Below are 56367 nucleotides of genomic sequence, written 5' to 3' on the forward strand. Positions count from 1 at the left end.
GCCTGCGCCCTACCAGATTCCGCACGACGGCCCGACCGGATGGTTCATCGAATCCCACGGTGGCCACCCCTGGCGTCCGGCGCACCTGCATCTGATGGTCAAGGCGCCCGGCCGACTGCCGATCACCACGCAGCTGTACTTCCGCGGCGGGGACTGGGTCGAGACGGATGTCGCGACCGCGGTCAAGCCGGACCTCGTGCTGGATCCGGTGCGGGGTGTGGACGGAGTGGGCAGGGTGGCCTACGACTTCGCGCTCGATCCCGCCCAGTAGTCGTCTGCTTGCGTCGAATCCGTTCTGTGAAGGTGAGTTTCCCGATGTTCGACCCCGATCTCGCGATCGTCTCGATCGAGACGACGATCCTCGACGTGCCGCTGGTTCGTCCACACCGATTCGCCACGACGACGAGCGAGGTGCAGCCGATCCTGCTCGTCGCGATAACCACGGCGGGCGGCGTCACCGGATACGGCGAGGGCGTCGTCCCGGGGGGACCGTGGTGGGGCGGTGAATCCGTCGAGACGATGAAGGCGCTCATCGATCTGCACATCGCGCCCACCCTGATCGGGCGGGGGGTGAACGAGATCGCCGGCATCATGGTCGATCTCGAACGGATCGTCGCGAACGCGCGGTTCGCGAAGGCTGCCGTCGATGTGGCGCTGCACGACGCCTACGCCCGGTGCCTGGGCGTCGGGGTGCACACGCTGCTCGGCGGCGCATTCCGGACCGGTGTCGACGTCCGGTGGGCGCTCGGCGCGGCACCGTCCGCGGAGATCCTGGACGAGGTCGCCGAGAAGATCGAGTCGCGCTCGAACTTCGCCTTCAAGCTCAAGATGGGTGCGCTCGACCCGGCGGTGGACACGGCCCGCGTGGTGCGTGTCGCGCAGGCGCTGGAGGGTCGCGCGGGGGTCAGCATCGACGTCAACGCCCGCTGGGACCGCCTGACCGCACTGCGGTGGGTGCCTGAATTGGTCGACGGCGGAGTGGAACTCGTCGAACAACCGACGCCGGGTGAGCAGCGAGAGGTGCTCGCCGAGATCTCCCGGCGGGTATCCGCGCCCGTCATGGCGGACGAGTCGGCGCACACGCCGTACGACGTGCTCGAGCTCGCGAAGCTCGGCGCAGCCGACGTGATCGCGGTCAAGACGACCAAGTGCGGCGGTCTGCAACGCAGCAAGCAGGTGGTCGCGGTGGCGAAGGCGGCCGGGCTGCGCTGCCACGGGGCCACGTCCATCGAGGGCCCGATCGGCACCGCGGCGTCCATCCACTTCGCGTGTGCCGAGCCCGGGATCGACTACGGCACGGAGCTGTTCGGTCCACAGCTGTTCGCGGTGGAGTTGCTGCAGACGCCGCTCGACTACTCGGAGGGACAGGTGCACCTGCCGGCCGGTCCGGGTCTGGGCGTGGAACTGGACATGGACGTGGTCAAACACCTCGCACGCGACTGAATCCGATACCGATACAGGAGTATCCGCACCATGGCACTCTTCCATGTCCGAATGGACGTCGACATCCCCCGTGACCTCGATCCCGCGGTCCGCGAGGAGACGATCGTCCGGGAGAAGGCGTATTCCCAGGAACTGCAGCGGTCGGGCAAGTGGGCGCACATCTGGCGAATCGTCGGGCAGTACAGCAACATCAGCATCTTCGACGTCGAATCCGCCGACGAACTTCACGAGATCCTGTGGAACCTGCCGCTGTTCCCGTACATGGCCATCGAGGTCATGCCGCTCACGAAGCACGGCAGCGCGATCGGCTAGGTCGAGCGGAGCCAGACGTCCCCGGCACCCGGGGTGACGGCGTCGACCAGCGCCCACGCCTCGTCGGCGGGGATGTCGTGCACGACGTACCTGCCCGTGCCGGCGGGGGTCGCCGCGATCACCGTGGCGACGCCGGCGCGGCGCTGGAAGAACGTCTGCCGCACCGTCCAGCCGATGATGCCCGCGGCCTCGAGGCTGTCGCGTCGGCGGTCGAGCGAACCGCTGCGGGTGATCAACCAGCCCGGCAGGACCGCGTGTCCGAGCCCGCGATACCGGTCCCACGCCAGTCCCGCACCGGCGAGCGCGAGCACCACGACGGCCGCCCACACGGGCGACGGCACGTGTCGGCCGGCGAGGGCGAAGCCGGCGGCGATCGTCGCGGCCAGCGCCGCGGGCGAGAGCGCCCGTGTGTACCGGCGGCGGCGGGCGGCCGATCCGTGCATTACGAGTGGGACGTCGCCCTGCCGGTCGTCGCCGAGGACGGTCGCCATCACCCGGGTCGCCTCGGCGCGCGGGCTCTGCGGCAGCAGCAGCGACGACTCGCGGTGCTCGGCGCTGACCCCGGTCATGATCGCGGCGAGCGCGGCACCGCCCGCCAGCCGCAGCAGCAGCGGTTCCTTCAGTGTCGTGCCGCGCAGCCGGGCGCGGTCCAACGTCGTCTGCCGGGTCCGCAGCAGGCCGTGGCTCACGTGCATGGTCCGGCCGTTGTCGGTGACCGTCATGCGCCCGTAGACGACGAGGTACCGCACGCACGCGAGGGCGCTCGCGACCACGAACAGGACGATCAACGCGAACAGGCCGAGCAGCGCCAAGGCGAGTGTGCCGGCGCGTTCGGCGGAATCGAATCCGTTCGCGAGCGTGGGCGAGTGCGCGATCCGGTCGGCCAGGCCGTACTGGAAGAGCACGCCGACGAACGCGCCGATCGCGATCAGACCGGTGACGGAGAACGGCGCGTAGCGCACCCACGATGGGGACCAGTGCCCGATCTCGTGGGTGGGCGGGGGCGCGGGTGCGGGTGCCGTGTCCGCGGCCGCGGCGGGGCGTTCGTGCCCGGCGAGCAGCGCGGCGCGCATGTCCGGCACGAGCGACGCGTCGAGCGCGTTGAGTTCGAACTGGTCCTCGTGGCGCGCATGCTGCCGACCGGTGCCGATCCGCAGCACGGCCAGTCCGAGCAGGCGGTGCAGGACGCGGGCCTCCACGTCGACGGACCGGATGCGGCTGCGCGGGACCGAGAGCACCTTCTTCTGGAACACCCCGCGCCGCAGTTGCACGTGCACCGGTCCGATCCGGTAGGTCGTGGTGAACCAGCGCAGCACGCCGTATGCGACGAGCACGGCGACCGCGATCAGTCCCCAGTAGTGGTTGCCGCTGTTGCTGCCGACGATCCACGACACCGCGATCACCGGCAGCAGCTTGAGGACCTCGTTGACGGGATGCACGAGCAGCATGCGCTTGTCGAGCCGAAGCCACGGCTGCTCCTCCTCGGCCGCGAGGGCCTCGGACCCGGTTTCTTCGACGGGGACGCTCACGTGGCGTCCCCGGCGTTGCGGGCGGCGATCTCGGTGAGGTGCTCGACCGTGCGGTCGGCGACGTCCAGGTCGAGCGCGGCGATCTTCACGGCACCGGCCGACGACGCCGTCGTGACGGTGACGGTCGCCAGGCCGAACAGGCGGTCGAGGGGTCCGCGCTCGGTGTCGACGGTCTGGATCCGGGTGATCGGGGCGATGCGACGCTCCTGGTTGAACCAACCGGTGCGCGTGTAGACCGCGTCGTCGCTGATCTCCCAGCGGTGCACCCGGTACCGCCACCGCGGCACGACGAGGATGTCGGCGAGCGCGACGATCAGAGTCACCACGAAGACCGTCAGATGCGGCCACGTGTCCCACTGCCCGGCCACGACGGCCCATACGATCTGTGCGACGAAGATCGGCAGCCAGATCAGGGCGGACGCGGTGGCCCACAACGCGGGAGCCTTGGTGCTCGGTCGCCACTGCGGGTCGGCCATCGTCACCGTCCGCGCGGCACGGGTGGGGTCGGGGGGAAGGCTCACGATCTCATCCTGCCCGAGTCGGCGTCGCGCGTCCTAAGGTGGAGGTTGCCGCACGGGGGCCGTGCGTGTCCGTCGAGACGGGAGGTGGTCGTGATGGTTTCACCCGAGGCCGAGAACACCGAGGAAGAAGCGGTGTCCGTCGAGTCTGCGGACGTCTCCGAAGCTGACCTCGTCGAGCAGTTGACACCGGCCGAGGCGGACGACGACCGCGACGAGTCGACGCCCCCACCGACCCCGCTCGAGGTCAACCCGGCGGACGCCGCGGAGCAGCGTCGCAGTGTGCCGGTCGACGAGGACTATCCCCACGGATAGCCGGAGCGTGTGAGACCCGCGGTGGCAGGGGCACCGGTCGGTGGCGCATGATCGTCGGGTGAGTCACTCGAGCGATGACACCGATCGGTCCACGATCCTGCCGATCCCGGCTGTTCCGGGACGTTCCGGGAACATCGAACCGCCGTCCGCGAGTGCGATGCGGCGCGTCCTGAGGCGGGCGCGGGACGGCGCAACGCTCAACGTCGACGAGGCCACCACGCTGCTGCACGCGCGCGGCGCCGACCTCGAGGATCTGTGTGCGTCCGCGGCGAAGGTGCGCGACGCGGGACTGGTCGCGGCCGGCCGGCCGAAGACGGTGTCGTACTCGCGCAAGGTGTTCATCCCGCTCACCCGGTTGTGCCGCGACAAGTGCCACTACTGCACGTTCGTGACGGTGCCGGGCAAGCTCCGGGCCGAGGGCCACGGGATGTACCTCGAGCCGGACGAGGTGCTCGAGATCGCGCGGCAGGGCGCCGAAATGGGTTGCAAGGAAGCCCTGTTCACGCTCGGCGACCGCCCTGAGGATCGGTGGCCCGAGGCCAAGCAGTGGCTCGACGAGCGCGGCTACGACTCGACTCTGGACTACGTGCGGGCGATGGCGATCCGCGTCCTCGAGGAGACCGGCCTGCTGCCGCACCTGAATCCCGGCGTCATGAGCTGGGAGGAGATCTCGCGCCTCAAGCCCGTCGCGCCGTCGATGGGGATGATGCTCGAGACAACCTCGACGCGACTGTTCACCGACAAGGGGGAGTGCCACTACGGCAGCCCCGACAAGGACCCCGAGGTGCGGCTGCGGACGCTGACCGACGCGGGCCGACTGTCGGTGCCCTTCACGACGGGCATCCTGGTGGGCATCGGGGAGACGCTCGCCGAGCGCGCCGACTCCATCTTCGCAATCCGCAAGGTGCACAAGGCGTTCGGGCATGTGCAGGAAGTGATCGTGCAGAACTTCCTGGCCAAGCCCGACACCGCGATGCGGGATGCGCCCGACGCGAACCTCGAGGAGTTCCTCGCGACCATCGCCGTCGCCCGACTGCTGTTGGGGCCGGGCATGCGGATCCAGTCGCCGCCCAATCTGGTCTCGCAGGCCGAGTGCCTCGCGCTGATCGGTGCCGGCGTCGACGACTGGGGCGGCGTCTCGCCGCTCACCCCCGACCACGTGAACCCGGAGCGACCGTGGCCCAACCTGGACACGCTCGCCGAGATCACCGCGGAGGCCGGCTACACGCTCGTCGAGCGGACGGCCGCGCAGCCGCAGTACGTGCTGGCCGGACACCCGTGGATCGACCCGCGGATCGGCGCGCACGTGCGGGCGCTCGCGGACCCGACGACCGGTCTGGCGCGCGACGGCGTGAAGCCGGAGGGGCTGCCGTGGCAGGAACCGGACGAGGAGTGGGTGTCGTCGGGCCGGGTGGACCTGAACACCGAGATCGACACCGACGGCCGCAACACCGACACCCGATCCGACCTGGGCAGCGCGTTCGGTGACTGGGAGACGGTGCGCGAGCAGGTCCTCGAACTCGGCCGTGCCGCCCCGACACGGGTCGACACCGACGTGGTGGCCGCGCTGCGCAGCGCCGAGCGGGACCCGGCCGGGCTGTCGGACGACGAGTACCTCGCGCTCGCGACCGCGGACGGTGCCGGACTCGAGGCGGTCGTCGCGCTCGCCGACGCGCTGCGCAAGGAGGCCGTCGGCGACGACGTCACGTACGTCGTGAACCGGAACATCAACTTCACCAACATCTGCTACACCGGCTGCCGGTTCTGCGCGTTCGCGCAGCGCAAGGGTGACGCGGACGCCTTCACACTGTCGGCCGAGGAGGTGGCCGACCGCGCATGGGAAGCGCACGTCGCCGGCGCGACCGAGGTGTGCATGCAGGGCGGGATCGACCCCGAACTGCCCGTCACCGGCTACGCCGACCTGATCCGCGCGGTCAAGCGTCGGGTGCCGTCGATGCACGTGCACGCGTTCAGCCCGATGGAGATCGTCAACGGCGCGTCCCGCAGCGGCCAGAGCGTGCGCGACTGGCTCACCGAGCTGCGCGAGGCGGGCCTGGATACGATCCCGGGCACCGCGGCCGAGATCCTCGACGACGAGGTGCGCTGGGTGCTGACGAAGGGCAAGCTGCCGACGTCCGCGTGGGTCGACGTCATCACCACGGCCCACGAGGTGGGCCTGCGGTCGAGCTCGACGATGATGTACGGCCACGTCGACAGCCCCAAGCACTGGGTCGGTCACCTGCGGGTGATCCGCGGCATCCAGGACCGGACCGGCGGCTTCACCGAGTTCGTGCTGCTGCCGTTCGTGCACCAGAGCGCGCCGCTGTACCTGGCCGGCGCGTCGCGCCCGGGGCCGACGCAGCGCGACAACCGGGCGGCGCACGCGCTGGCGCGGATCATGCTGCACGGGCGCATCGCCAACATCCAGACCAGCTGGGTCAAGCTCGGCATCGCCGGCACGCAGGCGATGCTGCAGGGCGGCGCGAACGACCTGGGTGGCACGCTGATGGAGGAGACCATCTCGCGGATGGCGGGCTCGCAGCACGGATCGGAGAAGACCGTCGAGGAGTTGCGGGCGATCGCGGAGGGAATCGGTCGCCCGGCGCGGGAACGGACGACGGGCTATGCCCTCCGGGAACCGACGACCGCCCTGCCGGTGGTCTGACGACGTCGCGAGCCGCAATATGAGGTCACCCTTACCGAACTGTCGCGGCCGCAAAGCTTCATACTGGACACTCCGGATGTTCGTCGGGCGTGAGCCCGCGGCCGGCTCGCCGAGGCGCCCCGGCGCCCGTGTCAGAAAGGCAGGGAGAGCAGCAGTGACCTACACGATTGCCGAACCGTGCGTCGATGTGATGGACAAGGCCTGTATCGAGGAGTGTCCGGTCGACTGCATCTACGAGGGCGGTCGCATGCTCTACATCCATCCGGACGAGTGCGTGGACTGTGGTGCGTGTGAGCCTGTCTGCCCCGTCGAGGCCATCTTCTACGAGGACGATGTGCCGGACCAGTGGACCGGTTACGTGAGCGCGAACGTCGATTTCTTCGACGATCTCGGCTCGCCCGGTGGTGCCGCGAAACTCGGCAAGGTCGACTACGACCCGCCGATGATCAAGGCGCTCCCGCCCATGAACGAGGACTAGTCGCGTACTAGTCGAAGAACGCGTTTCGAGGAAGATCAGTTGCCGCGCATCTCTGTAGCCAAGACCCTGCCCGACTTCCCGTGGGATTCTCTCGCGTCCGCGAAGGAGAAGGCGACGTCGCATCCCGACGGCATCGTCAACCTGTCCGTCGGGACCCCCGTCGATCCCGTCGCCCCGGTCATCCGGGAGGCGTTGTCGTCGGTCGCGGCGGAGCCCGGCTATCCGACGACGCACGGCACCGACGCGCTGCGTGAGGCGACGGCGGCGTCGCTGGCGCGGCGCTACGGCATGACCGGTGTCGATCCCGCGGCGATCCTGCCCGTGATCGGCACCAAGGAGGCCATTGCGTGGCTGCCGAGCCTGCTGGGCCTCGGCGCGGACGACCTGGTGGTCATCCCGGAGGTTGCGTACCCGACGTACGAGGTGGGCGCGCTGCTGGCCGGCGCCCGGGTGCTGCGCGCCGACGGGACCGCCCAGTTGGGTCCGGAGAAGCCGGCGCTGATCTTCGTCAACTCGCCGTCCAACCCCACCGGCAAGGTGCTCGGCGTCGAGCACCTGCGCAAGGTGGTCGAGTTCGCGCGTGAGCGCGGCGCGATCGTCGCGTCCGACGAGTGCTACCTGGGGTTGACCTGGGAGGCCGACGCGGTGTCGATCCTCGATCCGCGTGTGTGCGGCGGCGACCACACCGGGCTGCTGGCGATCCACTCGCTGTCGAAGACGTCGAATCTGGCCAGCTACCGGGCCGGGTTCCTCGCGGGCGACCCCGCGCTCATCGCCGAACTGCTCGAGGTTCGCAAGCACGCGGGCATGATGATGCCGACGCCGATCCAGGCCGCCATGGCGGCCGCGTTGAGCGACGACGGCCAGGAGAAGGAGCAGCGCGAGCGGTACCGCGAGCGCCGCGAGATCCTGCTGGCCGCCGTCCGTGGCGCCGGCTTCACGGTCGACGACTCGGAGGCCGGTCTGTACCTGTGGGCCACCCGCGGCGAGGACTGCCGGGCCACCGTCGACTGGTTCGCCGAGCGCGGCATCCTGGTCGCGCCGGGCGACTTCTACGGCCCGCGCGGGCGGAAGCACGTGCGGATCGCGCTCACCGCGTCGGACGAGCGCATCGCGGCGGCGGCAGCCCGACTCGCCTGACCTTCTCGCATTTCGCGCACTTGTTGCGGGTTCGGGGCGCGGCTTCTCGCGCTTTGCACACTTGTTGCGGGGCGCACGGGGTGGTGTCGGGCGTAGCCTGAGCTTGATTGCAGTCTCTCTGGCTCTGGCTGAGGAGGGCAGCATGGATGCCGTCACGCAGGTACCGGCGCCGCGCAACGAGCCGGTTCACTCCTACGCGCCGGGAAGTCCCGAGCGAGCGCGTCTGAGGGAAGCTCTCGCGGAGCATTCGGCCGGGGTCGTCGAGATCCCGCACGTAATTGGCGGCCGGGATCGAACCGGAACCGGCGAATTGTCGGAAGTGCTTGAGCCGCACCGGCATTCCTCGATCCTCGCGACATTCGCGAATGCGACGTACGACGACGCGAGCGCCGCGATCGACGCCGCGACGGCGGCGGCACCGGGGTGGCGGGAGTTGCCGTTCGACGAGCGGGCCGCGGTCCTGCTCCGCGCCGCCGATCTGCTGTCGGGACCGTGGCGCGAGAAGGTGGCCGCCGCGACCATGCTGGGCCAGTCCAAGTCGGTGCAGCAGGCCGAGATCGACGCGCCGTGCGAACTGGTGGACTTCTGGCGGTTCAACGTGCACTTCGCCCGGCAGATCCTCGCCGACCAGCCGACGTCGTCGCCGGGGGTGTGGAACCGCCTCGAGTACCGGCCACTCGAGGGTTTCGTGTACGCGATCACGCCGTTCAACTTCACCGCGATCGCCGGGAACCTGCCTACCGCGCCGGCGCTGATGGGGAACACGGTGATCTGGAAGCCGTCGCCGACGCAGACGCTCGCCGCGTACTGGACCGTACGACTGCTCGAAGCGGCGGGGCTGCCGCCCGGGGTGATCAACCTCCTCACCGGCGACGGCCTCGCCGTTTCCGATGTGGCGCTGCATGATCCGCGGTTGGCCGGGATCCACTTCACCGGGTCGACGGCGACGTTCCAGCATCTCTGGCGTGAGGTGGGTGCGAACATCGCGAACTACCGCAGCTACCCGCGGCTGGTGGGGGAGACCGGGGGCAAGGACTTCGTGGTCGCGCACGCGTCGGCCGATCCGGCGGTGTTGTCGACAGCCCTGATCCGCGGGGCGTTCGAGTACCAGGGGCAGAAGTGCTCGGCAGCGTCGCGGGCGTACGTTCCACGGTCGGTGTGGGAGGGGATGAAGGAGCAGTTCCTCGCCGAGGTCGACGCCCTCACCTACGGCGACGTCAACGATCTCGAGAACTTCGGCGGCGCGCTCATCGACCGTCGTGCGTACGACAAGAGCGTCGCCGCGATCGAGCGGGCCCGCGGCGCCGCCGGCGTCCGGATTGCGGTGGGAGGCAAGTACGACGACAGCGTCGGCTACTTCGTCCGGCCGACCGTGCTGCTCGTCGACGACCCCGGTGACGAGGCGCTGGCGAAGGAGTACTTCGGTCCGATCCTGTCGGTGCACGTGTACGACGACTCCGCGCCGGGAGCGTTCGCGGACGTGCTCCGCGCGGTGGACACCGCGGCGCCGTACGCGTTGACCGGTGCGGTCGTCGCCGACGATCGGAGTGCCATCGAACAGGCTACGGCCGCACTGCGTTTCACCGCCGGCAATTTCTACGTCAACGACAAGCCGACAGGTGCCGTGGTGGGCCAGCAGCCCTTCGGGGGCAGTCGGGCGTCGGGCACCAACGACAAGGCGGGCTCGCCGCTGAACCTGCTGCGCTGGGTGTCGGCACGCACGATCAAGGAGACCTTCGTCCCGCCGACCGACCCTCGCTACCCACACATGGGACCGGAGCGAGGTCGATGACGCCCGGCGTCCTGGCGAATCCGCTACGGCCCGCAATCCTCGCGGCCGCCCGGTCGGCCCGGGTCAAGAGCGCGGTGACGCGGGCGCCGGTCACCAAGTCGATCGTGCGGCGCTTCGTCGCGGGGGAGACGCTCGCCGACGCGATGGCGGCGGCGTCCGCGCTGCTCGTCGCAGGTCGGTCGGTGAGCATGGACTACCTCGGCGAGGACACTCTCGACGCCGGGCAGGCCCGGGACACCGTCGTCGCGTACCTGGAGTTGCTGGCCGAGTTGGGGCGGTTGCCGCACGCCGATGCCGACGGGGTGCGCCCGCTCGAGGTGTCGGTGAAGCTGTCGGCGGTGGGGCAGGGACTGCCCGTGGACGGGGACAAGATCGCCCTCGACCACGCCCGCACGATCTGCGCGGCCGCGCGCGAGCACGGGATGTGGGTGACCGTCGACGCCGAGGACCACACCCGCACCGACTCGACGCTGTCGATCGTGCGCGAGCTGCGTGCGGACTTCCCGTGGCTCGGCACGGTGCTGCAGGCATACCTGCGTCGGACCGAGGACGACTGCTGCGACCTCGCGGGCGCGGGGTCGCGGATCCGACTGTGCAAGGGCGCGTACCGCGAACCCGAGTCGGTGGCCTTCCAGTCCCGTGCCGACGTCGACGCGTCGTACGCGCGCTGCCTGGCGATCCTCATGCGCGGCGGCGGCTACCCGATGGTCGCGACGCACGACCCGGCGCTCATCGACTCGGTGGACCGTCTGCTCGCGGAAACCGGCAGGGGAGCGAGCGATTTCGAACACCAGATGCTGTTCGGCATCCGGGATCTCGAGCAGGGACGGCTGGTCGACGCCGGTCGCCGGGTGCGGGTGTACGTGCCGTACGGCGTGCAGTGGTACGGGTACTTCATGCGTCGTCTCGCGGAGCGGCCGTCGAACCTGCGGTTCTTCCTGCGCTCGATGCTCACCCGGAGCTGAACGGTTGGTGTGAGACAGTGGGCGTCGTGCTGCTCAGTTCGCTGAACCCTCTCGCCGTCGCGCGCGGCGACGACATGCCCGACGCCGTCCGGATCGGCGACACCTCGCTCTCCCGCACCGATATCGTCGGCGCCGCCGGGGCGCTCGCCAAGCGCATCGCCGGCGCCCGCCGCGTCGCGATCCTCGCCGAGCCGACACCGGCGACGATCGTCGCGATCGTCGGCTGTCTGCTCGCCGGTGTCACCGTGGTGCCGGTGCCGCCGGATTCGGGTCCGGCCGAGCGCGAGCACATCCTCCGCGATTCCGGGGCCCAGGCCTGGCTCGGTCCGGCCCCCGACGACACCACCCTGCCGGTCGTGCCGGTGCGGCTGCACGCGCGGGACTGGCACACGCATCCCGAACCGGACCCGTCGTCGATCGCGTTCGTGCTCTACACCTCCGGCACGACGGGGGCGCCCAAGGGTGTGCTGCTGAGCCGCCGAGCGCTCGCGGCGGGCATCGACGCCATGGCCGAGGCCTGGGACTGGACGTCGAAGGACGTTCTGGTGCACGGTCTGCCCCTGTTCCACGTGCACGGCCTGATCCTCGGGCTGCTGGGAGCCCTCCGGGTGGGCAGCCGCCTGGTTCACACCGTCAAACCGACGCCGCAGGCCTACGCGCAGGCCGCCCGTGACGGCGGCACACTGTTCTTCGGCGTGCCCACCGTGTGGTCGCGGATCGCCGAGGACGAGGAGTCGGCCCGGGCGCTCGGTACCGCCCGGCTGCTGGTGTCGGGCAGCGCCGCGCTCCCGGTCCCGGTGTTCGAGCGACTGCGCGACCTGACGGGCCTCACCCCGATCGAGCGGTACGGCATGAGCGAGACGATGCTGACGATCAGCACCCGCGTCGACGGCGAGCGCCGGCCCGGCTGGGTGGGCCTGCCGGTGCGTGGCGTCGAGACGCGGCTGCGCGACGAGCGCGGCGGAGACGTCCCGCACGACGGCGAGAGCATCGGTGGTCTGCAGGTCCGCGGTCCGATGCTGTTCGACGGCTACCTGAACCGCCCGGACGCGACCGCCGAGTCGTGGACCGACGACGGCTGGTTCCAGACCGGTGACGTCGCCGTGATCGACGAGGGCGGCTTCCACCGCATCGTCGGACGCGAATCCACCGACCTCATCAAGTCCGGGGGTTTCCGCATCGGCGCCGGCGAGATCGAGACGGTGCTGCTCGGCTATCCCGGCGTGAAGGAGGCCGCGGTCGTCGGGCTGCCCGACGCCGACTTGGGCCAGCGCATCGTGGCGTTCGTCGTCGGCGACGGCCTCGACGAGGCGACGCTGATCGAGCACGTCGCGTCGCAGCTGTCGGTGCACAAGCGGCCGCGGGAGGTGCGGATCGTCGAGTCGCTGCCGCGTAACGCGATGGGCAAGGTACAGAAGAAGCTGCTGGCCTGACGGGTCCACCGGCGTACGGTCGGGACATGAGCGCAGTCACGAGCACCCGCATCGTCCTCGCCTCACGACCGCACGGGGAACCGTCCGAAGACAACTTCCGCACGGAGACGGTCGAACTGCCCGACCTCGCCGACGGTCAGGTGCTGCTGCGGACGGTGTACCTGTCGCTGGACCCGTACATGCGCAATCGGATGAATGCCGGGGAGTCGTACGCCGATCCGGTCGAGGTGGGCGACGTCATGGTCGGCGGCACCGTCTCCCAGGTCGTGGATTCCCGAGCACCCGGCCTTCCCGCCGGCACGTACGTGCTCGGATACACCGGCTGGCAGTCGCACGCGGTGGCCGACGGCACCGCGGTGCGCGTTCTCGATCCCGACCGGGCCCCGCTGGCCACCGCGCTCGGCGTGCTCGGTATGCCCGGCTTCACGGCCTACGCGGGGCTGCTGAAGATCGGTCAGCCGAAGGCAGGGGAGACCGTCGTCGTGGCCGCGGCGTCCGGCCCGGTGGGTTCGGCCGTCGGGCAGATCGCGAAGATCCACGGCGCGCGGGCAGTCGGAATTGCGGGTGGACCGGACAAGTGCGCATACGTGCGAGACCAACTCGGTTTCGACGCCGCGATCGACCATCGTGCACCCGATTTCGCCGATCGACTGAAAGCGGCCGTGCCGGACGGGATCGACGTCTACTTCGAGAATGTCGGCGGTCCGGTCACCGCCGCAGTGCTGCCGCTGCTCAATCTCCACGCGCGGATTCCGGTGTGCGGGATGGTGTCCCAGTACAACGTCGCATCGGATCCCGAGGGGCCGGACCGGCTTCCCGGGTTCATGAGCCTGGTGCTCGTCAAGAGCCTGACCGTCCGTGGTTTCATCCAGTCCGAGTTCGTCCGGGAGGTCTACGGCGACTTCGAGCGCGACGCCTCCCAGTGGCTCGCCGAGGGGCGGCTGAAGCACCGGGAGGACGTCGTGGACGGGCTGGAGAATGCGCCGTCCGCATTCTTCGGAATGTTGCACGGCAAGAACTTCGGAAAACTGGTCGTCAGGGTCGGGTCGGAGCAGGACTGACGGGTTCGACGACGACCGGAATCCTCGGGAATCAGGCGGAGATGCCGACGGGGGTGTCGCCGACGATCGAAATGCGGTCCATGACGCGGCGCGCCGGGTAGTAGTCGCTGGATGCGTAGTGCTGGCACGTGCGGTTGTCCCAGAACGCGATGGTGTTCGGTTGCCACCGCAGGCGCACCTGGAACTCCGGACGCTGGACGTGGCGGTACAGCATGCGGAGCAGCTCGTTCGACTCGTCCTCCGAGACGCCGAGGATGCGCTGGGTGAAGACGGCGTTGACGAACAGCACCCGTCGTCCGGTCTCGGGGATCACCCGCACCACGGGGTGCACGACCGGAGCGAAGAGCGGTCGGAGCATCTCGACGGACTCCGCGGGCATGCCGCGACCGAAGCTGTTGATCCAATCGTGCTCGGCCGGCAGGTGGTCGATGCGTGCCCGGACGTCCTCCGGAAGGAGGTCGTAGGCCGCACCGGTGTCGGTCCACAGCGTGTCACCGCCGACCGACGGAACCTCGACGGCGCGCAGAACCGCTGCGAACGAGGGGAATTCGTGCCAGGTCACGTCGTTGTGCCACATGTTCTCGACACCCGCGGCCATGCCGTCCTTCGCGAGGGTCGCGACGTCCGCGTCGCTCTGACCGGGCTGCGTGTACTTGAAGAACGGGTGCTGTTCCAGTTTGCCCCAGCGCGAGGCGAATTCACGATGCTCGGCGCGGTCGATGTCCTGGTCGCGGAAGAACAGCACCTTCCACTCGAGTAGTGCGCGCCGGAGTTCGGCGAGCACATCGTCGGACAGGTCGCCGCTCAGCCGGATTCCCGAGACCTCGGCACCGATGGTGGGGGTCTGCGGGGTGAGCGAGAACAGTTCGTAGGGGCGAGCTTCCGCGCCCTCGGTGGTGCGTCGCGCCATGAGCGGGCCGACGGCGTAGAGCGGGTCCGTGGGGCGGGGCTCGATGAACGTTCGGAAGATGTCGGGAGTAGCGGAGGACGTCATTGCGAAACTCCTTGGGGCTCGGTGTGGTCCGTCGGTCCGACGGCGCTGCTGGTGTGCGCGGACGTGCCGGCTTCGAGCACGGCCGCGCAGGTGTCGACGAGATCCGCGACGATCGCCGCGGTCTCTGCTGGGGTGCGATCCGTTCCCTCCCGTGCGGCGAGGGCAGTCATGCTGAGCATGGTGATGTTGTCGGCACGCCAGGCGGCGATCTCTCCGGGTGCCGGACAGAGGTCGATCAGCATTCGATGCACGTGCCGGTAGCTCTCCGCTCTCAGGTGCCTCTGGATGAGGTCTGCGAGGGCGGGGTCGAACATGGCCTGGACGAGGAAGCGGGCGTACCGGCTGCCGGGTCGGCCCAGTGTCTCGGCGGCCAGGGGCCGGACGAGTGCCCCCACCGCCTGTCGAACGGTCGGGGGAGCGCCCAGCCGCTCCATTTCGTCGAGCAGTTCCTGTCGGCGGGCATCGACGGGGGACATGCGGACCTCGACGAGCGCCTCGAGGAGGCCCTCGCGGGAACCGAAGTGGTACTTCGCTGCCGACTTGTTGGACTGCTTGGCCGCGATCTGGACGTCCTTGAGCGTCAGCGTGGGCATTCCCCGTTCGGCAATGATCTGCTCGGCCGCCTCGATCATCGCCTGCCGGGACGTGGTCTGGGTCACAGCCGCAAGATTAAGGCTGAAGCCTTAGTGTGTCAACGATTATCTGGAATTCATTCTTGTTCGGACGGCCGCCGTGGCTGGATCTCCGCTTGTGCGCCGCGGTCTGCGAGCATGATCGAATGGAACACGGGTCGGCCGAGCAAGCGTTCACCTCCGTCCTGGAGGCAAGTGTCATTCCGCTCTTGAAGGAGCGGCGATTTCGCAAGCGGAAGCTCACGTTCACGCGGGACCGCGACGGCGTGGTCGACGTGATCAACCTGCAGCGCTCGGCAGGGAACAGCCGCGAGTCCATCAGGTTCTACGTCAATTGCGGCGTGTACTCGGCGGAGTTCGATCGCGTCATCGGACGCGAACCGCAGCAGCGGCCCGCCGAGGTCGACTGCCAGTACCGGTGCCGGATCGAGACGATCGCCTCCGGGATCGGACCGCATGTGACCGTGCACGCCGACATCAGCGTCCCCGAGGTCGCCGACCAGCTGCGCGCAGCACTGATCGACGCGTTGGCCGTGATGGGTGAACTCTGCGGACCCGACGACGTGGCGCGGGCCGTGGGGTCGGACATCGACTTCGACGTCTTCCGCTACCGTCTGGCCACGGGTGACGAGTCCGGTGCCCGCGACCAGTACGCGCGTGCGCTCGCCGGCTTCGGCGCAGAGCCGCGCTGGCTGCGCCTCGTCGAGCAGTTCCGAAGGGCGGCAGACTCCTACGCCGTCTCCTTCGTCGACGTGTCGGGCTGACCCGCGGCCTCTAGCGGGTGTCCCGGAAGACCGGGTCCCGCTTCTCGCGGCGGGCGGTGGTCGCTTCTTCGAAGTTGTCGGTCATCAGCCGAATCATCAGCTGGCCGAGGCCTTCCTGGTTCATGTGCTGCGCCATCGACGACGCGTCGAGGCTCGACCACAGCGTGCGCTTGGTGAGCTCGACGCCCGGTCGTGAGAAGTTCGCGATCCGCTCCGCCATGTCGAACGCGTCCTCGAGCAGGTCCTCGCCGGCGACGATGCGGGACACGAGGCCGATCCGCGCGGCCTCGTCGGCGTCGACGTCGCGGCCGGTGAGCATGATCTCGAACGCCCTCGACGACCCGATCGCCCGCGGCAGCAGGTAGCTCAGGCCCAGTTCGCTCGCGGTCAGACCGTTGTTGATGCCGGCCGCGCGAAAGTACGCCTCGGGCGCGGCGAGCCGGATGTCCGCGGCCAACGACAGGCACAACCCGCCGCCGATCGCCGCGCCGTTCACCGCCGCGATCACCGGCTGGTGCATGCGGCGCAGCGTGAGGATCACGTCGTCGAGCAGTTCCATCGACCGCAGCGCGATCGACGGTCGGGTCAGTCCCTCGATGTGCGGGATCGGGCCAGCCGATCGCTGGTCGGCGCCCGAGCAGAAGCCCCGGCCGGCGCCGGTGATCACGACGGCCCGCACCGAGGTGTCGTTGCTGATGGCCTCGAGCGCTTCCCGGAACGGGATCATGACGTCGAACGCCATCGCGTTCATGCGTTCCGGGCGATTGAGGGTCACCAGTGCCACGTTCTCGCGCGGCCGTTCGACGACGATGAAGCTCAACGGATCTCCTATGGGCGTGGGTCGCTGTGACCCTACGCCGCGGGAGCGCCCGATGTGCCCGTTATTCCGTTAAACCCCTGCTCGTCGGCGTCACCGGCGAGACCTCCGCGCGCCGGCGTGCCTCACGACCCGAAGCTGCCGGACGACCCGGAGCTGCCGAGGCTGCCCTGGTGATCGCCGGGCGGCGGCGCGGTCCACCCGATCGGCACGTGGCCGAGGCGCACCCGCTGCGGGTGGTCGCCCACCGGGATCGTCGCGACCTTCTGCCCGGTTGCAAAGTCGATTGCGCTCACCGTGTCGTTCGCGCTCTCGGAGATCACGCACTGGGTGCCGTCTCCGTTCACGGTGGCCCAGTACGGCTTTCCGGCCGGCACCGGCGTCGTCTCCTGCAGCGTCGCGGTGTCGACGGTGGTCACGTAGTCGTCCATCGTCCCGGCGATGCACAGCCGGGTGCCGTCGGGGTTGATCGACATGCCGTGGTGGCGGGAGTCGTTGACCCACGTGGTGCGGTCCGGGTTGGTGGCCGGGTTCTTCGGCAGTTCCTTGATCCGGGTGATCCGGTCGGCCGCAACGTCGTACTCGACGAAGCCGTTGAAGAACGAGACCTGGAAGTACAGCGTCCGTTCGTCGGGGCTGAAGGACACCGGACGCACCGAGTTGGACAGGTCCTTGCGCCCGAACGCGTCGAGCCGATCACGCATGTCGATCACCTTCACGGTCTGGAAGGTCTGCGCGTCGACGATGGTGATCCGGCGGTCGCCCTTGGTGAAGTCCAGCTCCGGCGCGTCCAGCGGGGTGTTCACCTCGCCGATCGACATGTTCCACAGGTACCGGCCGCCGTCCGTGAAGACGTTCTCGTGCGGCTTGTCACCCGTCGTGAACGACCCGACCTGCGTGCCCGTGGCGATGTCGAGGACGTGCACGGTGTTGCTGGTGGACGCGGAGACCGCGACACGGGTGCCGTCCGGAGAGACGGCCATGTGGTCGGCGCGGAAACCGGAGACCGGGAACCGCCAGTTGATCTTGCCGGTGGTCAGGTCGATCGAGACGACGTCGGCGAAGCTGGGCCGGGACGCGACCACCGCGGATCCGTCGGGTGTCGTGTACATGTCGTCGACGAACTGGTCGTGTCCTTCGCCCGCGGTCGCCCGGATACCGAGGTAGAAGGCGAGCTTGATCGGGTTGAGGTAGATCTCGCGCAGGCGCTCGTCCTTGTCGGGGATCATGTCGATCCGGCCGAGCTTGTCGTAGGTGCCCGTCGATTTGATGACGTCGGCGGTGCCTTCCCAGTTGTTGCCGACGAACAGCACCTCGTCGAGGCCCGCGGGCGCGGCGGTTGCGGCCGGCGCGCCGACGGCCAGTGCCGAGATCGCCGCGGCGACCGTCATGGTGACGGCGCACCCTCGTCCGAATCCTGTCCTGCGTGGCGTCATTCGCGTTCCCTCGTCGACTCGATTTGCTGGCGGCAGGCTAGCAAGCGACTTCGCGTCGCATAGGGGAATCACGAACACCGTTGCGCGGCAGGACTCGTCGCGCCGGGTGCCGTCGGCAGCGCAGAGAGCGCTGCCGACGGTCAGATCGCGGGCTCGACCGCGGCTGCGGCTGCGGCTGCGGCGGCCGCCTCGGCCTCGGCGGCGGCCTTCTTCGCTCGCCGCCGTGAATTGACGAGTGCGAGCGCGAGAATCAGGAGGAACAGCACCAGGGTCGAGATCAACTGCTCACGCGCGTCGGCGTCGAACGCCATCAGCACCACGAACCCGGCGAGCAGTGCCAGCGTGAGGTAGCTGAGGTACGGGAACAGCCACATCCGCACCGTCAGCTTGCCCTCGCGCTCGAGTTTCGGACGCAACCGCAGATGGGTGACCACGATGAACACCCAGATCACCAGCAGCGCCGCGCCGACAGCGTTGAGCAGGATGCCGAGCAGCGAATCGGGCAGCAGCCAGTTCAGCAGCACGCTGACGAAACCGAAGAACACCGAGAGCAGCACGGCGTTGGTCGGGACGCCGGACTTGGACAGCTTCGCGAGCGCCGCCGGTCCGTCGCCCCGGCGCGCGAGCGAGAAGGCCATCCGCGACGTGCCGTAGACGTTCGCGTTGAACGCCGACAGCAGGGCGATCACCACGACGAGTTCCATGAGGCCGGACACGTACGGAAGGTTCGCCTTGTCGAGAACCGCGACGAAAGGTCCGTCCTGCAGGTCCGGGTCGTTCCACGGCAGCAGGAAAACCATGATCGCGATCGCGCCGATGTAGAAGACGCTGATTCGCCACACGACGCTGCGCACCGCCGTCGCGATCGCCCGTTCGGGGTCCTCCGACTCGGCGGCCGCGATCGTGACGATCTCGATGCCGCCGAACGCGAACGCCACGACGAGCAGACCCGCGGCGATGCCGGCGAACCCGTTGGGCATGAAGCCGCCGTCGCCGAGGAAGTGGGTGAACCCGACGGGCTCGGTCCCGGGCAGGAGTCCGAAGACGAGCAGGACGCCGACGACGAGGAAGCCGATGATCGCGGTGACCTTGAGCGCGGCGAACCAGAACTCGAACTCGCCGAAGTTGCTCACCTTCGCGAGATTGACCACAGCGAAGAAGGTCACGAACACCAGCGCGATCAACCACTGCGGGACGCCGGGTATCCAGTCGTTCACGATCGCGGACGCGCCGGTGATCTCGGCGCCCAGGACCATGATGAGCATGAACCAGTACAGCCAGCCCATCACGAAGCCGGCCCACTCGCCGATGCCGATCCGCGCGTAGTGCGAGAAGGATCCGCTCGCAGGCAGAGCGGCGCCCATCTCGCCGAGCATGCGCATCACGCACACCACGACGAAACCGGCGATGAGATAGGAGACGAGGACCGCGGGGCCTGCCTTCGCGATCCCGACGCCGGTCCCCAGGAAGAGACCGGCGCCGATGGCCGACCCGAGGCCCATCATCGTCAGATGACGGACCTTCAGGCCATGCCCTAATCGGACTGGGGTACCGCTACTGCTCACTAGTCGTTCGCGTGAAGAGCTGCGTTCAGTTCCACACCGGTGCCCTTCCACGGCACCACCTCGACGGCGCCGGAGACCGAGTTCCGGCGGAACAGGATGTTCGACTGGCCGCTGATGTCGGCGGCCTTGACGACCGTGCCGTCCGGGCCGGTGACCTTGGTGCCGGCGGTGATGTAGAGGCCCGCCTCGACGACGCAGTCGTCGCCGAGCGAGATGCCCAGGCCCGCGTTGGCGCCCAGCAGGCAGCGCTCGCCGACCGAGATGACCTGCTTGCCGCCACCCGAGAGGGTGCCCATGATCGACGCGCCGCCACCGACGTCGGAGCCGTCACCGACGACGACGCCCGCCGAGATGCGGCCCTCGACCATCGAGTTGCCGAGCGTGCCGGCGTTGAAGTTCACGAAGCCCTCGTGCATGACGGTGGTGCCGCTGGCCAGGTGGGCGCCCAGGCGGACGCGGTCGGCGTCGGCGATGCGCACACCGGCCGGGACGACGTAGTCGACCATCCGCGGGAACTTGTCGACACCGAACACGGTCACCGGGCCGCGGATCCGCAGACGCGAGCGGACCAGTTCGAAGCCGTCCACCGCACACGGGCCGAAGTTGGTCCACACGACGTTCGCGAGCAGACCGAACTGCCCGTCGAGGTTGACGCCGTGCGGCTGCACCAGGCGGTGCGACAGCAGGTGCAGACGCAGGTAGACGTCGTGCGCGTCGACCGGCGGCGCGGACAGATCGGTGATCGTGGTGCGCACCACGACCTGCTGGACCTCACGGGCCTCGTCGTGACCGGCGAGTAGCGCGAGGTCCGACGGAATGTCGGTTCCCTCGAGCGCGACGGTTCCGTTCTCCTGGTACTCGCCCAGTTCGGGGGCGGGGTACCAGGTGTCGAGAACCGTGCCGGACTCGGTCACGTTGGCGACGCCTACTGCAGATGCTCCCTGTGCACTCACGAATGCACAGATTACGCGAGCGGCAAGATCCGTTCAGGGGCGGTGAGCCGTTTGCGGCCGAGGTCGCGCGTTCCGACCGGTCGGGTAGCGCGGCGGCGATGCCCCTAGTCTGGAACGGTGAGCCTTCTCGATCTGCACGCCGACCCCATCGATCTCACCGCCGCCCTGGTGGACATTCCGAGTGTGTCGCAGGACGAGGGCGTCATCGCCGACGCCGTCGAGGCCGCGCTCCGGGACCAGACCTCGGGGTTCGAGGTGATCCGCAGCGGCAACGCGGTGCTCGCCCGGACGAACCGCGGGCTGCCGAGTCGCGTCATGCTGGCCGGTCACCTCGACACCGTGCCGATCGCCGACAACGTGCCCAGCCGCCGCACGACCGACGAGCGCGGCGACCTGCTGCACGGCTGCGGCACCGTCGACATGAAGTCGGGCGACGCGGTGTTCCTGCACCTGGCCGCGACCGTCTCCGATCTCGCCCACGACCTGACGCTGGTGTTCTACGACTGCGAGGAGATCGCCGCGCAGTACAACGGCCTGGGCCGGATCGAGCGCGACCTCCCCGAGTGGCTGAAGGCCGACGTCGCGATCCTCGGCGAGCCGACGGGCGGCTTCATCGAGGCCGGCTGCCAGGGCACGCTCCGTGTGCGGCTGACGACGTCGGGCGTGCGGGCCCACTCGGCCCGCTCGTGGCTCGGCGACAACGCGATTCACAAGTTCGCCCCGGTTCTCGAGCGGCTGTCGTCGTACGAGGCCCGGTCGGTGGACATCGACGGCTGCGTCTACCGGGAGGGACTGTCGGCGGTGCGGATCTCCGGCGGGGTCGCGGGCAACGTCGTGCCGGACGCCGCGGAGATGGACGTCAACTTCCGGTTCGCGCCCGACCGCAGCGTCGAGCAGGCGATCGCCCACGTCCGGGAGGTCTTCGATCCGTCGGCCCTGGGCGGCCTCGAGCTGGGGTTCGAGGTCACCGACAGCTCCGCGGGCGCGCTGCCGGGCCTGTCCCATCCCGCGGCGGCGGCGCTGATCGAGGCGGCCGGTGGGCAGTACCGCGCCAAGTACGGATGGACCGACGTCTCGCGCTTCTCGGCGCTGGGGATCCCCGCGGTCAACTACGGTCCGGGTGATCCGAATCTGGCCCACAAGCGTGACGAACACGTCCCGGTCCACCAGATCACCGACGTGACGCGCGTGCTGCGTGGGTACCTGAGCGCGTGAACGCCTAGCCTTGGCCGCATGGCACCTGAGAGGAAGACCGGAGCGGCCCGGCGAAGCACCGCCTCGGTGAAGCATCGCGGCCCGGTCATGCTGCGCCGCGACCGCAAGGCCGAGGTCACGACGGCCGACCGGCGGCTGCTCGACCAGCGCGGGCCCACCGACTGGGTACACACCGACCCGTGGCGGGTCCTGCGCATCCAGAGCGAGTTCATCGAGGGGTTCGGTGCGCTCGCGGAGGTGCCGCGCGCGGTCACGGTGTTCGGCTCCGCCCGCACGGACGAGGACGCGGCCGAGTACCGAACGGCCCGTGAACTCGGCACCGCGCTCGTGCAGGCCGGGTTCGCGGTCATCACCGGTGGCGGCCCGGGCGTCATGGAGGGCGCGAACCGCGGTGCCAGCGAGAGCGGGGGCTACTCGATCGGGCTCGGCATCGAGCTCCCGTTCGAGCAGCGGCTCAACGACTGGGTCGATCTGGGCATCAACTTCCGCTATTTCTTCGCGCGCAAGACGATGTTCGTGAAGTACTCGCAGGCGTTCATCTGCCTGCCGGGTGGGTTCGGCACGCTCGACGAGCTGTTCGAGGCACTCACCCTGGTCCAGACCCGCAAGATCACCCGGTTCCCGATCATCCTGGTCGGCACCGAATTCTGGTCCGGGCTGGTGGACTGGCTGCACAGCGTCCTCGAACGTTCCGGCAAGATCTCGCCCGGTGACATCGATCTGATCCACGTCACCGACGACATCGACGAGGTGGTGCGCATCGTCGTCGAGTCGCAGCAGGGCGTGGACGAGGCGGCACTCCTGGGGGACGAGGACGAGTGGTGAGCGGCGACAAGCCCGACGACAAGTTCGCGGTCTGCGTGTACTGCGCGTCGGGACCGGTGGACGCGAAGTTCCTGGAGCTGGCCGCGGAGGTGGGCGCCGCCATCGGTCGGCGCGGCTGGCAACTCGTGTCCGGTGGCGGCAACGTCTCGATGATGGGCGCTGTCGCGGAGGCGGCCCGCGCGTCGGGCGCGTGGACCATCGGGGTCATTCCGAAAGCGCTGGTGCACAGGGAGGTTGCCGACGTCGACGCGGACGAGCTGATCGTCACCGACACGATGCGCGAGCGGAAGCGGATCATGGAGGACCGCGCGGACGCGTTCATCACCCTTCCGGGTGGCATCGGCACGCTCGAGGAACTGTTCGAGACGTGGACGGCGGGTTACCTCGGGATGCACGAGAAGCCGGTGGTGATGCTCGATCCGGTCGAGCACTTCCGGGGTCTGCTGGATTGGCTCGAGGGCGCGAAGTCTCAGGGCTTCGTGGCGCAGCGCGCGCTCGACGGTCTGATCGTGACGAGTGACATCGAGGCCGCGCTCGACGCCTGCCTGGGATGAAAGTCGTTCCTGTCGAGGGGTTCCGGGGACGGGGTGCAAAGGTTACTGTGAAGTAAGAACTGCCCCCTCCCGTGAAGGATGCCGATGAGTTCCGACGCCACTGCCTCGACTATCGGTCTCGCGCAGTTGGCGCTCAAACTCCCACAGATGGCGATCGAGCTTCCCAGCCTGGCGCGTGGAGCGCTGGGACTGACCCGCAAGCCCGACGCCCGCGACTCCATCGGCCGGGTGTTCCAGGAGCTGGCCCGCCGGCAGCCGCATCACCCGTTCATCCGCTTCGAGGGTGCGACCATCACCTACGGCCAGGCGAACGAGCGTGTGAACCGCTACGCCGATGTCCTGGCGCGAAACGGTGTTCGGCACGGCGACGTCGTCGGCATCCTCGTGAAGAACCGGCCCGAGACGCTGCTGCTGACATTGGCGGCGGTCAAGCTCGGGGCGGTCGCGGGGATGCTCAACCACAACCAGCGGGGAGACGTACTGGCGCACAGCCTGTCGCTGCTGGACAGCCGCGTCCTCGTCGTGGGGGAGGAGTGCGACGAGGCGATCACCTCACTCGACGATGATCCGCACGCGAAGGCCGTGCTGTCGACCGCCGAGCTCGATACCTCGGCCGAGACTGCGGATGCATCGAATCCCGCTGTGTGCGAGCGTATCCAGGGCAAGGATCGCGCCTTCTACATCTTCACCTCGGGGACGACGGGGCTGCCCAAAGCGAGCCTGATGAGCCACTTCCGTTGGCTCAAGAGCATGTCGGGGCTGGGGGCGATGGGAGTTCGCCTGCGCCGCAGCGACACCCTCTACTGCGCGCTGCCGCTCTATCACAACAACGCGCTCACGGTGTCGCTGTCGTCGGTGCTGTCGTCCGGCGCGACGTTCGCCATCGGGCGCAGCTTCTCCGCCTCCCGGTTCTGGGACGACGCGAAGGTCAACGGCGCCACCGCGTTCGTCTACATCGGCGAGGTGTGCCGATACCTGCTCAACCAGCCGGCCAAGCCCACCGACCGCGACAACGACATCCGGCTCGTCGTCGGAAACGGCCTGCGCCCCGAGATCTGGACCGAGTTCACCGAGCGATTCGGCATCGAGCGCGTCGCCGAGTTCTACGGTGCGAGCGAATGCAACATCGCCTTCGTCAACGCGCTCGGCGTCGAGCGCACCGCCGGCATCTGCCCGCTGCCGTACGCGGTGGTCGAGTTCGATCCCGAGACCGGCCGGGCCCGACGGGACGAGGCCGGCCGCCTGCGCCGGGTCGGCACCGGAAAGGTGGGACTGCTGCTGTCGAAAGTCACCGACCGGGCACCGTTCGACGGGTACACCGATCCCGATGCCAGCGAAAAGAAGCTCGTCCGAGACGGTTTCAAGGACGGTGACTGCTGGTTCGACACCGGGGATCTGGTGCGGAGCCAGGGGTTCATGCACGTGGCCTTCGTGGACCGGTTGGGCGACACGTTCCGGTGGAAGGGCGAGAACGTCGCCACCACCGAGGTCGAGGGTGCCCTGTCGGCCCACCCCTCGATCGACGAGGCCGTCGTGTACGGCGTCGCGGTGCCCGGCACCGACGGCAAGGCGGGCATGGCTGCGGTGACCCTCCACGCCGGGCACGAGTTCGACGGCGCACAGTTGGCGCAGGCGCTGTTCGGCCGGCTGCCGGTCTATGCGATTCCGCTGTTCGTACGGGTGGTCGACTCACTCGAGACGACGTCGACGTTCAAGAGCCGCAAGGTGGAACTGCGCGACGAGGGATACACGGCGGGCGTCGACCGTCTGTACGTGTTGGCCGGTCGCGCCGACGGCTACGTGACCGCCTACGACGACTACGTCCGTGACGTCGCCGAGGGGAATGCGCCCGGGGCGTAGTGCGATCCCGGTCATGCGACTATGGGGGCATGGCACCCCGCCCTGTCGCTGACGACACCTCGGCCCCCGGCCACGTCCTGCCCACGCTCTGCGGCAGGCCGGTCGCGACCGATCGTGCCCTCGTGATGGCGATCGTCAACCGCACCCCGGACTCGTTCTACGACCGCGGTGCCACCTTCACCGACGAGGCAGCCATGGCGGCGGTCGATCGCGCCGTCGCGGAGGGCGCCGACCTGATCGACATCGGCGGGGTCAAGGCCGGCCCGGGCGCGGTCGTCGACAGCGACGAGGAGATCCGCCGCGTCGTGCCTTTCGTGGAGGCGATCAGAGCGCGGTACCCGGACGTGATCATCAGCGTCGACACGTGGCGCAGCGAAGTGGCGCGACTCGCGTGCGGTGAGGGTGCAGACCTGATCAACGACACCTGGGCGGGCGCCGATCCGCGGCTCGTCGAGGTCGCCGCCGAACAGGGCGCGGGCATCGTCTGCTCACATACCGGGGGCGCCGTGCCGCGCACCCGCCCGCATCGGGTCCGGTACGTCGACGTGGTCGCCGACGTCGTCGACGAGGTGGTCCGCGCCGCCGAACACGCGGCCCGACTGGGCGTGAAGCAGGACGCGATCCTCATCGATCCGACCCACGATTTCGGGAAGAACACCTTTCACGGGCTCGAATTGTTGCGCCGCGTGGAAGTTCTCGTTAAGACCGGATGGCCCGTGCTGATGGCGCTGAGCAACAAGGACTTCGTCGGGGAGACTTTGGGTGTGGAACTGGCCGAGAGGTTGGAGGGCACCCTCGCGGCGACCGCTCTGGCGGCCGCCGGTGGAGCCCGTGTGTTCCGCGTCCACGAGGTTGCCTCGACCCGGCGGGTGGTCGACATGGTCGCAGCGATCATGGGTACGCGGCAGCCTGTCCGCACCGTACGGGGGTTGGCATGAGCATCACCGAAGCGTCGCGTACCTGGACGGACGCCAACAGCTGGGACCACCCGTGCTGGAGCATCGCCGAACTCGAGCAGGCCAAGGCGGGGCGGACCGTGTCGGTCGTGCTGCCGGCGCTCAACGAGGAGAAGACGGTCGCCGGAGTCGTCGACACCATCCATCCGTTGCTCGGCGGGCTGGTCGACGAACTGATCGTGCTGGACTCGGGATCCTGCGACGCGACGGCCGAGCGGGCGGCCGCGGCCGGTGCGACGGTCATCAGCCGTGAGGAGGCGGTGCCGGGCCTGCCGCCGGTGCCGGGCAAGGGCGAGGTGCTGTGGCGGTCCGTCGCGGCGACCACCGGGGACCTGATCGCGTTCGTCGACTCCGACCTGGTCGACCCGGATCCGGCGTTCGTCCCGAAACTGCTGGGACCGCTGCTCACGGTCGACGGGATACACCTCGTCAAGGGCTACTACCGCCGTCCGCTGCGGGTCAGCGGCACCGAGGACGCCAACGGCGGCGGTCGGGTCACCGAACTGGTGGCCCGGCCCATGCTCGCGGCCCTGCGTCCCGAGCTGACGTGCGTGCTCCAACCGCTGGGTGGCGAGTACGCCGGTTCCAGGGAACTGCTGTCGTCGGTGCCGTTCGCGCCCGGCTACGGCGTCGAGATCGGCCTGCTCCTCGACACCTACGACCGCCTCGGGCTCGCTGCGATCGGTCAGGTCAATCTGGGGGTGCGCAAGCACCGCAACCGGCCGCTGTCCGATCTGGGCGTGATGAGCCGGCAGATCATCGGCACGATGCTGCGCCGGTGCGGCGTCGAGGACAGTGGCGGCGGACTGACGCAGTTCGTCGCGGACGGCGACTCGTTCGTTCCGGCGCGCACCGATGTCTCGCTCGCGGATCGCCCGCCCATGAACACCATCCGTTCCTGACCCGCCCACGGCGTGCTTGTCGGCGGTTCGTGACAGTATCGGGGCATGCTGACGGTCCTGCTGTACCTGGTGATCATGGCGCTGGTCGGTGGTCTGCTCTACCTCGCCGCGAGCATGGTGTTCGGCCGCTCCGAGGAACTGCCGCCGCTGCCCGCCGGCACCACCGCCACGGTGCTGCCCGCCGAGGGCGTCACCGGAGCCGACGTGCGCGGGCTGCGATTCCAGCAGACGCTGCGCGGCTACAAGGCCAGCGAGGTGGACTGGGCACTGGACCGTCTGGGTCGGGAGATCGACTCCCTGCGAGCGCAATTGGCCACCCGGACCGAGGACGAGACGTCGGGCGGCGCCGACGCGTCGGCCGGGGCTGACGATGCGGGAGCAGAACGGTGAGCGTGGTTGTGGGGGAGCGGGATTCGGAGCAGGGCGAGCGGGTCCGGTGTCCGTGGGCCGTCGACAGCGGCGCCTCCCGGATCTACAGCGACTACCACGACTTCGAGTGGGGCCAGCCGCTGCACGGCCGCGACGCGTTGTTCGAGCGACTCTCCCTCGAGGCGTTCCAGTCCGGGCTGTCGTGGATCACCATCCTGCGCAAGCGAGAAGCATTCCGGGAGGTGTTCGCCGACTTCGACACCGAGGTCGTGGCGGCCTTCACCGAGGACGACGTCGCGCGGCTACTGGGCGACGCACGGATCGTCCGCAACCGCGCGAAGATCCAGGCCGTCATCGCGAACGCGCGGGCCGTCCTCGACCTCGCCGACACCGACCTGGACACGCTGCTGTGGTCGTTCGCGCCGCCGCGGCGCGCGCGGCGGTACGAGCGAGTCGAAGAAGTGCCCGCCGTCACTCCCGAGTCCAAGGCGATGGCCGCCGAGTTGAAGCGCCGAGGGTTCCGTTTCGTGGGTCCTACCACGGCATATGCGTTGATGCAGGCCACCGGCATGGTCGACGATCACATCGCGTCGTGCTGGGTCGAACTGCAGGTGTAGCGGTGTCGGATTCGAGCGGTTTTTTCGCCTCAGCTACCCGGCAACCCACTCGATAGGGAAGAATGGAGTCCAGAGCCTCGCTAATTGCTGGCGGGGCGCCCACGGTAATCCGAGGCGCTAGCGAAATCCGGCGCAGATGTGGAGGGAGCAGAGGATGGCGGCCATGAAGCCCCGGACCGGGGACGGTCCCCTCGAGGCAACCAAAGAGGGACGAGGAATCGTCATGAGGGTTCCGCTCGAGGGCGGCGGACGTCTGGTCGTCGAACTCACCCCGGAGGAGGCTGCGGCTCTGGGGGACGAGCTCAAGGGTGTCACCAGCTAAGAGGACCTACCCTCTGCGGCAGTACCGGCCGGGTCGATCCGTCGACCCGGCCGGCGCTTGCGGGTAGCCGAACGATCTTCCGGAAAGGGCACGGCGGTACCAGTGCTGGCGGATGTGTGCGCTCTTCTCGCGTGCCCGCAATGCGGCAACGAGCTCGACCTCGAAGAAGACGCGGGTCGCGCCCTGGTGTGTCCGCGCGGACACAGCTTCGACGTCGCCCGCCAGGGCTACGTGACGCTCCTGACGGGCGCCGCGACCAAGTTCACCGGCGACAGCCCCGAGATGATCGCGGCGCGCGACGAATTCCTCGACTCGGGTCACTTCGCCCCGCTCATGGACGCCGTCGCCGACGCCGTCGCGCAGACGGTCGACGGCGACACGGAACCGCGGATCCTCGAGATCGGTGCCGGTACCGGGCACTACCTTGCCCGCGTGCTCGACGCGATCCCGGCGGCGCAGGGCATCGGCCTCGACGTCTCCAAGCCCGCGGCACGGCGCCTGGCGCGTTCGCATCCACGGGCCGCGGCGGTCGTCGCCGACGTCTGGCGGCAACTGCCCGTCCGCGACGGGGTCCTCACGCACGTCCTGTCGGTCTTCGCGCCGCGGAACGCCGCGGAGATCGACCGGGTGCTCACCGAGAGCGGCACCCTGGTGGTCCTCACCCCGACGGACCGGCATCTCACCGAGCTCGTCGACCTGCTCGGCATGGTCCGGGTGGACGACCGCAAGGTCGAACGACTCGGCGAGACCGTCGCGGGACGATTCGACCGCGTCCACCGCACGCCGGTCGAGACCCGGATGATGTTGTCGCGCCACGACGTCGAGAACCTCGTGGGCATGGGGCCGTCGGCCCGCCACCTCACCGCCGAGCGGCGGGCGGAGGCGATAGCCGCGCTCCCGGAACCGTTCTCCGTGACGGCCTCCGTCGTGGTCTCGACCTACCGCCGGGCGGCTACCGCCGGCTGAGTACGTCGGTGTACACCGCGAGGGTCTGCTGCGCGATGCGGGACCACGAGAACTCTGCCGTCGCGCGTGCCCGGCCCGCCCGGCCCATCGCCGCCGCCCGGCCGGGGTCGGTCGCGATCTCGTTGACCGCCGACGCGAGCGCGTGCTCGAACGCCTCGGGCTCGTACGAGTTGTAGTGCACCAGCCGGCCGGTGACCCCGTCCTCGACCACCTCGGGAATCCCGCCGACGTCGGACGCGACGACGGCCGTCTCGCATGCCATCGCCTCCAGGTTCACGATGCCCAACGGCTCGTACACCGACGGGCACACGAACACGGTTGCCGCGGAGAGTATTTCGCGCACCTGTTCGGTGGGCAGCATGTCCCGGATCCAGACGACCCCCGCGCGGTGCGCCGCGAGCCGGGTCACGGCCGCCTCGGTCTCGGCCGCGAGTTCCGGCGTGTCCGGGGCGCCCGCGCACAGGACGAGTTGGATCGAGGGATCGAACGCGTGTGCCGCTGCGACCAGGTGACCGAGTCCCTTCTGTCGCGTGATCCGTCCGACGAACACGACGATCGGGCGGTCCCGATCGATGCCGTGTGCCGTCAGGACCGAGGTGGCTCCGGGCGCCGCCGGGCCGGGATGCCACACCTGCGAGTCGATCCCGTTGTGCACCACGTGGACCCGCGCAGGGTCGATCGCCGGGTAGGTGTCGAGGACGTCGGCACGCATGCCGGCACTCACCGCGATGACGGCGTCGGCGTGCTCCATCGCGTTGCGCTCGGACCACGACGAGACGCGGTAGCCGCCGCCGAGTTGCTCCGCCTTCCACGGCCGCCGCGGTTCGAGCGAGTGCGCGGTCACGATGTGCGGGACGTCGTGCAGGGCGCCGGCCAGATGCCCGGCCAGACCCGTGTACCACGTGTGCGAGTGCGCGACGTCCGCACCGTCCACGGCGTGCGCCATCCGCAGTTCGGCCGACAGTGTGCTGAGGGCGGGATTGGCGCCCACGAGATCGGGGTCGGGACGGTGCACGAACGCGCCGTCACGGGGCGCGCCCATGCAATGCACGTCGACGTCGCACAGGCGGCGCAGGTGCGCGACGAGTTCCATGACGTGGACCCCCGCGCCTCCATAGATCTCCGGGGGATACTCCTTCGTCAACATCGCGACCCGCACCGGGTAAACGTAACCGCCGGAACCCGTTACGGCCAACGGCCCCGCGCGTGTTCCGGGCAACGGTGGCGGCGGTCGGGGGCCGCCCGATAGGTTGACTGGTGTGAGGAGTCAGCCCCATGTGCTCGGGATCGTGCTCGCCGGCGGCGAGGGCAAGCGCCTGTACCCGCTCACCGCTGATCGGGCCAAGCCGGCCGTGCCGTTCGGCGGCGCCTACCGGCTCATCGACTTCGTGCTCAGCAACCTGGTGAACGCCGGCTACCTGCGCATCTGCGTGCTCACCCAGTACAAGTCGCACTCGCTCGACCGGCACATCTCGCAGACCTGGCGGCTGTCGGGGTTCGCGGGCGAGTACATCACCCCGGTGCCGGCGCAGCAGCGTCTCGGCCCGCGCTGGTACACCGGCAGCGCGGACGCGATCTTCCAGTCGCTCAACCTGGTCTACGACGAGGACCCCGAGTACATCGTCGTCTTCGGTGCCGACCACGTGTACCGCATGGATCCCGAGCAGATGGTGCAGCACCACATCGACTCCGGGGCCGGGGTGACGGTCGCCGGGATCCGGGTCCCGCGCAGCGAGGCGTTCGCATTCGGTTGCATCGACAGCGACGAATCCGGCCGGATCACCCAGTTCCTGGAGAAACCCGCCCACCCGCCGGGCACCCCGGACGACCCCAACGTGACGTTCGCGTCGATGGGCAACTACGTGTTCACGACGAAGGTGCTCGTCGACGCGATCCGCGCCGACTCCGAGAACTCCGACTCCGACCACGACATGGGCGGCGACATCATCCCGGCGCTCGTCGACGCGGGACTCGCATCGGTCTACGACTTCAAGAACAACGTGGTGCCCGGGGCGACGGACCGCGACCGCGGGTACTGGCGCGATGTCGGCACGATCGACGCGTTCTACGACGCGCACATGGACCTGGTGTCCGTGCACCCCGTCTTCAACCTCTACAACCGGCGCTGGCCCATCCGGGGCGGCGGTGAGAACCTCGCCCCCGCCAAGTTCGTCAAGGGTGGGCTCGCGCAGGAGTCCGTCGTCGGCGCGGGCTCGATCCTCTCCGCCGCGACGGTCCGGAACTCGGTGCTCAGTTCCAACGTCATGGTCGAGGACGGCGCGACCGTCGAGGGCAGCGTCCTGATGCCCGGCGTCCGGGTCGGCAAGGGCGCGGTGGTGCGCCGCGCGATCCTCGACAAGAACGTCGTCGTGGGGGAGGGCGAGATCATCGGAGTCGACCTCGAACGCGACCGGCAGCGATTCGCCGTCAGCAACGGCGGCGTCGTGACGATCGGGAAGGGCGTCTGGATCTAGCCGTCAGTTCCGTGCCGCGCACAACAGGCCGTCGCCCACGGGGAACAGCACGCGGGTGAGCCGATCGTCCTCGGCGATCAACCGTGCAGCCTCCCGAACGGCGACCGTCGCCGCGTCACGATGACCCGGGTCGGTGACCCGTCCGCCGAGGAGCGCGTTGTGAAGCACGATCACGCCACCCGGCCGCAGCAGGCGCACGCCCTCACGCACGAAGTGCGGGTGGTCGGCGGGAGCGTTGTCGATGAACACCAGGTCGTAGGCCGAATCGGCGAGCCGTGGCAGCACCTCGAGGGCCCGGCCGTTGATCAGCCGCGTTCGGGACGGGGTGATCCCCGCGAACCGGAACGCCTGCTTTGCCGCACGCTGATGCTCGGGTTCGCTGTCGATCGTGGTCAGGATGCCGTCCTCGCGCATGCCGCGCAGCAGCCACAGGCCGCTCACACCCGCACCCGCACCGACCTCGACGACCGTCTTCGCGTCGAGCATCCGGGTGAACAGTGCCAGCGCGGCACCCACCGTCGGCGGCACCGGGGTAGCGCCGAGTTCCGTCGCCCGGTCGCGCGCGGCGGTGAGCATCTCGTCCTCGAGGACCGCGTCCTCGGTATGGGTGAGAATTCGTTCGGCGTTCGTGTGCACGCAATAGAGGCTAGCCTTGCCGCGCGGCCACGTCGTCAAGGCTCGCTCGCCGCGGTGACATCGCGCGGCTCGCCGCGGTGACATCGCGCGGCTCGCCGCGGTGACATCGCGCGGCCCGGCCTCGGTCATATTCTCAGGTCCCGCTCAGGTTGCTCATAGTGCCCACATATCGCGGCACGACAGGGTGAGTGCAACGTCGGACGACTAGACCGCACGGCGTGAAGATCACACGGACCGATCCGTTCGGACGGTGGCGGGAACAATTCCGGGCTCTCGGGAGTTGAACCACCACAATCCGGTGTCCCGTGATCCGCGGTCCTGAGTAGGAGGATCCACTCATCCACATGACCAATGCCGAATGCACCATCCACGACACCACCGACCGATTCGTCGTGGCGGGCACTGAATCAGGTGTGTCCGCACCCGGCGTTGACGATGTGACATCAGAACCGACCGGTACCGCTGTGTTCGACGCCACAGGCGACAAGGCTGCGATGCCGTCGTGGGACGAACTCGTCCGCGAGCACGGCGACCGCGTCTACCGACTGGCCTACCGGCTGTCGGGTAACGCCCAGGACGCCGAGGACCTCACCCAGGACACCTTCATCCGGGTGTTCCGGTCGCTCCAGAACTACCAGCCCGGCACGTTCGAGGGCTGGCTGCACCGCATCACCACGAACTTGTTCCTCGACATGGTGCGCCGCCGCAACCGCATCCGCATGGAGGCGCTGCCCGAGGACTACGACCGCGTCCCCTCCGACTCGCCGAACCCCGAGCAGATCTACCACGACGCACGACTGGCCCCCGACCTGCAGTCCGCGCTCGACTCGCTGGCACCGGAGTTCCGTGCGGCCGTCGTCCTGTGTGACATCGAAGGACTGTCGTACGAGGAGATCGGTGCCACACTGGGGGTCAAGCTGGGTACTGTGCGCAGCAGGATCCACCGTGGACGGCAGGCGCTGCGGGAGCATCTCGCGGCGAGTGGCAAGGTGGACTCCGATCGGATCGGGTGTTGATGCAGGAGGGTTTGATGACGCAGGCGCGCGGACCTCGTCAGTTCGGCTCCACCGAACACCTGGCGAGTGAGGCGATCGCCGCGTACGTCGACGGCGAGCTGCGCATGAACGCGTACCTCCGTGCCTCCCAGCACCTCTCTCTGTGCCCCGAGTGCGCGGCCGAGGTCGACGCGCAGCAACAGGCGCGGATCGCGCTGCGCCGCGCCGCCTCGGACGTGTCGATACCGAGTTCGCTCCTCGGGCTGCTCAGTCAGATTCCCCGATGCCAGCACCCCGAACCGGAGCAGCAGCCCGGTCGTGCGTCCGCTGCGGGGATCATCTCGTTCGATCGTGACGACATCAGCCGGCGCTGGCCGTTCCGTCGTCGCCGCTGAGGAAGCGGAACGCACCTGCACCGACTGCATCGATGCCACCGCGCGGGACGAATCGGTGATACTGGCAGGCGTGACTGACGCACACGAGGGGGACATGCGCGCGTGACGGCTGATTCGAGGACGCCGGGAGCGGCGCAGGACGACACCCCGGCGCAGGGCGGATCGCCCGAACGTTCCGATGGTCCGCGCATGGCCCCGCGCCCGATCTACCGCCCGCACGTCGACCCAGGCGCGCAGCAGGCGTTCGGACGCCCCGCGGACGTGGCCGGCTCGTTCGGCTCGCGGTCGGCGCCGCCGGTCGGTCCGCCAATCGCCGTCGGCCGCCCCGACGAGGCCCTCGCCGAGGCGTTCGGGCGTCCCGAGGGCGAGACCGACTCCCTCCAGCGTGGCCCCGAGGGCGCGCCCGCCCCGGCCGAGCAGCAGTCGGCCAGAGATCCGTGGCGTGACCCGGACGCCCCGGCCCGACTCGGCGCCCCCGCACAGGCCCCCGCCACCCCGCCGCAGCAACCGGACGCCCCGAAACTGACGGTGCGTGACGTGCTGTTCGGTGAGCGCGTCGAGCGCAAGGCGGTGGCGATCCTGGCCGCGATCGCGCTCGCCATCGGGGTCGTCGGTGGGCTCGTCGCCGCCGCCGCGACGTCCGACCGCGGCTCCCTCACCAGTGCTCGGGTCACGCTCTCCCAGAGCGGTGGCGACGACGACGCCCCGGTGGGCCGGATCGCCGAGGTCGCGGACGCGGTGCTCCCGTCGGTGGTGTCGATCCAGGTGGCGCACGGCGACCAGTCCGGGACCGGTTCCGGTGTCGTCGTCGACGGCGCCGGCTACATCGTCACCAACAACCACGTCATCTCGATGGCGGCGACCGATCCCGGGTCGTCCACGATCCGGGTCACGTTCTCCGACGGCACCAAGGTGCCGGCGCAGATCGTCGGCCGCGACACCAAGACCGACCTCGCGGTCCTCAAGACCGACGTGCAGAACCTGACGGTCGCCGACCTCGGCAGGTCCGGCGATGTGCGGGTGGGGCAGGACGTCGTGGCCGTCGGCTCGCCCCTCGGGCTGAGCAAGACCGTTACCCGCGGCATCGTCAGTGCCCTCAACCGGCCGGTGCGACTGTCGGGCGAGGGTACCGACACCGACGCGGTCATCGACGCCGTCCAGACCGATGCCGCGATCAACCCCGGCAACTCCGGTGGTCCGCTGATCGACATGGAGGGCCGCGTCATCGGCATCAACTCGGCCATCCGCTCGGAGAGCGGCGGCTCGGTGGGCCTCGGCTTCGCGATCCCCATCGACGACGTCACCGCGGTGGCGCAGGAACTGATCCGGGGCGGCGTCATGCACCACCCGGAGATCGGGGTCAACGCTCGCACCGTCATCAACGACGCCACCAGCGGGGCCGAGGTCGCGAACGTGCAGGCCGGCAGTCCTGCGGAGAAGGCGGGCATCGCGGAAGGCGATGTGATCGTGAAGGTCGGCGACCGGACCGTGGCCAGCGCCGACGAGCTGGTCGTGGCCGTCCACGACCAGACGGTCGGCCGGTCGGTGCCCGTCCAGCTGATCCGTTCGGGCCGCACCGTGGACCTCGAGGTCACCCCGACATCGGACTGATCGCACCCCGACGGCGGGAATTCATGTGATATTTCCTGATCGTGCGAGCGGTTTCGGCCGCGAACACGTACCCTGAACCCGTGTTTGGCAACATCGGCTGGGGCGAGTTCATGGTGCTCCTGGTGGCAGCGCTCGTGATCCTCGGACCCGAGCGGCTTCCGGGTGCCGTCACCTGGGTGACCAAGACGATGCGCCAGGTCCGCGATTACGCGAGTGGTGCCAGCCAGCAACTCAAGGACGAGCTGGGTCCGGAGTTCGACGACCTGCGCAAGCCGCTGTCCGAACTCAACGAGCTGCGGGGGATGTCGCCGCGTGCGGTCATCACCAAGCACCTCCTCGACGGGGACGACTCGATCCTGACCGGCAACTTCGACAGCAAGCCGGCCACCAATGGATCGACGCCTCCCGTGCCGCCGGCCGCCAAGCCGCTCGAGGCCGGGGAACGACCCCCCGTCGATCCCGACGCCACCTGAGTCGTCGTTCGCCAACGGCGTCACCGACACGACGAAGGGCCGGATCCGCAGCGCGGATCCGGCCCTTCGTCTGTGCGACTAGAGGTGTCGGACGGTGTCGATGCCCAGCGACATCCCGGCCAGGCCGCGCGCCCGCACCGACAGCTTGTCCGCGATCTCGCGCAGGGCGGTGCCGGCGGGGGAGTCGGGGGCACCGAGCACGATCGGCAGGCCCGCGTCGCCGCCCTCGCGGACGGCCTGCTCGAGTGGAATCTGTCCGAGCAGGGGAACGTTCGCGCCCACCGCGCGGGTCAGCCGGTCCGCGACCGCCTGGCCGCCGCCCGAGCCGAAGACCTCCATGCGGGTGCCGTCGGGAAGCTCCATCCACGACATGTTCTCGACGACGCCGGCGATGCGCTGACGGGTCTGCAGCGCGATCGCACCGGCCCGCTCGGCGACCTCGGCCGCCGCCTGCTGCGGGGTGGTCACCACGAGGATCTCGGCGCCCGGGATGAGCTGGGCCACCGAGATCGCGACGTCACCGGTGCCGGGCGGCAGGTCCAGCAGCAGCACGTCCAGATCGCCCCAGAAGACGTCGGCGAGGAACTGCTGCAGCGCGCGGTGCAGCATCGGGCCGCGCCACACGACCGGGGTGTTGCCCTGCGTGAACTGGGCGATCGAGATCAGCTTCACGTCGTGGGACTGCGGCGGCATGATCATCCGCTCGACCTGGGTGGGCTTGGCGTCGGTGCCGAGCATGCGCGGCACCGAGTGGCCGTAGATGTCGGCGTCGAGCACGCCCACCGACAGACCCTTCGCGGCCATCGCGGCCGCAAGGTTGACCGTGACACTGGACTTTCCGACGCCGCCCTTGCCGGACGCCACCGCGTACACGCGGGTGAGCGACCCGGGCTGGGCGAACGGGATCACGGGCTCGGTGGAGTCGCCGCGGAGCGAGCGGCGCAGCTCGGTGCGCTGCTCGTCGCTCATGACGTCGAGTTCGACGCTGACGGTGCCGGCGCCCTCCACGTCGGCGACGGCCTTGGTCACCCGTTGGGTGATCTCGGTGCGCAGCGGACAGCCCGCCGTGGTCAGGTAGATGCCGATGTCGACACTGCCGTCGTCACCGATCGCGATGCTCTTGACCATGCCCAGTTCCGTGATGGGTTTACGGATCTCGGGGTCCTGCACCTTGGACAGTGCGGTGCGGACGGCGGTCTCTGTCAGGGCTGCCATGCCCCCATGGTATGCGGCGCGGTGAACGCCGCGATCAGGGCATCGGGGTGGCGACCGGCGCCGGGGTCGGCGGAGGGCAGAAGACGAGACACGGCAGTGGAGGCAGGCCCGGAATGGTGGGCAGCAGCATGGGCGCCGGCACCGGCGCCGGTGCGAGATCCGGGGCGGGCGCGGCAGGGGGTGCCGCCGTCGGCGTCGGGGTGGCGGGGGTGGTGGCCGAGGGCCCCGCGGCCGCCGCGACGGCCGACTCCGAGTCGGCGGAGCGCTCCGGCGGGGCCGGGGCGACCGGCACCGCGGGCGCGGCGGTTCCGCCGGTGCGGTAGGCCGCCGACCAGGACAGCACGTTCGCCATGTACGTGGTCGAGTTGTTGTAGCGGAGCACGGCGCGCGCCTCCTGCGAGGGGTCGCGCAGGTCGAGCCCACCCGAGCACAGGTATCGCGCAGCCGCGAGGGACGCGTCGAACACGTTGTTGGGGTCGGCGACGCCGTCGCCGTTCCCGTCCGACGCGTACCGCGCCCACGTGCTCGGGATGAACTGCATCGGCCCGACGGCGCGGTCGTGGACCGGATCGCCGTCGAGCACGCCGTGATCGGTGTCGGTGATGACCTCGTTGCCGGCCAGGTGGCCGTTGAGCGTCGGGCCGAGGATCGGTGTCAACGTGGTGCCCGCCGCGTTTGTCTGTCCGCCGCCGGCGTGATTCGACTCGATCTTCCCGATTCCGGCGAGCAGGTTCCATTGGAGGCCACAGCCGGGCTGCTCGCTGGCCATCGTCAGTTCGGCCGCGCGATAGGCGTTGAGCACGATCTCGGGAATCCCGAGCGGGCCTACGACCACGGGAACCGGTACCGAGCGCGGGGCGCTACCGGGCACCAGCCCGGCCGGGTCGGGCAGCGTCGGCGCCGCCGCGGGCCTGGCCGTACGGAGTTGACGTTCGGGCCGCGGCGCCGCGGGCACGAGCCCGACCGTGGGGATGAGGGCGGCCTGCGCCGCAGGCGGTGCGGTGGTGGCCTCGGTGCCGGTGTCCAGCGCGCGCACCGCGGCGGTCGACTCGGGTTCCGGATCCGGGGTCTCGAATACGCCACCCGTGAATGACGCTGCTGTCACGAATCCGGCAAGAACGAGGGCGGACACACCGACAGTTACACGGGCACGCACTCTTCAATCCCCTCCTTGCAGGAATCCTGCATCCGCGCTCACGGATTCGTCCCGAGCGTTCCGACAGCTACATCTCGGTCGATGTGACACACGTTACATATCAGTGACCGGTTGTGGGGTGCGAACAGCGGCAGGAGAGGCGAAGTTCCGAAGCATCCGGTTACTTGCGGCCGCCACGCGGCCGGGTGGCGGGGCCCGGCTCCTCGCGCTCGTCGGCGCGGGCGTCCCGCTCGACGAGCATCTGGCGGATGTCGTCGAGCTCGCGACGCAGGTAGTCGCGGGTGGCGACCTCGCCGACCGCGAGCCGCAGGGCGGCGAGTTCGCGCGCGAGGAACTCGGTGTCGGCCTTGGTCTGCTCGGCCCGGGCGCGGTCCTCCTCGAGCGCGACTCGGTCGCGGTTCTCCTGCCGGTTCTGCGCCAGGAGGATCAGCGGTGCGGCGTACGCCGCCTGCGTCGAGAACGCGAGATTCAGCAGGATGAACGGGTAGGGATCCCACTGCAGCCGCACCGCGGAGATGTTGAGGATGACCCACACCACGACGATCACGGTCTGAATCACCAGGTATCGGCCGGTGCCGAGGAATCGGGCGATGCTCTCGCTCACCCGGCCGACGGCTTCGACGTCGATGCGCAGCCGCAGTCCGCGCGTGCCCCGTGGGGTCTCCAGTCGCTGCCGACCGCTGGGCTCACTCATCGTCGTCCTCCTCGCGCCAGTCGGTGGGCAGGAGGTGATCGAGCACGTCGTCGACCGTAACCGCGCCGAGCAGATGGCGCTCGTCGTCGACGACGGGTGCGCAGACCAGGTTGTACGTCGCGAAGTACCGGGTGACGCTCGTGAGCGAGTCCTCGGGATCCAGGCGCGGCAGGGCGTCGTCCAAGACCCCGCCGACGAGGCTCGCGGGCGGCTCCCGCAGCAACCGTTGCAGGTGCACACACCCGAGGTATCGCCCGGTGGGCGTCGCGGTGGGCGGCCGGACCACGAACACCATGCTCGCGAGAGCGGGCGTCAGGTCGGCGTTGCGGGCGCGCGCCAAGGCCTCGGCGACCGTCGTCGACGGCGTCAGGACGACAGGCTCCGGCGTCATCAGGCCACCGGCGGTGTCGGGGGAGTGCTCGAGCAGCCGCCGGACCGGTTCGGAGTCCTCCGGGTCCATCAGCTGCAGCAGGGACTCCGCGTCCGTCTCGGGCAGGCCGCCGAGGACGTCCGCGGCGTCGTCGGGGTCCATCGCCTCGAGGACGTCCGCGGCGCGCTCGACCTCGAGGTGCAGCAGCAGATCGGTCTGATCGTCGGCGGGCAACTCCTGCACGACGTCGGCGAGCCGCTCGTCGTCCAGCGCGAGCGCCACCTCGTGGCGCCGTTTCTCCGGCAGCTCCCGCATCGCGTGCGCGACGTCGGCGGCCCGCATCCCGTCGAACTGCATCAGCAGCTGGGAGACGCCCTGTCCGGGCATCGCGAGCGCGGTCGGGGTCAGGCCGTGCACGTGCTGCCAGTCGACGACGTGGATCGCCGAACGTCGGCCGAGCCGGCCGCGGTGGGCGCGCACCGCGACGCGCGAGACCACCCAGTCCCGGGTGCGGGTCGACTCGATGCCGAGGTCGACGATCACGACGTCCGTTCCGATGGTGTCGGTGACCTCCGGGTCGTCGATGCGGACGGGGGAGTCGAGGACCTGGGCGAGCGCGAGCACCTCGGTGGGGCGCTGGACGAACCGGCGCAGACTGACGTTGCCGGTCTTGAGTGTGACCGACCCCGGCTGGATCGCGGTGACCCGCAGCATAGGTACGAAAATCCTTTTGCGCGTGAACATCTCGATGACGAGCCCGAGGATTCGGGGTGGTTGGCGGCCCACACGGATCGTGAGAACCACGTCCCGCACACGCCCGATCGATTCGCCGTCGGGTCCGAGGACCACCAGGCCGGCGAGCCTGGCTGCGAATACCTTGTTCACGGCTGCCATGATGAAAAGGCTAGATCCTCGCTTCCTGATCCACTGAATTCGGAGGGCCTGTCGGTCATGACTTCCCGCTTCCGGCCACGTCGTTCGGTTCTGGCCGTTCCCGGTTCGAGCCGCAAGATGATCGACAAGGCGAAGGGCTTGCCCGCCGACGAGATCTTCCTCGACCTCGAGGACGCGGTGGCGCCGATCGCGAAGGCGGAGGCGCGGGAGCGGATCGTCGAGGCGCTCAACGAGGACGGCTGGGGCGACCAGATCAAGGTGGTGCGGGTCAACGACTGGAGCACCGAGTGGACCCACGCCGACGTCGCGACCGTCGTGGGCGGCGCGGGCGCGAACCTCGACGCGATCCTGCTGCCGAAGGTCCCGGACGCCAGCCATGTTCAGGCCCTCGACCTCCTGCTGACGCAGATCGAGAAGGCAAACGGCCTCGAGGTGGGGCGGATCGGTATCGAGCCGCAGATCGAGAACGCGATCGGCCTGACGAACATCAACGCGATCGCGACCGCGAGTCCGCGGGTGCAGACGCTGGTGTTCGGTCCGGCGGACTTCATGGCCAGCATCAACATGCGCACGCTGGTCGTCGGTGAGCAGCCCGAGGGCTACGACCGGGGCGACGCCTACCACCACATCCTGATGACGATCCTCATGGCCGCGCGGGCGCACGATCTGCAGGCGATCGACGGCCCCTACCTGCAGATCCGCGACGTCGAGGCGTTCCGGCGCTCGGCCCAGCGCACCGCCGCGCTCGGGTTCGACGGCAAGTGGGTGCTGCATCCCACACAGATCGACGCGGCCAACGAGGTGTTCAGCCCCCGCCAGGAGGACTTCGACCAGGCCGAGATGATCCTCGACGCGTACGAGTTCCACACCTCCGCGGCCGGCGGCGCCCGCGGTGCGGTGATGCTCGGTGACGAGATGATCGACGAGGCGAGTCGCAAGATGGCACTCGTGATCTCCGCGAAGGGGCGGGCGGCCGGGATGACCCGCACGACGTCGTTCACCCCGCCGTCCGACTGACCGGCGCACGCAGGTCGGGGCGGGCACAATTGATATGAGGACCGGAGATCGGTAGAACCGGACATATCGCACGCTCCGAGCAAAGAGAGACAAAGACGATGACGAATCCACTCTCACAGCCGAACCGCGCCGGGCGGGGGCTCCCGACGCCGCCCACCGGCTGGCCCATCGGTTCGTACCCGACGTACGCCGAGGCTCAGCGCGCCGTCGACTACCTGTCGGACCAACAGTTCTCGGTGGAGGACGTGACGATCGTCGGCGTCGACCTGATGCAGGTCGAGCGTGTCCTGGGCCGCCTGACGTGGGCCAAAGTCATTGGCGGCGGCATTGTTTCGGGTGCCTGGCTCGGCGTGTTCTTCGGCCTGCTCCTGGGCATCTTCACCAACGGATTCCTCGGCCCGCTACTCGTCGGCATCGTCGGCGGCATCATCTTCGGCTTGATCTCGACGACGATCCCGTACGCGGCAGCCCGTGGCACACGTGACTTCTCGTCCACCATGCAGTTGGTGGCCGGCCGCTACGACGTGCTCTGCGATCCGAAGACGGCGGAGGCCGCGCGCGACATGCTGGCCAAGCTCGCGCTCTGATCCGTTCCGTCCGGGTCGCCGGTGCGGCGGTGCGCCGTGCCGAGGTAGACCAGGAGCGTCGCGGCCACTGCGCAACCGGCGCCGGTCGCGAAGGCGATCAGGTAGGCGTGGACGGGTGCGGCGGAACCGGGGGTCGCGGCGGTGGCTGCGAGCAGGGTCGCCAGCAGCGCGCTGCCCACGCTGCTTCCGATGGTGCGCGCTATCGAATTGACGCTGTTCGCGACCCCGGTCAGGTCTGATTCCACCTCCGCGACGAGCAGCGCGGGCATCGCCGCGTACGACAGGCTGGTGAAGGCGCACATGAACATCGAGGCGCCCACCACCTGCCAACTCTGGTCGTGCGCGAGGATCATGGACCCGTAGCCGACGACGCCCAGCGCGGACGCGAGGAGCATGACGCGGCGGGCACCGAGGCGAGTGATGAGCGCGCCGCTGCAGATCGACGCGACGACACCCGCCGTGGCGCCCGGGAGGATGAACACCACGCTCGCTCGCATCGGGTTCGCGTCGAAGCCGTACCCGGCGGCCTCCCGCGAGGTCTGGACGAAGTACATCAACGTGGTGACGTTGACGAACATCCCGGCGCCCACGAGCAATCCGGCCAGATGCGTGCACAGCAGCGCCCGGCGCGTCAGCATCGCCGGCGGTACGAGCGGAACCTCGATGCGGCGTTCGAACGCGAACCATCCGGCGAGCACCACGACACCGCCGATCGCACACCCGAGCGTGTTCGGCGACGTCCAGCCCCACTGACCGCCCTCGGCCAGCGGCAGCAATGCCAGGACCAGCCCGACGCCCAGCAGGACGGCGCCGACCCAGTCGACGCGGCCCAGGCCCGGGCTGGGCCGGGACGGCACGGTCGCCACCACGCCGACGAGGGCGACGAGCGTCATGCCCGTCGCGAGCCAGAACGCCCGGCGGTAGTCGGTGCCCTCGGAGACCAGCAGCCCCGTCAGGACCATGCCGATCGCGCCGCCGAAGCCGAGGGTGCCCGACAGCACGCCCATCGCCGACGTCAGCCGCCTCGGGGTGAGCTCGTCCCGCAGGATCGCGATGCTCACCGGGAACGCCGCGAACGACAGTCCCTGCAACGTGCGCGCGACGATCAGCCACGTCAGCGATTCGGTGACCGCCCCGATCAAGGATCCGACGAGGACGACGCCCAGGACGCCCAGCAGCACCGAACGCTTGCGGCGCAGATCGGCCATGCGGCCCGCTACCGGGGTGGTGACCGCGGCCGCGAGGAAGCTCGACGTGAGCGTCCATCCGATCGCCGTCGGCCCGACGTCGAGCTGATGTCCGATCTCCGCGGACAGCGGAATGATGATGGTCTGCTGGACCGAGGCGACGAGGATGACGAAGCAGAGGACCGGTGTGAGTACCGAATCCGGTATGCGGGTCGAGCGGCGGTGCAAATGGACTCCTGTGAATCGGATCGAGGCCGAGTGACCGTGCGGTCGAACGGGAAACGAACCGAGCCGTGCAACGCGCCGTCGAGCGGCCTCTATCTGATTACGGGCCGCGGGGCGGGATGTCCAGGGCGCTTCCCTGTGGTCGGGAGAGACCTCGAACGGGTGCGTGGGCAGACGGTTCGGACAGCGCGACGGTGCCCTCGTCCCTCGGGTGTTAGATGAACGTGTGACTGACAGCGTTGTCTCCGCCGTGCGCGCACATCTCGACCGGTACATCGGCGGACCCGAGCCTGCTGAGCCGTCCGTGGCCTCGGTGACCTTCCTCGGCGTCGAGCCCATCGACGTCCTCCGCTACCCGGGGGACGGCGCCGCCCCGGTCCGGTACGCGACCCTGGGGTGCTCGCGGCACCCGATGGGCGATCCGAGCGAGATGATCGCCGACCCCACGCGCGGGCCGCGCGCGGAACTGGTGCTGAGCCTCGCCGGCGGTGCCGGTGTCGCGTCGGGCGTGCACAAGACCCTCGCGGTCCTGGCCGCCGCGCCGTCCGTCGAGGGCATCGTGCTGCGCCCGGACGGGCTGATCGACCTCGGGGAGCCACTCTGGAAGGACGTCCCCTTCACCGCGGTGCTGCTCGGCCCCAGCGAGATCCCCGACCTCGACCTACCCGAGCCGCTCGACCCGGTGCAGTTTCTCGAAGTGGTGCCGTTGACCGGCACCGAGGCGGCCTGGGTGCGTCTACGGGGTGCCGACGCCCTCCGCGAGGCGTGGGCCGAGGCCGGCATCGACGTCCGCGACCCGAAGCGTGGGGCCGCGTCGCTCTGACGAGCATCGCGCGCCGAACCTGACACACTGGACCGGTGCGTATCGATCTTCACACCCACTCCACCGCGTCCGACGGCACGGACACTCCCGCCGAACTCGTGCGGGCGGCGGCGAATGCGGGTGTGGACGTGGTCGCGATCACCGACCACGACACCACCGCGGGGTGGAGTGAGGCGGCCGCGGCCCTGCCCGAGGGGCTGCAGCTGGTACGCGGCATGGAGATGTCGTGCGAGGGGCGCGGCGAGGACGGGCACCCGGTGGCCGTCCACCTGCTGGCCTACCTGTTCGACCCGAGCTCGCGCGAGTTCGCGGTCGAGCGTGAGCGGCTGCGCGGGGAACGCGTCTCGCGGTTGCGGGCGATGGCGACGCTGATGGCCGAGGACGGCCTGCCGATCGACCCCGATGCGGTGATGGCCGAGGCCGGGCCGGCGGTCGGACGCCCGCATCTCGCGCAGGCACTCGTCCGGGCAGGGGTCGTGGACAGCGTCGGGGACGCGTTCACCGAACTGCTGTCGACCCGCAGTCCCTACTACGTCGAGAAGCAGGACACCCCGCTCGAGCGTGCCGTCGAGATGGTCTCCGCCGCGGGCGGCGTCAGCGTGATCGCGCACGCGCGGGCGCGCACGCGCGGACGGTTGCTGTCGCTCGACCACATTCGAGACCTCGCCGATCACGGTCTGGTCGGTCTCGAGGTCGACCACCCCGACCACGCGGCGCACGACGTCGCGCTGCTGCGAGCGCTCGCCGCCGAACTGAACCTGATCACCACCGGATCGTCGGACTACCACGGGGCGAACAAGACGATCGAACTCGGCCGGCACACCACCGATCCCGACGCGTTCGAGGCGCTCGTCGCGCGGGCATCGGGCGTACCGGTGCTGTCCGGGCTGCCGAGCGGCGAGGCCGTGCCCGGGGCGGGTCGGTGAGCCTCGACGGTTTCGGCGCCGAGAGTCGCCGCCGGTCGGACTCGTGGGCGGTGCGGGCACTGCGGGGTCTCTCGGGCGTCGTGGCTGGCGGGGTTGTGGTGCTCACCGCGGTCGTCGCCGGGGTCGCGTACCTGTCGTCGGATCGGGACTTTCCCGGGCCGGGCCGCGAATCGGTCGCCGCGCACGTCGTGGCTACCGTCCTCGTGGTAATTGCACAGGTGGTGGCGGACCGCCGTCGCGGGGCCGCGGCGGCGCTCGCGTCGGCCGCCGTTCTGGTGGTTACCGGTCTGTTGCTGTGGACGCAGTGGTGGATGTGACGGGTCCTCGCCAGGAGCCGCGTCCGAGGACCGGCCGGATCCGCGCGGTCTGACGCATCCTCACAGGTAGATGCCGGTTTCGGTGAGGTTCGGGCGGATTCTGAGGATTTGATTCTTGCCCGTCGATGGTGCAAAATTACGGCACTCTCGTGTGGGTGCTACCGCCCTTCGCGAGGGCTTGGAAGGTGGCAGAACTTGTGCCAGGGCTCACCCCGCCCGGCGCCATCACGCTCCGGCAGTAGTGCAGCCGATCGCGCGCCCCGGTAGTTGCAACTGATCAATCCTGTGTTCGAAGTGCCGTGTCGGATTCATCCTCGCCGACCCGGTTACTTCTCAGTAACCAGGACCCGAGTGAGTCTGGTATCAAGAGGAGTGTCATCGTGTCCCCTGTGTCTGAAGCTTCCGTAACGCCAAAGGTCGAAATTACCGACGAGGAGATTTTCGCGGGCCACATCGGTGGCAAGCTCTCGGTGGAGACCACCGCGCCCCTCGATTCCCAGCGTGCGCTGTCGATCGCGTACACGCCCGGCGTCGCGCAGGTCAGCCGCGCGATCCACGCCGACGAGACGCTGGCCGATCGCTACACGTGGACCAACCGCCTGGTGGTCGTCGTCAGCGACGGCTCGGCGGTTCTCGGCCTCGGCGACATCGGCGCCCGCGCGTCGCTGCCGGTCATGGAGGGCAAGTCGGCGCTGTTCAAGAACTTCGCCGGTCTCAACTCCATCCCGCTCGTGCTGGACACCAAGGACCCCGACGAGATCGTCGAGACGCTGGTCCGGCTGCGCCCGAGTTTCGGCGCAGTGAACCTCGAGGACATCTCCGCGCCGCGCTGCTTCGAGATCGAGCGCCGCGTCATCGAGGCTCTGGACTGCCCCGTCATGCACGACGACCAGCACGGCACCGCGATCGTCGCGCTCGCCGCTCTGCGCGGTGCGGCGAAGGTCCAGAACCGTGGCATCGAGGGTCTGCGCGTCGTGATCTCCGGTGCCGGCGCGGCCGGTGTCGCGTGCGCCAACATTTTGCTGGCCGCTGGCGTCGCCGACGTCACTGTGCTGGACTCGAAGGGCATCGTCTCCTCGGACCGCACCGATCTCAACGAGATCAAGGTGGACCTGGCCGCGCGCACCAACCCGGTCGGCCGCAGCGGCGGACTCGTCGAGGCACTCGACGGCGCAGACGTGTTCCTGGGTGTCTCCGCGGGCACCGTGCCCGAGGAGATCATCGCGACGATGGCGTCGGACGCGATCATCTTCGCGATGTCCAACCCGGACCCGGAGATCCACCCCGACATCGCGCGCAAGTACGCGGGGATCGTCGCGACGGGCCGCAGCGACTTCCCGAACCAGATCAACAACGTGCTCGCGTTCCCGGGCGTCTTCAAGGGCGCCCTCGACGCCGGCGCACGCCGGATCACCGAGGGCATGAAGCTCGCCGCCGCCGACGCGATCCTGTCGGTGCTCGGCGACGAGCTCGCGGTCGACAAGATCGTCCCGAGCCCGCTCGACCCGCGCGTCGCCCCGGCGGTCGCCGCGGCCGTCGCGCAGGCCGCCAAGGACGAGGGCGTCGCCTGACGTCGCAGCCACACCGGTCAGCGGGGCCCCGTCGCATCAGCGGCGGGGCCCCGCTGCGCTGTCTCGGCGGATCCCGCACGCATACCGTCGCGCTCGGCCAGGATGGTCTGCATGCGTGAGATCACCCTCGACCTCGACGCGGTCCGACTGCGGGCGCTGACGTGGGGACCCGAGACGGGCCGGCTGGCGGTGCTGCTGCACGGCTTCCCTGACACCGCGCACACGTGGCGGTACCTGGGGCCGGCGCTGGCGGACGAGGGCTGGCGAGTGGTCGCCCCGTTCATGCGCGGCTACGCGCCCTCGGCCGTGCCGGACGACGGCAGCGTCCACGTCGCCGCGCTGATGGACGACGCCGTCGCGATCCATGGCCGGCTGCGCGGCGGCGCCGACGCCGTCCTGATCGGACACGACTGGGGCGCGATCACCGCCAACGCGCTGGCCGCCCACACCGAGAACCCGTTCGCGGCCGTGGTTGCGCTCTCGGTGCCGCCGTTCGCGTCGCTGCGGACGTCCGCCGTTCTGCGGGCGCTGCCACGCCAGCTGCGCAACAGCTGGTACGTCCTGTTCAACCAGCTGCCGATCCTGCCCGAGCGCTGTGCCCGACCGTTGATTCGTCGGCTGTGGGCGGATTGGTCGCCGGGGTACGACGCCGGCGAGGATCTGCCCGCCGTGATGGAAGCGATCGCCGAGCCGGCGCACCGCAGCGCCGTGATCGGCTACTACCGCAGCTACTCTCGTCCGTTCTCACGTCCGCCGGAGCGCTACCGACGCTGGGTGGGCGCGGAGATGCGGCCCCCGATCATGCCGATGCTCTACCTGCACGGGGATCGTGACGGCTGCCTCGATCCCCGGCTGGCCGCGGTGGCGTCGTCCGGGTTGCCGCAGGGGAGCGCCTTCGATCCGATCGCCGGCGCGGGCCACTTCCTCCACCTGGAGCGGCCTCGGGAGGTCAACGATCGGATCCTGAAGTTCCTCGCAGCGCAGTGACTTCGACCGGGCGGCGCAGGCGCCCGGTACCCGGCACCGCGGCCCACACCGCGGCCGCGAGGATCGCGTCGACGATCAGCGCGAGAGCCGCGACGAGGATCGCACCCACGAGCACGCGGTCGTAGCTGTGCAGCGCCAGGCCGTCGAAGATGTAGCGCCCCAGCCCGCCGAGGTTGACGTACGCCGCCACCGTCGCGGTCGCGATGACCTGAAGCGCTGCGCTACGGACGCCACCGAGGATCAGCGGCAGCGCGTTGGGGATCTCGACACGGCACAGCACCTGCAGCGGTGTCATCCCCATCGCCTCGGCTGCGTCGACCACCGATCGCTCGACGTTTGCCACCCCGGCGTAGGTGCCCGCGAGCAACGGCGGGACCGCGAGCAGCACCAGCGCGAGGATGGGCGGCACCAGGCCCAGACCGAGCAGCAGCACCAGCAGCGTCAGCACGCCGAGGGTGGGCAGCGACCGCAGCGCGTTGACGACGCCCACGACCACGATCTGGCCGCGGCGGAAGTGCCCGATCGCCAGACCGGCGGGCACGGCCACGACCGCCGCGCCGGCGACGGCCAGCAGGCTGTACCAAAGGTGCTGCAGGATCCGGGTGCCGATACCGGTCGGGCCCGACCAGTTCGCCGGGTCGGTGATGTAGTCCCACGCGCTCGTGAACATGTCAGGCGGGCCCCTCCGACAGTTCCAGCGTCTCGCGTCGCCGCCCGGCGCCCGGGCGTTGCCACGGCGTCAGCAGGCGGCCCGCGACGTACAGCGCGGCGTCCAAGGCGAGTGCCAGCGCGACGACCGCGATGATGCCCGCGACGATCTGGTCCGGATAGTCGCGCTGGTAGCCCTCGGTGAACAGTTCGCCGAGACCGCCGACTCCGATGAGCGCGCCTACCGACACCAGCGAGATGTTGGTGACCGCCACGACGCGGACGCTCGCGACGAGCACCGGCAGTGCGAGCGGCAGTTCGACGGTGAGCGCACGCCGCGGTGCCGTGTATCCCATCGCGGTTGCGGCGTCGATGACGTCCTCCGGCACCGCATCGAGTGCCTCCGGGACAGCCCGCACGAGCAGGGCGGTCGAGTAGACCGTCAGCGCGATCACGACGTTGGCCGGATCGAGGAACTTCAGCCCGAACATGCTCGGCACGGTGACGAACAGCGCCAGCGACGGAATGGTGAAAGCGACGCTCGCGACGACGACGGTGGTGCGGCGCAGCCACGGCACCCGCCGTACCACGGTCCCGAGCGGCACCGCGATCAGCAGGCCGAACAGCAGTGGCAGCAAGGCCAATTGAAGATGCTCGCGGGTCAACTCCAGCACGCGCGGGAAGTTGTCGATCAGCCAGCGCACGCGGTCACCGCGCGTTCCGGAGGTCGTCCTCCGCGCGCCGTTGCTCGCCGAGCCGCGCGAGCACCTCGTCGGCGTCGACGCCGCCGACCACGACGCCGTCCGCGTCCACCGCGACCCCGATGCCCGACGGCGACGAGATGGCCGCGTCGAGGGCCTGGCGCAGGTCCGTGCCCACCGTGAACAGCGATCCGCCGGCCGCCGAGGCGTCCGCGACGGCGTCACCGCCGCGGACCACGTCCACGCCGGCGGCGTCGATCCACCCGCGGGGCCGTCCGTCGTCTGTGACGACCAGGGCCCACTCGTCGGTCGCGAGAACGGTTGCGCTGATTGCAGATTCGTGGATCCGGTGGATGTCGCGCAGTCGGAGTCCGGCGGCGCTGCGGAACGACAGCCCGCGGTAACCGCGGTCGCGGCCCACGAAGTCGGCGACGAAATCGGTTGCGGGGGAGGTGAGCACGGTCTGCGGGGTGTCGTACTGCTGGAGCCGGCCGTGCGGCCCGAAGACCGCGAGCCGGTCACCCAGGCGCACCGCCTCGTCGATGTCGTGGGTGACGAACACGACCGTCTTGTGCAGTTCGGACTGCAGGCGCTGCATTTCGGCCTGCAGGTCTGCCCGGACGACCGGGTCGACCGCGCTGAACGGCTCGTCCATCAGCAGGATCGGCGGGTCCGCGGCAAGCGCGCGGGCCACGCCCACGCGCTGCTGCTGACCGCCCGACAGTTGCGCGGGATAGCGTCCTGCCAGCGCGGGATCGAGCCCCACCCGTTCGAGCACCTCGAGCGCGTGCCGACGCGCCGCCCGCCTCGTCTCGCCGCGCAGGACCGGCACGGTGGCCACGTTGTCGACCACCGTGCGGTGCGGAAGCAATCCCGCGCTCTGGATGACGTACCCGATGCCGCGGCGCAGTTCGACGGCGTCCACGGCGGCCACGTCGCGGCCGTCCACGCTCACGGTGCCCGTGGTGGGGGCCACCATGCGGTTGATCATCCGCATCGACGTCGTCTTGCCGCAGCCGGACGGGCCGACGAAGACGGTGAACGAGCCCGCCTCGACCGTCAGTTCCAGCCCGTCCACGGCAACCGTGCCGTCCGGAAAACGCTTGCCTACACCGGAGAAGGAGATCACTGGATCGGAGCGTCCAGGCCCTGCCGCGCGACCCACTGCTGCGCCGCCTTCTGCGGCTCGGTCTTGCTGTCGCCGGACACGGCGTCGTTGAGCGCCACCAGCTCCTCGGTGGTGAGCTTGGCGGAGACGGCGTCGAGGACGCGCGTCAATTGCGCGGTCTTCGCGGTGGCGCGCACCAGCGGCACCACGTTCTGGGCCGCGAAGTTGCCGGCCGGATCGGCAAGTACCACCAGATCGTTCGCTTCGATCGCGGGTGAGGTGGTGAAGATGTTCGCCGCCGTCACCTGCCCCGACGTCAGGGCCTTCACCGTGGCCGGACCACCGCCGTCGGCGATCGGCACGAAGTTGGCCGGAGCGATGTCGAGGCCGTAGTTCTTCCGCAGCCCGGGCAGACCGACGGGCCGTTCCTGGAACTCGGCCGGCGCCGCGAACTTCACCTCGGCCGAATGCGGTGCCAGGTCGGCGATGGAGGTCAGATTCCACTTCTCGGCAGTCTCGCGGGTGACGACGACCGCATCCTTGTCCTCGGCCGGTGCCGGGGTCGTGATCGCGAGATCGGGTGCCAGTGCGCTCGGCAGGGCCGCGTCGATCTCGGCGGCACTCGTCGCGGTCGACGACGGATCCAGGTACTGCAGCAGATTCCCGGTGTAGTCGGGGATCACGGTGAGCGACCCGTCGCGCAGCGCCGGGACGTACGCCTCACGGCTGCCGATGTTCATCTTGGTGTCGACGTCGAAGCCGTTGGCCTGCAGCACCTCGGCGTAGATGTAGCCGACGGTCGTGGACTCGGGGAAGTTCGCCGAACCGACGACGATCGTGTTCGGATCACCGCTGCCTCCACCCGAGCTGCTGTCGAGCGGGTCGTTGCTCCCGCACGCGGTGAGCAACGTCAGGGACACGGCAGTGATCGCCACCGCCCCTCGGACGAGGCGCTGGCGCAGGCCAATCCGGGAACCGTTCATGTCGTCCTTCCATCGGATCCGGCGTGCCGACCGGCCCGTCTGGGCAGCCGCCGCGCGGTGACAAGCCGGATCTATCGACCGCTCGTGATGGTGCGCGCCGTCAGTGTAACGATAGGGACGGACAACGCACGGTCGGCGAGCGGAGAGAGACACGGTGTCACCGAACAGGAACGGGCGGGCAGGCAGGCTCGCGGTGCTGGCGGTTGTTCCCGTCCTCGCGATCGTCGCCGCGTGCGGCGTCGACACCAGCAGCAGCGTCAGCGGCCCGGCAGCGCCCGAGCCGGTCGTCGTCGGAGCGTCGGACACCGTCGAGAGCGAACTGGTCGCCCGGCTCTACGCCGACGCGCTCGAAGCGGCGGGCCGCGACACCGAACTCGTACTGGGGCTGGGCAACCGCGCCGACCGTGTGGCCGCCCTCGACGCGAACCGGGTGACGCTGGTGCCGGACTTCACCGGCCGGCTGCTGCACTGGTTCGACCCGGACGCGGACGTCACCGATGCCGAGGACGTGTTCGAGGCGCTCGGCAAGTCTCTGCCGCAGGGGCTCGAGGTCTCCGACTATGCGCCCGCCGACGACCGGTCGGCCCTCGTCCTGTCCGCGGCGCAGGCCGACCGTCTCGGTGCGCACTCGATCGCGGATATTGCCTCCGGGTGCGGCGGCATGACCCTGTACGCGTCCGACGCGTTCCGCGAGGACACGCGGGCACTGCCGCGCCTCGAATCGACGTACGGGTGCACATTCGGGACCGTCGTTCCGGTCGGGGCGACGGACGACGTCGCCCGCGACCTGATCGTCGGTACGTCACCGATCGGCGGCGCCACCGCGGCCGCCCCGGATGTCGCGAAGGACGAACTGGTTGTGCTCGCCGACGACGAGGAGGCGTTCACCGCACAGAACGTGGTTCCGCTGTACCGCAGCGGTGTGCTGCGCGCCGACGACGTCAAGGGTTTGAGCGTGGTCCTGCAATTGACGACCGCCGACCTGACGGACATGGCCGTGCGGGTCCGCAGCGGCGAGATCACGTCAGCCGACGCCGCCGCGGAATGGCTCGCCGATCACCTCTGACGGAAAGGCCGACCGCAGGAACGATCCCAGGTCGGCCACGGCGTCCGCGGCCTCCCCGAGCAGTGACGCCTGGAGGTGCGCGACGTGCCACAGGCGGGGGTACTCGACGTAGTGCAACCGGGTGCCGGCGGCCTCGAGTTCCGCGGCGAGGTCGACGATCTGCGGGTACAGGACCTCCCGCGTCCCCACGTGGACCGCGGTCGGCGGCAGGCCGTCGAGCGGACCGAGCAGCGGGGCGTACCCGGGGTCGGACGGATCGCCGTCGCCGAGATATGCCGCCGCCGAGGCGTACGCCCAGGCGGTGTTGACGACGACGTCACGGTCGAACGGCGCGTCCCGGGATCCGGGATCGACCCACGGCGAGATCAACGCCAGTGCCGCGGGACGCACACCGGTGTCGACCAGCCGCCGGGCGGTGGCCAGTGCCAGCCCGCCACCGGCCGAATCGCCGGCGACGGCAACCCGTCCGGCCTCGAATCCGCGCACGGTGATCAGTTCGGTGAACGCGGCGACCGCATCGTCCAACCCGGCCGGGAACGGATGCTCCGGGGCCAGGCGATAGTCGAGTGTGTAGACGACACTGTCGGATTCGCGCGCCAGGTGCGCCGCGAGCGATCGGTGCGTCCTGAGAGAGCCGATCGTGTAGGCGCCGCCGTGCAGATAGAGCACCGCGTTGCGGCGCTCTGTGGCGCCGACCGTGATGCGCTCGGCGGGACGGCCGGCGAGAATCGACTTCTCGACGACCGTCCCGTCGGGCAGAGTCTGGATCGGTGCGGCGAGGTCCAGCAGTGCCCGCTGTACCCGGAAGGGGAGACGAGCGTTGAGCGCCAGTCGGTAGAACGGCTCGAGGCTCGCCTCGACGAGTGGCAGCGGGAGACGGATCGGGCGCACCTGGGACTCCTCCGCTACTTGGACTTCGGCAGCACGCGCGCGGTGACCGTCGCGACCACTCGTTGGTAGCTCGGGCCGACGATTCGCACCCACGCGTCGAGGAACTTCGCGTCCGCGCCGATCAATACGCGCGCCTTGCCCTTTCGCACGCCGTTCACGATCGTCTTCGCGGCATCCTCCGGCGTGGTGCGCGCGAGGTGCTTGTCGAAGAACTGCGCGAACGTCACCTGGTCATCGCCGTCCGGCATGGTGGCGTTGCGGGCGATCGCGGTCTTGATGCCGCCCGGGTGGACGCACGTCACCTTGACCGGATGCTTCGCGATGAGCATCTCCTGACGCAGCGACTCGGTGAAGCCACGGACCGCGAACTTCGCTGCGTTGTAGGCGCTCTGGCCCGGAATCGACAACAGGCCGAACAGGCTCGAGATGTTCACGATGTGCCCGTCGCCCGAGGCGATCACGTGCGGCAGGAACGCCTTGGTGCCGTTGACGACGCCCCAGAAGTCGACGTCCATGACGCGCTCGATGTCCTTGAACTCCGAGCGCTCCACCTCGCCGTGGAAGGCGATGCCGGCATTGTTGTAGACCTGGTGTACCTTCCCGAAGTGCGCGACCACCGCGTCGGCGTAGGCGAGGACCGCCTCGCGCTGGGTGACGTCGAGATGGTCGGACTTGACGTCCGCGCCGAGTGCCTCGACCTGTCGGACCGTCTCCGCCAGACCGGTCGAATTCATGTCGGACAGAGCGAGTTTCGCGCCCTGCCCGGCGAGGTTCAACGCCAGTGCCCGGCCGATGCCCGACCCTGCGCCCGTGATGACGCAGACCTTGCCCCTGAACTCGCTCACTGTGCTGCCACCTTGTCGTCGTCGTGATCGGTCAGTTCGGCTTCGATCGCGTCGGCCGCCGACGTCCGGACCGCGACCGCGGGAACCGGCAGGTCACCGGCCGCGACACTGCGGTAGGCGCCCAGATCGAACTGCTTGGTCATGTTCCGGAACTCGAACGTGAAGCCCGGCCACAGCGTCGTGTTGTTGCCGTGCTTGTCGAGATACCAACTGGCGCAACCGCCGTTGTTCCACACGCTGTTGGACAGCTTGGCCTGCACGTCGCGGTTGTACGCGTCCTGCGCGTCCTTGCGGACCTCGATGGTGCCGATGTCGTACCGCTCGATCACCTTGATCGCGTCGACCACGTAGTTCACCTGCGACTCGATCATGAACACCATGGAGCTGTGGCCCAACCCGGTGTTGGGGCCGACCAGGAAGAACATGTTCGGGAAGTTCGCGATGGCCGAACCCTTGTAGCCCTGCTGGCCGCCGTCGTCGAAGGTCTGCGCGAGCGAGCGCCCGTCCTTGCCGAAAATGCCTGCGAACGTGGGGGAGTCGGTGACGTGGAAGCCCGTCGCGACGACGATCGCGTCGACCTCGCGCTCGGTGCCGGTGCCGTCGACGATCGAGTTTCTGCGGACCTCGGCGATGCCGTCGGTGACGACGTCGACGTTGGACTGCGCGAGCGCGGGGTAGTAGTTGTTGGAGATCAGCATCCGCTTGCAGCCGATCTGGAAGTTCGGGGTGACCTTGCGGCGCAGGTCCCGGTCCTTGATCTGCCTACGCAGGTGGCGTTCGGCGGCGAACTGCAGCGGCTTCATGAAGATCGGGGCCTTCGCGAGGCCGACGACCTGAGACTCGCGCATCCAGTAGATGCCGGTGCGGCACAGCTTCTGGAAACCCGGCACGTACTTGAACGCGAGATGCTCGGCCTTGGTGTACTCGCGGTCGGCGCGCGGCAGGATCCACGGCGCGGTGCGCTGGTACACGTCGAGATGGGCGGCCTTCGCGGCGAGTTGCGGCACGATCTGGATCGCTGAGGCGCCGGTGCCGATCACCGCGATCCGCTTGCCGGCCAGGTCGGCGTCGTGGTTCCACTGTGCGGAGTGGAAGATCTCGCCCTCGAAGCCCTCGATGCCGGCGATGTCCGGCAGCGACGGCTCGCACAGCGCGCCGACGGCGGCGACGACGATCTTCGCCTCGAACTCGCCCTTCGACGTCTGGATCTCCCAGCGCGCGGTGTCGCCGTTCCAGCGCGCGGAGTGCACCTCGCAGCCGAAGATGTGCTTGTCGAGGACGTTGTACCGGCGGGCGACCGAGGAGATGTAGTTCTGGATCTCGGGCTGCGGCGAGAACGATCGGGTCCACTCGGGGTTGAGAGCGAACGAGTACGAGTACAGGTGGGAGGGGACGTCACACGCGGCGCCGGGGTACGTGTTGTCCCGCCAGGTCCCGCCCACGGTGTCACCGCGCTCGAGCACGACGAAGTTGTGCTTGCCCTCCTGAACCAGCTTGATAGCCGCGCCGAGGCCGGCGAAGCCGCTGCCGATGATCAGTGTGTCGACCTGGCGCGGGGTCGCGGCCCGGGCGGAAGTATCTGTGACTGGAAGACTCATGTAAGGGAGACTAGGGCGTTGTTGATCGGGGGTCAATAGCTAATTGACTTCGATTCAGTAAGGTGAGGGCTCATGGACGTCGTCAAACGCACACGGCTCAGCCCCGAGGAGCGGCGGGCGCAGCTGATCGATCTCGGTGTGCGGATGCTCGCCGAACGGTCGCTCGAACAGATCTCCGTCGAGGACATCGCCGACCAGGCCGGCGTGTCCCGCGGTCTGCTGTTCCACTACTTCGCGTCCAAGCACGACTTCCATGTCGCCATCGTGCGCCACACCAGCGCGGATATGCTCGCCCGCACCGCCCCGAATCCGGAACTCGAGCCCATCGAGATCCTGCGCGACGCCATGGCGTCGTACGTCGACTACGTCTCCGACAATCGCGACACCTACGTCTCGCTGCTTCGGGGGACGGCCAGTGGAGACCCCGACATGCGAGAGGTGTTCGAGGCGACCCGCGCCGAGATGGCCCGGCGCGTGATCGACCAGCTTCCGAAGCTGGGGATCCACCCCGACGCCAGGATGGAACTGTCGGTGCGCGGCTGGCTTGCCTTCGTCGAGGAGGCCACCATCACCTGG

General features: G+C 69.5%; 58 protein-coding genes (2 of these 58 only partly in view). 36 read left to right on the forward strand and 22 right to left on the reverse strand.

Annotation, left to right across the window (positions count from 1 at the left end; genetic code table 11):
• The 3 genes in view from catA to catC are tightly spaced (at most 44 nt apart) and all read left to right on the forward strand, a layout consistent with a single transcriptional unit that may run on beyond the window.
• Positions 1–271, forward strand: partial view of a catechol 1,2-dioxygenase gene (gene catA / locus ACQ5DX_RS05145; protein WP_430331598.1) — the end only. 587 nt of this gene lie to the left of the window's left edge; the window shows 271 of its 858 coding nt (coding positions 588–858); its start codon lies off the left edge, out of view; its stop codon occupies positions 269–271.
• 44 nt (positions 272–315) lie between these two features.
• Positions 316–1443 (forward strand): muconate/chloromuconate family cycloisomerase, encoded by a 1128-nt coding sequence (locus ACQ5DX_RS05150; protein WP_430331599.1) that lies wholly within the window; start codon positions 316–318, stop codon positions 1441–1443.
• Positions 1444–1473: 30 nt separating this feature from the next.
• Positions 1474–1755: a muconolactone Delta-isomerase gene (catC, locus tag ACQ5DX_RS05155; protein WP_430331600.1), complete on the forward strand. Its 282-nt coding sequence runs from the start codon at positions 1474–1476 to the stop codon at positions 1753–1755.
• Here catC and ACQ5DX_RS05160 read toward each other — a convergent pair.
• Both ACQ5DX_RS05160 and ACQ5DX_RS05165 read right to left on the reverse strand, forming a co-directional pair.
• Entirely contained in the window at positions 1752–3284 is a 1533-nt protein-coding gene (locus tag ACQ5DX_RS05160; protein ID WP_430331601.1) for a PH domain-containing protein, read from the reverse strand. The genes catC and ACQ5DX_RS05160 overlap by 4 nt on opposite strands.
• Positions 3281–3760 carry a PH domain-containing protein gene (locus ACQ5DX_RS05165; RefSeq protein ID WP_430335549.1) on the reverse strand — a complete coding sequence of 160 codons (480 nt, stop codon included), beginning with the start codon at positions 3758–3760 and terminating at the stop codon, positions 3281–3283. Before ACQ5DX_RS05165 ends, ACQ5DX_RS05160 begins: the two co-directional genes overlap by 4 nt.
• 138 nt (positions 3761–3898) lie before the next feature.
• On the opposite strand from ACQ5DX_RS05165, the gene ACQ5DX_RS05170 reads away from it, so the two are divergent.
• From ACQ5DX_RS05170 to ACQ5DX_RS05205, 8 genes are all read left to right on the forward strand, one after another.
• Positions 3899–4117, forward strand: a complete 219-nt coding sequence (locus ACQ5DX_RS05170) for a hypothetical protein (RefSeq protein WP_430331602.1) — start codon at positions 3899–3901, stop codon at positions 4115–4117.
• 40 nt (positions 4118–4157) lie between these two features.
• On the forward strand, positions 4158–6782 hold the full coding sequence (locus tag ACQ5DX_RS05175) for a bifunctional FO biosynthesis protein CofGH (RefSeq protein WP_430331603.1): 2625 nt from the start codon (positions 4158–4160) through the stop codon (positions 6780–6782).
• Positions 6783–6936: 154 nt separating this feature from the next.
• The gene (gene fdxA / locus ACQ5DX_RS05180; RefSeq protein ID WP_430331604.1) at positions 6937–7260 is read left to right on the forward strand and encodes a ferredoxin; all 324 of its coding nucleotides are present in this window, start codon (positions 6937–6939) and stop codon (positions 7258–7260) included.
• Between the two features lie 39 nt (positions 7261–7299).
• Positions 7300–8400 (forward strand): succinyldiaminopimelate transaminase, encoded by a 1101-nt coding sequence (dapC, locus tag ACQ5DX_RS05185; protein WP_430331605.1) that lies wholly within the window; start codon positions 7300–7302, stop codon positions 8398–8400.
• 142 nt (positions 8401–8542) lie between these two features.
• Positions 8543–10192, forward strand: coding sequence for an L-glutamate gamma-semialdehyde dehydrogenase (pruA, locus tag ACQ5DX_RS05190; RefSeq protein WP_430331606.1), 1650 nt, complete (start codon positions 8543–8545; stop codon positions 10190–10192).
• Positions 10189–11157, forward strand: a complete 969-nt coding sequence (locus ACQ5DX_RS05195) for a proline dehydrogenase family protein (protein WP_430331607.1) — start codon at positions 10189–10191, stop codon at positions 11155–11157. The genes pruA and ACQ5DX_RS05195 overlap by 4 nt, the downstream gene beginning before the upstream one ends.
• A 26-nt stretch (positions 11158–11183) precedes the next feature.
• A complete protein-coding gene (locus ACQ5DX_RS05200) occupies positions 11184–12590 on the forward strand; it encodes an acyl-CoA synthetase (protein WP_430331608.1) in 1407 nt (468 codons plus the stop codon).
• Between the two features lie 26 nt (positions 12591–12616).
• Positions 12617–13651, forward strand: a complete 1035-nt coding sequence (locus ACQ5DX_RS05205; RefSeq protein ID WP_430331609.1) for an NADP-dependent oxidoreductase — start codon at positions 12617–12619, stop codon at positions 13649–13651.
• 31 nt (positions 13652–13682) lie between these two features.
• Here the strand turns inward: ACQ5DX_RS05205 and ACQ5DX_RS05210 are convergent, their stop codons facing one another.
• Together ACQ5DX_RS05210 and ACQ5DX_RS05215 are read right to left on the reverse strand one after the other, a co-directional pair.
• Entirely contained in the window at positions 13683–14645 is a 963-nt protein-coding gene (locus ACQ5DX_RS05210; RefSeq protein ID WP_430331610.1) for a TauD/TfdA dioxygenase family protein, read from the reverse strand.
• Positions 14642–15304, reverse strand: coding sequence for a TetR/AcrR family transcriptional regulator (locus ACQ5DX_RS05215; protein WP_430331611.1), 663 nt, complete (start codon positions 15302–15304; stop codon positions 14642–14644). The genes ACQ5DX_RS05210 and ACQ5DX_RS05215 overlap by 4 nt, the downstream gene beginning before the upstream one ends.
• Before the next feature lie 119 nt (positions 15305–15423).
• On the opposite strand from ACQ5DX_RS05215, the gene ACQ5DX_RS05220 reads away from it, so the two are divergent.
• Positions 15424–16041, forward strand: a complete 618-nt coding sequence (locus ACQ5DX_RS05220; protein ID WP_430331612.1) for a DUF4304 domain-containing protein — start codon at positions 15424–15426, stop codon at positions 16039–16041.
• Between the two features lie 10 nt (positions 16042–16051).
• Here ACQ5DX_RS05220 and ACQ5DX_RS05225 read toward each other — a convergent pair whose 3' ends face one another.
• The 4 genes from ACQ5DX_RS05225 to dapD all read right to left on the reverse strand — a co-directional run bounded on the left by ACQ5DX_RS05225 (position 16052) and on the right by dapD (position 20812).
• Positions 16052–16861: an enoyl-CoA hydratase gene (locus ACQ5DX_RS05225; protein ID WP_430331613.1), complete on the reverse strand. Its 810-nt coding sequence runs from the start codon at positions 16859–16861 to the stop codon at positions 16052–16054.
• Between the two features lie 122 nt (positions 16862–16983).
• Positions 16984–18249: a YncE family protein gene (locus ACQ5DX_RS05230; protein ID WP_430331614.1), complete on the reverse strand. Its 1266-nt coding sequence runs from the start codon at positions 18247–18249 to the stop codon at positions 16984–16986.
• A gap of 185 nt (positions 18250–18434) precedes the next feature.
• A complete protein-coding gene (locus ACQ5DX_RS05235) occupies positions 18435–19799 on the reverse strand; it encodes an amino acid permease (protein WP_430331615.1) in 1365 nt (454 codons plus the stop codon).
• A 59-nt stretch (positions 19800–19858) separates the two neighbouring features.
• Entirely contained in the window at positions 19859–20812 is a 954-nt protein-coding gene (dapD, locus tag ACQ5DX_RS05240) for a 2,3,4,5-tetrahydropyridine-2,6-dicarboxylate N-succinyltransferase (protein ID WP_430331616.1), read from the reverse strand.
• A 117-nt stretch (positions 20813–20929) separates the two neighbouring features.
• Here dapD and dapE point away from each other — a divergent pair, with 117 nt between their 5' ends.
• From dapE to ACQ5DX_RS05290, 10 genes are all read left to right on the forward strand, one after another.
• Entirely contained in the window at positions 20930–22027 is a 1098-nt protein-coding gene (gene dapE / locus ACQ5DX_RS05245) for a succinyl-diaminopimelate desuccinylase (protein WP_430331617.1), read from the forward strand.
• Between the two features lie 18 nt (positions 22028–22045).
• The gene (locus ACQ5DX_RS05250) at positions 22046–22852 is read left to right on the forward strand and encodes a TIGR00730 family Rossman fold protein (protein WP_430331618.1); all 807 of its coding nucleotides are present in this window, start codon (positions 22046–22048) and stop codon (positions 22850–22852) included.
• Positions 22849–23406, forward strand: coding sequence for a TIGR00730 family Rossman fold protein (locus ACQ5DX_RS05255; protein WP_430331619.1), 558 nt, complete (start codon positions 22849–22851; stop codon positions 23404–23406). Before ACQ5DX_RS05250 ends, ACQ5DX_RS05255 begins: the two co-directional genes overlap by 4 nt.
• 84 nt (positions 23407–23490) lie before the next feature.
• Positions 23491–25266 carry a long-chain-acyl-CoA synthetase gene (locus tag ACQ5DX_RS05260; protein ID WP_430331620.1) on the forward strand — a complete coding sequence of 592 codons (1776 nt, stop codon included), beginning with the start codon at positions 23491–23493 and terminating at the stop codon, positions 25264–25266.
• Positions 25267–25295: 29 nt separating this feature from the next.
• Positions 25296–26204, forward strand: coding sequence for a dihydropteroate synthase (folP, locus tag ACQ5DX_RS05265; protein WP_430331621.1), 909 nt, complete (start codon positions 25296–25298; stop codon positions 26202–26204).
• On the forward strand, positions 26201–27124 hold the full coding sequence (locus tag ACQ5DX_RS05270; RefSeq protein ID WP_430331622.1) for a glucosyl-3-phosphoglycerate synthase: 924 nt from the start codon (positions 26201–26203) through the stop codon (positions 27122–27124). The genes folP and ACQ5DX_RS05270 overlap by 4 nt, the downstream gene beginning before the upstream one ends.
• A 45-nt stretch (positions 27125–27169) precedes the next feature.
• The gene (locus ACQ5DX_RS05275; RefSeq protein WP_430331623.1) at positions 27170–27514 is read left to right on the forward strand and encodes a DivIVA domain-containing protein; all 345 of its coding nucleotides are present in this window, start codon (positions 27170–27172) and stop codon (positions 27512–27514) included.
• Complete coding sequence (locus ACQ5DX_RS05280) at positions 27511–28110, forward strand: DNA-3-methyladenine glycosylase I (protein WP_430331624.1); 600 nt, start codon at positions 27511–27513, stop codon at positions 28108–28110. The genes ACQ5DX_RS05275 and ACQ5DX_RS05280 overlap by 4 nt, the downstream gene beginning before the upstream one ends.
• Before the next feature lie 154 nt (positions 28111–28264).
• Positions 28265–28432, forward strand: a complete 168-nt coding sequence (locus ACQ5DX_RS05285) for a DUF3117 domain-containing protein (protein ID WP_003931055.1) — start codon at positions 28265–28267, stop codon at positions 28430–28432.
• Positions 28433–28534: 102 nt separating this feature from the next.
• Positions 28535–29398: a putative RNA methyltransferase gene (locus ACQ5DX_RS05290; protein WP_430331625.1), complete on the forward strand. Its 864-nt coding sequence runs from the start codon at positions 28535–28537 to the stop codon at positions 29396–29398.
• Here the strand turns inward: ACQ5DX_RS05290 and glgA are convergent.
• Positions 29385–30557: a glycogen synthase gene (glgA, locus tag ACQ5DX_RS05295; RefSeq protein ID WP_430331626.1), complete on the reverse strand. Its 1173-nt coding sequence runs from the start codon at positions 30555–30557 to the stop codon at positions 29385–29387. The two genes, ACQ5DX_RS05290 and glgA, sit on opposite strands and share 14 nt — an antisense overlap.
• A gap of 100 nt (positions 30558–30657) precedes the next feature.
• Here glgA and glgC point away from each other — a divergent pair, with 100 nt between their 5' ends.
• Positions 30658–31872: a glucose-1-phosphate adenylyltransferase gene (gene glgC / locus ACQ5DX_RS05300; protein WP_430331627.1), complete on the forward strand. Its 1215-nt coding sequence runs from the start codon at positions 30658–30660 to the stop codon at positions 31870–31872.
• Positions 31873–31875: 3 nt separating this feature from the next.
• Here glgC and ACQ5DX_RS05305 read toward each other — a convergent pair whose 3' ends face one another.
• Positions 31876–32508, reverse strand: a complete 633-nt coding sequence (locus tag ACQ5DX_RS05305; protein WP_430331628.1) for an O-methyltransferase — start codon at positions 32506–32508, stop codon at positions 31876–31878.
• Positions 32509–32852: 344 nt separating this feature from the next.
• Here ACQ5DX_RS05305 and sigE point away from each other — a divergent pair, with 344 nt between their 5' ends.
• The 4 genes from sigE (at position 32853) to tatB (ending at position 35982) form a co-directional block, all read left to right on the forward strand.
• Complete coding sequence (sigE, locus tag ACQ5DX_RS05310) at positions 32853–33524, forward strand: RNA polymerase sigma factor SigE (protein ID WP_430331629.1); 672 nt, start codon at positions 32853–32855, stop codon at positions 33522–33524.
• 14 nt (positions 33525–33538) lie between these two features.
• Positions 33539–33898, forward strand: coding sequence for an RNA polymerase subunit sigma-70 (locus ACQ5DX_RS05315; protein ID WP_430331630.1), 360 nt, complete (start codon positions 33539–33541; stop codon positions 33896–33898).
• Positions 33899–34000: 102 nt separating this feature from the next.
• A complete protein-coding gene (locus tag ACQ5DX_RS05320) occupies positions 34001–35509 on the forward strand; it encodes a trypsin-like peptidase domain-containing protein (RefSeq protein WP_430331631.1) in 1509 nt (502 codons plus the stop codon).
• An 80-nt stretch (positions 35510–35589) separates the two neighbouring features.
• Positions 35590–35982 (forward strand): Sec-independent protein translocase protein TatB, encoded by a 393-nt coding sequence (gene tatB / locus ACQ5DX_RS05325; protein WP_430331632.1) that lies wholly within the window; start codon positions 35590–35592, stop codon positions 35980–35982.
• Between the two features lie 78 nt (positions 35983–36060).
• Here tatB and ACQ5DX_RS05330 read toward each other — a convergent pair whose 3' ends face one another.
• The 4 genes from ACQ5DX_RS05330 to ACQ5DX_RS05345 all read right to left on the reverse strand — a co-directional run bounded on the left by ACQ5DX_RS05330 (position 36061) and on the right by ACQ5DX_RS05345 (position 40311).
• The gene (locus ACQ5DX_RS05330; RefSeq protein WP_430331633.1) at positions 36061–37197 is read right to left on the reverse strand and encodes an Mrp/NBP35 family ATP-binding protein; all 1137 of its coding nucleotides are present in this window, start codon (positions 37195–37197) and stop codon (positions 36061–36063) included.
• A gap of 34 nt (positions 37198–37231) precedes the next feature.
• Complete coding sequence (locus ACQ5DX_RS05335) at positions 37232–38302, reverse strand: lytic transglycosylase domain-containing protein (protein WP_430331634.1); 1071 nt, start codon at positions 38300–38302, stop codon at positions 37232–37234.
• A 211-nt stretch (positions 38303–38513) separates the two neighbouring features.
• Positions 38514–39047 (reverse strand): DUF1003 domain-containing protein, encoded by a 534-nt coding sequence (locus tag ACQ5DX_RS05340; protein ID WP_430331635.1) that lies wholly within the window; start codon positions 39045–39047, stop codon positions 38514–38516.
• Positions 39040–40311, reverse strand: coding sequence for a magnesium transporter MgtE N-terminal domain-containing protein (locus tag ACQ5DX_RS05345; protein WP_430331636.1), 1272 nt, complete (start codon positions 40309–40311; stop codon positions 39040–39042). Before ACQ5DX_RS05345 ends, ACQ5DX_RS05340 begins: the two co-directional genes overlap by 8 nt.
• Positions 40312–40368: 57 nt before the next feature.
• Here ACQ5DX_RS05345 and ACQ5DX_RS05350 point away from each other — a divergent pair, with 57 nt between their 5' ends.
• Both ACQ5DX_RS05350 and ACQ5DX_RS05355 read left to right on the forward strand, forming a co-directional pair.
• Positions 40369–41328 (forward strand): HpcH/HpaI aldolase/citrate lyase family protein, encoded by a 960-nt coding sequence (locus ACQ5DX_RS05350; RefSeq protein WP_430331637.1) that lies wholly within the window; start codon positions 40369–40371, stop codon positions 41326–41328.
• A 98-nt stretch (positions 41329–41426) separates the two neighbouring features.
• A complete protein-coding gene (locus ACQ5DX_RS05355) occupies positions 41427–41915 on the forward strand; it encodes a general stress protein (protein ID WP_430331638.1) in 489 nt (162 codons plus the stop codon).
• Here ACQ5DX_RS05355 and ACQ5DX_RS05360 read toward each other — a convergent pair.
• Complete coding sequence (locus tag ACQ5DX_RS05360) at positions 41846–43330, reverse strand: MFS transporter (protein WP_430331639.1); 1485 nt, start codon at positions 43328–43330, stop codon at positions 41846–41848. The genes ACQ5DX_RS05355 and ACQ5DX_RS05360 overlap by 70 nt on opposite strands.
• Before the next feature lie 223 nt (positions 43331–43553).
• On the opposite strand from ACQ5DX_RS05360, the gene ACQ5DX_RS05365 reads away from it, so the two are divergent.
• From ACQ5DX_RS05365 to ACQ5DX_RS05385, 5 genes are all read left to right on the forward strand, one after another.
• The gene (locus tag ACQ5DX_RS05365; RefSeq protein WP_430331640.1) at positions 43554–44150 is read left to right on the forward strand and encodes a suppressor of fused domain protein; all 597 of its coding nucleotides are present in this window, start codon (positions 43554–43556) and stop codon (positions 44148–44150) included.
• Between the two features lie 35 nt (positions 44151–44185).
• The gene (locus tag ACQ5DX_RS05370; protein WP_430331641.1) at positions 44186–45076 is read left to right on the forward strand and encodes a PHP domain-containing protein; all 891 of its coding nucleotides are present in this window, start codon (positions 44186–44188) and stop codon (positions 45074–45076) included.
• Positions 45073–45393: a hypothetical protein gene (locus ACQ5DX_RS05375; protein WP_430331642.1), complete on the forward strand. Its 321-nt coding sequence runs from the start codon at positions 45073–45075 to the stop codon at positions 45391–45393. The genes ACQ5DX_RS05370 and ACQ5DX_RS05375 overlap by 4 nt, the downstream gene beginning before the upstream one ends.
• A 380-nt stretch (positions 45394–45773) precedes the next feature.
• Positions 45774–46964: an NAD(P)-dependent malic enzyme gene (locus ACQ5DX_RS05380; protein WP_430331643.1), complete on the forward strand. Its 1191-nt coding sequence runs from the start codon at positions 45774–45776 to the stop codon at positions 46962–46964.
• Between the two features lie 111 nt (positions 46965–47075).
• The gene (locus ACQ5DX_RS05385; RefSeq protein WP_430331644.1) at positions 47076–47951 is read left to right on the forward strand and encodes an alpha/beta fold hydrolase; all 876 of its coding nucleotides are present in this window, start codon (positions 47076–47078) and stop codon (positions 47949–47951) included.
• Here ACQ5DX_RS05385 and ACQ5DX_RS05390 read toward each other — a convergent pair.
• Genes ACQ5DX_RS05390 through ACQ5DX_RS05405 form a run of 4 tightly spaced genes read right to left on the reverse strand, consistent with a single transcriptional unit; the run spans position 47914 to position 51391 of the window.
• Positions 47914–48621: an ABC transporter permease gene (locus tag ACQ5DX_RS05390; RefSeq protein ID WP_430331645.1), complete on the reverse strand. Its 708-nt coding sequence runs from the start codon at positions 48619–48621 to the stop codon at positions 47914–47916. The genes ACQ5DX_RS05385 and ACQ5DX_RS05390 overlap by 38 nt on opposite strands.
• Position 48622: 1 nt before the next feature.
• Positions 48623–49303, reverse strand: a complete 681-nt coding sequence (locus ACQ5DX_RS05395; RefSeq protein ID WP_430331646.1) for an ABC transporter permease — start codon at positions 49301–49303, stop codon at positions 48623–48625.
• Between the two features lie 4 nt (positions 49304–49307).
• A complete protein-coding gene (locus tag ACQ5DX_RS05400) occupies positions 49308–50429 on the reverse strand; it encodes an ABC transporter ATP-binding protein (protein WP_430331647.1) in 1122 nt (373 codons plus the stop codon).
• Positions 50426–51391: an ABC transporter substrate-binding protein gene (locus tag ACQ5DX_RS05405; RefSeq protein WP_430331648.1), complete on the reverse strand. Its 966-nt coding sequence runs from the start codon at positions 51389–51391 to the stop codon at positions 50426–50428. The genes ACQ5DX_RS05400 and ACQ5DX_RS05405 overlap by 4 nt, the downstream gene beginning before the upstream one ends.
• A 154-nt stretch (positions 51392–51545) precedes the next feature.
• Here ACQ5DX_RS05405 and ACQ5DX_RS05410 point away from each other — a divergent pair, with 154 nt between their 5' ends.
• Complete coding sequence (locus ACQ5DX_RS05410) at positions 51546–52457, forward strand: ABC transporter substrate-binding protein (protein WP_430331649.1); 912 nt, start codon at positions 51546–51548, stop codon at positions 52455–52457.
• Here ACQ5DX_RS05410 and ACQ5DX_RS05415 read toward each other — a convergent pair.
• From ACQ5DX_RS05415 to ACQ5DX_RS05425, 3 genes are read right to left on the reverse strand one after another with little or no spacing between them, the layout of a single operon-like run.
• Positions 52416–53348: an alpha/beta hydrolase gene (locus ACQ5DX_RS05415; RefSeq protein WP_430331650.1), complete on the reverse strand. Its 933-nt coding sequence runs from the start codon at positions 53346–53348 to the stop codon at positions 52416–52418. The two genes, ACQ5DX_RS05410 and ACQ5DX_RS05415, sit on opposite strands and share 42 nt — an antisense overlap.
• 14 nt (positions 53349–53362) lie before the next feature.
• Positions 53363–54193, reverse strand: a complete 831-nt coding sequence (locus ACQ5DX_RS05420) for an SDR family NAD(P)-dependent oxidoreductase (protein ID WP_430331651.1) — start codon at positions 54191–54193, stop codon at positions 53363–53365.
• Entirely contained in the window at positions 54190–55791 is a 1602-nt protein-coding gene (locus ACQ5DX_RS05425) for a flavin-containing monooxygenase (protein WP_430331652.1), read from the reverse strand. The genes ACQ5DX_RS05420 and ACQ5DX_RS05425 overlap by 4 nt, the downstream gene beginning before the upstream one ends.
• A 72-nt stretch (positions 55792–55863) precedes the next feature.
• On the opposite strand from ACQ5DX_RS05425, the gene ACQ5DX_RS05430 reads away from it, so the two are divergent.
• A protein-coding gene (locus tag ACQ5DX_RS05430) for a TetR/AcrR family transcriptional regulator (RefSeq protein ID WP_430331653.1) crosses the window boundary here: on the forward strand, positions 55864–56367 show its 5' portion. The gene runs 108 nt beyond the window's last position; the window shows 504 of its 612 coding nt (coding positions 1–504); it begins with the start codon at positions 55864–55866; its stop codon lies beyond the right edge, outside the window.

It is taken from the genome of Rhodococcus sp. ACT016 (assembly GCF_050477185.1).
In the GTDB taxonomy this organism is placed as follows: Bacteria; Actinomycetota; Actinomycetes; order Mycobacteriales; family Mycobacteriaceae; genus Prescottella.

What these genes read in the sequence shown, in the direction of transcription:
- ACQ5DX_RS05150 (WP_430331599.1), top strand. Translation starts at nt 316, where the DNA reads ATGTTCGACCCCGATCTCGCGATCGTCTCGATCGAGACGACGATCCTC.
- catC (WP_430331600.1), top strand. Translation starts at nt 1,474, where the DNA reads ATGGCACTCTTCCATGTCCGAATGGACGTCGACATCCCCCGTGACCTC.
- ACQ5DX_RS05165 (WP_430335549.1), bottom strand. Translation starts at nt 3,760, where the DNA reads ATGGCCGACCCGCAGTGGCGACCGAGCACCAAGGCTCCCGCGTTGTGG.
- ACQ5DX_RS05170 (WP_430331602.1), top strand. Translation starts at nt 3,899, where the DNA reads ATGGTTTCACCCGAGGCCGAGAACACCGAGGAAGAAGCGGTGTCCGTC.
- pruA (WP_430331606.1), top strand. Translation starts at nt 8,543, where the DNA reads ATGGATGCCGTCACGCAGGTACCGGCGCCGCGCAACGAGCCGGTTCAC.
- ACQ5DX_RS05195 (WP_430331607.1), top strand. Translation starts at nt 10,189, where the DNA reads ATGACGCCCGGCGTCCTGGCGAATCCGCTACGGCCCGCAATCCTCGCG.
- ACQ5DX_RS05205 (WP_430331609.1), top strand. Translation starts at nt 12,617, where the DNA reads ATGAGCGCAGTCACGAGCACCCGCATCGTCCTCGCCTCACGACCGCAC.
- ACQ5DX_RS05210 (WP_430331610.1), bottom strand. Translation starts at nt 14,645, where the DNA reads ATGACGTCCTCCGCTACTCCCGACATCTTCCGAACGTTCATCGAGCCC.
- ACQ5DX_RS05220 (WP_430331612.1), top strand. Translation starts at nt 15,424, where the DNA reads ATGGAACACGGGTCGGCCGAGCAAGCGTTCACCTCCGTCCTGGAGGCA.
- ACQ5DX_RS05230 (WP_430331614.1), bottom strand. Translation starts at nt 18,249, where the DNA reads ATGACGGTCGCCGCGGCGATCTCGGCACTGGCCGTCGGCGCGCCGGCC.
- ACQ5DX_RS05235 (WP_430331615.1), bottom strand. Translation starts at nt 19,799, where the DNA reads ATGATGGGCCTCGGGTCGGCCATCGGCGCCGGTCTCTTCCTGGGGACC.
- ACQ5DX_RS05250 (WP_430331618.1), top strand. Translation starts at nt 22,046, where the DNA reads ATGGCACCTGAGAGGAAGACCGGAGCGGCCCGGCGAAGCACCGCCTCG.
- ACQ5DX_RS05260 (WP_430331620.1), top strand. Translation starts at nt 23,491, where the DNA reads ATGAGTTCCGACGCCACTGCCTCGACTATCGGTCTCGCGCAGTTGGCG.
- folP (WP_430331621.1), top strand. Translation starts at nt 25,296, where the DNA reads ATGGCACCCCGCCCTGTCGCTGACGACACCTCGGCCCCCGGCCACGTC.
- ACQ5DX_RS05270 (WP_430331622.1), top strand. Translation starts at nt 26,201, where the DNA reads ATGAGCATCACCGAAGCGTCGCGTACCTGGACGGACGCCAACAGCTGG.
- ACQ5DX_RS05275 (WP_430331623.1), top strand. Translation starts at nt 27,170, where the DNA reads ATGCTGACGGTCCTGCTGTACCTGGTGATCATGGCGCTGGTCGGTGGT.
- ACQ5DX_RS05285 (WP_003931055.1), top strand. Translation starts at nt 28,265, where the DNA reads ATGGCGGCCATGAAGCCCCGGACCGGGGACGGTCCCCTCGAGGCAACC.
- sigE (WP_430331629.1), top strand. Translation starts at nt 32,853, where the DNA reads ATGACCAATGCCGAATGCACCATCCACGACACCACCGACCGATTCGTC.
- ACQ5DX_RS05315 (WP_430331630.1), top strand. Translation starts at nt 33,539, where the DNA reads ATGACGCAGGCGCGCGGACCTCGTCAGTTCGGCTCCACCGAACACCTG.
- ACQ5DX_RS05330 (WP_430331633.1), bottom strand. Translation starts at nt 37,197, where the DNA reads ATGGCAGCCCTGACAGAGACCGCCGTCCGCACCGCACTGTCCAAGGTG.
- ACQ5DX_RS05340 (WP_430331635.1), bottom strand. Translation starts at nt 39,047, where the DNA reads ATGAGTGAGCCCAGCGGTCGGCAGCGACTGGAGACCCCACGGGGCACG.
- ACQ5DX_RS05345 (WP_430331636.1), bottom strand. Translation starts at nt 40,311, where the DNA reads ATGGCAGCCGTGAACAAGGTATTCGCAGCCAGGCTCGCCGGCCTGGTG.
- ACQ5DX_RS05350 (WP_430331637.1), top strand. Translation starts at nt 40,369, where the DNA reads ATGACTTCCCGCTTCCGGCCACGTCGTTCGGTTCTGGCCGTTCCCGGT.
- ACQ5DX_RS05355 (WP_430331638.1), top strand. Translation starts at nt 41,427, where the DNA reads ATGACGAATCCACTCTCACAGCCGAACCGCGCCGGGCGGGGGCTCCCG.
- ACQ5DX_RS05385 (WP_430331644.1), top strand. Translation starts at nt 47,076, where the DNA reads ATGCGTGAGATCACCCTCGACCTCGACGCGGTCCGACTGCGGGCGCTG.
- ACQ5DX_RS05390 (WP_430331645.1), bottom strand. Translation starts at nt 48,621, where the DNA reads ATGTTCACGAGCGCGTGGGACTACATCACCGACCCGGCGAACTGGTCG.
- ACQ5DX_RS05405 (WP_430331648.1), bottom strand. Translation starts at nt 51,391, where the DNA reads ATGAACGGTTCCCGGATTGGCCTGCGCCAGCGCCTCGTCCGAGGGGCG.
- ACQ5DX_RS05425 (WP_430331652.1), bottom strand. Translation starts at nt 55,791, where the DNA reads ATGAGTCTTCCAGTCACAGATACTTCCGCCCGGGCCGCGACCCCGCGC.